The following is a 45754-nucleotide window of genomic DNA, read 5'->3' as shown; positions in this document are numbered from 1 at the left end:
CGGGGTGTCCGCGGTGGGTTGGGGTTGTGGGCGGGGGGGGGGGGGGGGGGGGGCCCCCCCCCCCCCCCCGCTCGAGGGACGAGCACGTCAGAGGTTGCGCGCCCGCCGGTCCACCACGGCCAGCAGCTTGCCGCTGGCCGCCGTCCCGGCGAACTCCGCGGCCGCCACCCGTTCGATGCGCAGCGCCAGCAGCTGGTCCAGCTCGACCGCCGCGGCGAGGTCCGGGTACTCGTCCAGGAAGGCCCGCCGGACGGCCTCGTCCCCGGGTAGCGCGCCGGCCCCGGTCTCCAGCCGGACGGTCAGCGTCTCCGCGCCGTCACCGTCCTCGTCGAGCAGCACCTGCAGCGCGCCCCGGTACTCCAGCGCCTCCTCGGCGACCGCCACCAGGCGGCGGTAGTTGAGGAAATAGCTGCCCGCCCGGAAGATGTCGCCGAACCGGCCGAGCAGCTCGAACCGCGGGGTGCGCCGCCCGCAGCCGCACTCCCCCGCCACCCAGCGGCCCAGGTCGCCGATCTCGTAGCGGTCCAGGCGCTGGCCGCGCCGGGTGTGCGCGGTGAAGACCAGCCGCCCGGCCTGGCCGACCGGCGCCGGGCGGTCCTCCTCCAGGTCCAGGATCTCCAGCGTCTGGAGGCCGCTGAACAGGTGGTGCACCCGGGCCGGGGAGCCGTCGCACTGGTACCCCAGCGGGCCCGCGTCGGCGCTGCCGTAGGCCGCCGAGCGGATCAGCTCGACGCCGAACTCCTCGCGCAGCCAGGCCTGCTGGCGAGCGGGGAAGTGCTCCCCGCCGAAGAAGAGCTTGCGCACGCCGCGGTAGGCCCGCAGCTCCTCGGCGCCCTCCTGGAAGACCCGCAGCAGGTAGCTCGGCATGCCGAACAGGGTGTCCACCCCGTGCGCGACGATCGAGCGGGCCACCGCCGCGTGATCGTCCTGGGCGGCCATCGGGAACTGCACCGCCTGCAGGGTCTCCAGGACGGAGTAGAAGCTGACGAACCCGCCGTAGAGCTGCCCGCCGAAGAACAGGTTCATCGCCCGGTCCGTGCGCGGCTCGAAGCCGGCCGCGAGCAGGCCCTCGGCCCCCGAGCGCATGTGCTCGTGGTAGTCGTCCCAGGAGAAGGCGGAGAGCTTGGGCGCACCGGAGCTGCCGCCGCTGCGGAAGAACACCTCGGCCCGGCCGAGGTCGTCCTGCAGCTGCTCGAACTCGCCCTTGCCGGTCACCGGCACGGCGGGTGCGGGCAGTTCACGCGAGCCCACCAGGTCGTCCAGGCAGGCGTCCTGGCTGAACCGGCGGTCCAGCTGCACGTCGACGCGGCGGCTGTAGCGCTGCAGCGCGTACACCCCGTCGTGCGGCTCGCCGTCGTAGCTGTCCAGCATCGCGCCGGGGACGGTGACCCGCAGCGCTCCGGCCGTCAGCACCGCACCGGCCAGTGCCGCGGTGTCGGCGCGCTCGGCGCCGATCGCCACCGTCTGCAGGTAGCGGCGCATCGGGCGCAGCACCTCGACGATCTCCCCTCGCGGCAGCGGCTTGACCCACACCGTGCGGAACAGCGGCGAGGCCCGCAGGGCGCTGCGGGTGTCGGCCAGCACGTGCCAGCTGCCGTCCTCGGCGGCGTGCACCTTGGTCAGGCCCAGGTGCTCCTCCAGGCCGGCCACCAGGACGGTGTTGGTGATCTCGGCACTCTCGAGCAGGTCCGGCAGGCCGGGCTCGCCGTCGGCCACCGCCTCGGCCAGTACGGCGGCGAAGCGCTCGGCGAAGGCGAAGACCTGCTGGTGGTCCTCGGTGTCGAGGTAGATCACCTGCGGGCTGGAGCAGGCCTGCTGGTCGAGCCGGCAGATGTCCTCGGCGATGCCGCGCAGGGCGGCCTTGTCGGCCCAGGAGTGCTCGGTGAGGTAGGCGAAGGAGAGCTTGGGCCCCCAGTCGACCAGCCGGCAGCCGGGCGGCACCAGGGCCGCCACCCCGGCCAGCGCCTCCTCGCCGCCCCAGGCGGCCACCGCATCGGCGCCCGAGAGCAGCCGCTCCAGCCAGCCGGTCCGGCTGGAGGAGAAGGCCAGCGCGATGGTCCGGGCGGCGATCGCGCCGGTGGTGTCCAGCGCGGCCAGCTCGGCCAGGAAGGCCTGGGTGAACAGCGAACTGCCGCTGGTCTTCACGGCGTTGACGTTGCCCGCGAGTAGGCCTTCGATCACGCTGAAGGCCCCGGCGGCCGGGGCGTTGCCCGGTGCGACGTGCACCAGCAGGCCGACCGGCAGCCAGCCCTCGAAGATCTCCCGGCGGAAGTCGAACCGGGCCAGCCGGCCCGGGTCGATACCGCCGAGCTCGCGGGTGAGCTTGCGCTCCAGCGCCTCGCGGCCCAGCCCCTCGGCGATGTCGGTCAGGGTGCGCGCGGCCTCGACGGCGGGGGTGCCGCCCGCGCGCAACTCCTCGGCCAGTCGGGCTCGTTGGCGGCTCCCCGGGTCGGTGAGCGCGGTGGCCAGCTGGTCGCAGGCGGCGAGCACGACCAGCGGGTTCAGCTTCTCGGTGAGGGCGGTGCGGACGTGGGTCTCGATCGCGTCCAGGCGGCGGTCCGCCTCGGCGTCGTCGATCCAGGTGCCCTGCCAGTAGTGCCGGTCCTCGGTCATGACGTCCCCTTGAGCAGTTCGGCGGCAGCGGCGGCGCAGTTGCGGTTGCGGCTGACCCCGGCCCGGCCGTGCACGGCGAACCAGGGGGTGGGCTGGCCGCAGCCGCACTCCTGGGGGGAGTGCATCGAGACCAGGTCGCCCATCAGCACCGACTGGGCGGGCGCGGAGGTGATGTAGGGCGAGACGAACTGCGCGTAGCCGCGCTCGCCGTACGGCAGCGGTGCCAGGGTGCGCACGTCACGCACCAGCATCCGCGACCACGTGGGCACGTGCAGTCGGTGGTTGGCGCACTCCATGTACAGCACCGAGTGCTCGACCGCGCCGTAGCCGTCGCGGATCCGCTCGTCCGGGATGCCCAGCTGCTCGTGGATCCGCTTGTACAGCTCGGGCTTGGCCACCTGCTTGTCGGCGTGGCCCTTCCAGCCGCCGCCGAAGGCGACCAGCGAGTCAGGGTTCAACGTGACCGGGGGGATGCCGAGTTCACGCATCCGGTCCAGGGTGAAGGAGAGGAACGCCGGGAAGCCGAGGATGCGCACCGGCGCCCCCTCCTCGGCGAAGCGCAGCAGCGCCCGGGCACAGCCGAACGGGTCGAACTCGTGGCCGCTGCCGGTGTGCTTGAGGGCGTACTCGACCGAGCGGACCGGCGCGAACTGGCACAGGTACTCGTCGGTGAACGAGGTGCCGAGGTTCAGGCCGGGGTTGGGCTGGTAGTTGGAGAGCAGGTAGTTGACCTCCGCCCCGCCCAGCCAGCCGTAGTGGTCGAAGACCCGGGCCACCATCCGCTGGCCGTTGCGCAACGTCCAGTCGTCGAAGTGCATCTGGGACTTCTGGCCGGTGGTGCCCGAGGAGGTCAGGTGCAGCGCGACGTCCTGCTCGGGGATCGAGACCACCTCGTGCGCCTTGAAGAAGTTGGCGTGCACGAAGGGCAGCCGGTGCAGCTCCTCGACCGACTCCAGCGGCCGCCGCGAGGCCTCGGAGGCCTCCCAGAGCCGCGCGAAGAACGGCGAGCGGGCGGCGTGCCAGGCGTTGGACTCGTTCATCGCGGCGGTGAACAGCTCGTCGGTCCGCTCGGCGGGCAGGTACGGCTCGGCGATGTCGCACAGCTGCTGCACATGGGCGAGGGCGGCAGGGTCGGGCACTGCCACCGGGTTCAGGTACTGGCTGTACTGGCTCACTGGAAGACCCCGTGGGTGTTGAGGAACCGCTGTTTCCACAGCTCGATGTACTGCTCGGTGAACGGCTGGAAGGAGGCGTCGATGGCCAGCCCGCGGAAGTCCAGCGGGTGCATGCTGCGGGCCATCACCACGTAGTCGCGGAAGCCCTCACCCTCGCGCCGCATCGCCGGATAGGCGGCGGCCGGCAGGAAGCCGTGCGCGAGCAGCAGGCTGAGGTCCTCGTAGCAGTCCAGCGGCAGCAGGGACTCGATGTGCGAGGCGCCGTCCTCGGCCAGCCGGCCGATCAGCGCCTCGAAGTCCGGTGCCAGCGCGGCGAGTCCGGGCGCGGCGCCGATCAGCGCGCAGTAGCCGTCCGAGCGGTTCAGCTGCGCGAAGAGCTCGTACGCGCCGTCGGCGGCGGCCAGCAGCACATTGGGGGTGTGGAAGGGGTAGAACCGCTGCTCGGGGTCGGGCACCACCTCGGCGAGGCGGCGCAGCACGAACTGCGGGGCGTCCACCAGCTCGACCTCGCGGGCGGCCGCGCGGCGGCCGGCGCGCGGCGCGGGCGCCTCCTCGACGAACTCGGGCAGCGGCTGCCCGGGCAGGCCGACGGCTCCGTGCAGCGCGCGGACCAGCCCGGCAAGGCCGGCCGGCACCCGGGGCACCGGCAGCCGCCGCTCGAGCACGCCGTCACGGTGCTTGGCGAGCAGCACCATGGTCTCGTGCCGGTCCGCCTTGCGCAGGTTGGGGAAGACGCCCAGCGCCCGGAATCCGGCGCTCAGGCAGACGCGCTGCGGCGCTGTGGAGTTGGTGCGGGCGGTGCCGTAGACCGAGTCGGCGGCCTGATCGCCCGTCAGCATGACCTCGCTGAGCCGGCGGACGGCCTGGTGGGCGAGGCCGGCGCCGCGGACGTCCGGGTGGATCACCAGCCCCTGCATCTTGCCGAGCCGGTCGTCCGGGTCGACGGTGCCGAGGATCGAGCCGACCAGCCGGCCGGTGCCGGATTCCTTGACGGCCAGCCAGGTGGTGCGCGGACAGGATATCTCCCGGGCCATCACCTGCGGGTCGGTGCCCAGCGGGAGAGCGTACGTACTTCCGTACACCTCTCGGTAGAGTGACAATAGCCCTGCTATGTCGCTCAGTTGAACTTCTGTGAATTCGTAGGTCAACATACCTCCCCGGGGGAACTGATGCGCTTGCGGATCGACGCGGCGCATCGGACTGCGTGTCCTCGCCGTCGAATGCCGAGGCCCGGGGGGAGGCCGCCGGCAAACGGAGATCCGCGTATGGCGGTGCCGCACGCAACGTCGCCGGAGAATGGGGGTGGTCCGGTGGGATGCGAATCGAAACGAGGAAGTGGCCGATGATCATCAGCCGCTGATCTTCACTCTAGCGTGTGATCAGACCGTCACGGTCCCTAGGTAGTTCTTGTTCGACGCGGTGTCCCGGTTCTGTCATCTCCACCGGCCGAATTTCGGCCCCGGGGTACACGCAGCAATGCCCCGGGGGTCAGTCGCCGACGATCACGACCGTCCGGCCCGGCGAGCCGGACGCCTACCATGCCCTCCAGGCCCCCCTGATCCCCCACCCGGAGGAGCACCGCACGTGATCACCGTCGTCGGCGAAGCCATCATGGACCTGGTCAGCCCGCGCCAGGGGCCCGCCACCGCCCACCCGGGCGGCAGCCCCGCCAACGTCGCCGTCGGCCTCGGCCGCCTGGGCCACCCCGTCACCCTGCTCACCCGCCTCGGCGACGACCCCTACGGCGCCCGGCTCGCCGACCACCTCACCACCAGCGGCGTCACCCTCCCCGCAGGCACCGTCGACGGCGCTGCCACCAGCACCGCGATCGCCCGCACCGGCGAATCCGGGTCCGCCACCTACGAGTTCGACATCACCTGGCAGCTCCCCGACACACCGCCCGCCCCCGGCACCTGCCTGCACACCGGGTCCATCGCGGCCGTCCTCGAGCCCGGCGCGAGCACCGTCCGCCGCCTGGTCGCGGCCGCCCGCGGCCGCACCACCATCTCCTACGACCCCAACTGCCGCCCCTCCCTCATGGGTTCACCCGAGCAGGCCCGGCCCCGGATCGAAGCCCTGGTCGCCTCCGCCGACGTGGTCAAGGCCAGCGAGGAGGACCTCGCCTGGCTCCACCCCGGCCGGACCCCGCTCGCCACCGCCCAGGCCTGGCTCGCCCTCGGCCCTGCCCTCGTCGTCGTCACCCTCGGCGCCGACGGCTCCCTCGGCCTCTGCCGCGCCGGCACCACCACCCGGCCCGCACCGCCCGTCACCGTCGCCGACACCGTCGGCGCGGGCGACGCCTTCACCGCCGGCCTGCTCGACGCCCTCCACCGCCGCGACCTCCTCGGCCCGGCCGCCGCCGGCCGCCTCCGCGACCTCTCCCCCCACACCCTCGCCGACCTCCTCGACGAAGCCTCCCTGGTCTCCGCCCTCACCTGCACCCGCCCCGGCGCCAACCCCCCGACCACCGCAGAGCTCGCCGCCTTCCGCCCCTGACCTTCCGAACCCAGGGGCGGTGTGTGGGCCAGGTATCGTACGAACGGTCGAGCGGGACGGGCCGGCGAGGCCCTGGTGGAGGAGCGACTGTGGGACGAAGGACGGCTGCGTGGGCTGAGGCCGAGCATGTCGATCTCGCCCAGCTGTCTGCCGATTGGCGGGCCGTCTGGGGCGGGTGCCCACCACTCGGGCACCTGCTGAGAAAGGCCTTCCCCATGAGGTGGGTGCGGTTCCACAGCCTTCCTGACTCCAAGCGATACGCGGAGCACGAGGGCGAGTACCAAGTACTGCTCGAACGGCAGCACACCGTGCTTGCCGATCTGGGCGCCCCACCTCAGCTGGTGGTGGTCACCTGTGAGTGGGGAGACCAGGTCGAGCCGGCGGGCCGCCCTCAGGAGCTGGAAGCGCTCGCCCCAGGTACGTACTGGAGGACCGTCTCCGAGGTCGATGCGACTGACCCTGGCAGCCAACTGCACACCCACCTGTACGCGGGAATCATGCCCAACACGACAGTCGCGCTCGACCCGCTTCTGAGGTCGGTGGCGGACTACCGGACCGCAGACATCATCATCGCTCCCGTCAGCCTTGCTTGGCTGGCCCATCCGTACGACGGCGGAGTCGATGTCATCGCACGGGACACCGCCGAGCGCGAAGCGCTGAAGGCCAGGCATTCCGACTGGCTTTCCCGCCGTCCCGACGGTGTGTGAGCGGGTGATCTCCAGCGCGGAGGAACTGCCGGCCTTCTGCGATCTCCCGGCCGAGCACTGGATGCACCTGCGGACCACGAGTCCCCTGCTCGTCGAGCGTCAGGAGGCGGTGGCGGCATGAACCGGCCGACCCACGGAGCGATACACCACGTCGAGATCTGGGTACCCGACCTCGGCCGCGCCGTCATCTCGTTCGGCTGGCTGCTGGAGGCCCTCGGCTACACCATGTTCCAGTCCTGGAACGACGGCCGCAGCTGGCGGCTCGGGCCGGCCTATCTCGTCGTCGAGCAGTCGCCGGCCCTCACCGCCGACCGTCATGAGCGCTGCCGGCCCGGCCTGAACCACCTGGCGTTCCACGTCGAGAACGCAACCGCCGTCGACGCACTGGCCGTCGAGGCCACCCACCACGGCTGGCACCTGATGTTCCCCGCCCTGCACCCCCACGCCGGTGGCGAACAGCATTACGCCGCCTACCTGGAGAACGACGACGGCTTCGAGATCGAGCTCGTCGCGATCAACCCGACCCACCAAGCGACCGCACTGGATCAGGGCAAGGGCTCGTAGAACGGGCGGTCAGGCGCGAAGTTGCGAGAACACACCGTCACGTCCTCACCCCTGAGATAGGCCAGCAGCCACTCGCTGAACGTCAGCTCATGGAGAGTCCAGGCCGGACTGTCGAACTCCTGGGCCAGGACGCGCCAGGGCGACGCAGGCTGATCTGGAACGCGAAGGAAAACCCATTCTCCCGTCGTGGCCGACGCCACCGGCATCAACTCACCCGGGGCCGCCCCAGCCGGACTTGGCAGGAACTCCGCCATGTCCTCTTCGCGCCACATCTCGAGATCCCCTCTGATGGTCTCTCCCAGGCTGTGCAGAAGATGACCGGCGGGGTGTTCCAGGTACAACTGCTCATTGATCTTGATCGAACCGTAGGCGTTCACGATCTCACGGAAGTCCGCAGGGAACTCGATACCGAACTCCCGCCCCAGTTCGACCCAAGGTGCCGGATCCGACCAGTTGAACCGGGGCTCGCCCAACAGGGCCTCGACCTCCGAAAGCGTTCCCACTGCCAAGCCCCTTCCCCCGGGTTCCAAATCTCGCCCCCCGACAATAGATCCGCCCTTCCCGCGCTGTGGCCCCGCCCGCGATGTGTGCGGGCGGGGCGGGAGACCCGGAGGTCAAGGGGCCGCGGAGCCGGGGTGTCAGCGCAGGCTCTCCCGCAGGCGGCGCAGCGTCACCGCGGCGTCCGCCAGACCGGCCGCGTCGGCCTCGGCGGCGGAGCGGTCGAGGCGGGTGCGGGCCGCCTCGACGCGGTCCAGGAGCCTGGCCTCGACCAGGGCGGCCATCCGCGTCGCCTCGAACCGCCCGGGGTACTTGGCCGCGCCGCCGCGCTCGTAGGCGGCGACCGCCTCCTCGAAGCAGGCCAGCGCCTCCTCGGGCCGCTCGGCGGTGCCGTGCACCCGGCCGCGCTCGTAGAGGCACTGGGCCAGGTCCACCTCCACGCTGCGGAACTGCTCGCGCGCGGCGTCGGCGAACTCCTCACGGATCAGGTCGGCCTGGTCCAGGTACCCGAGCGCCTCCTCGGCGGCCTCGGCGCCGCGGGAGCTCATCGCCTCGGCGGCGAGGGTGCGCAGGGTGCCCGTCAGCTCGGGAACGAGCGGCGCCACCCGGTTGGACTCGATCGCGCGCTCCAGCGCCGCCTTCGCACCCTCCCAGTTGCCCGCCAGGGCCAGGGCGCGCGCGGCACCGGCCGCGGCGGTGGTCAGCGGTTCCTGCACCGGCCAGCGGCTGACGGAGTCGGCGAGTTGCAGGAACTGGACGGCGGCGTCCCGTGGTTCGTCCAGCTCCAGCAGGCCGTTGGCCAGCTCCAGCCGGATCCGGGCGGTCAGCTCCTCGTGCTGGGACGGAGCGCCGTCCTTCCCGTCGCCGTCCTTCCCTTCGCGGGCCTCCCCGTCGCGCGAATCCCCGTCGCCGTCCTTCGCACGGCCACCTGCCGAGTCCGCTCCCGCCGGGTCGAGCAGCGACTCCAGGACCGCGACCGCGTCACCGGTCGAGCCCTGCTCGGACAGCGCGTGGGCCAGTTCCAGGCGGGTCTCCCGGGCCTTGCGGGCCTTGCCCTCGCGGTCCAGCCGCGCCGCCGCCTCGGAGAGCGCGCGGACGGCCGTCTGGTACCGGCCCGAACGCATCGCGATGTTGCCGAGCATCCGGTGCAGCCCGGTCAGGTCGTCGGCGGGGACTTCGGCGGTCGCCTCCGCCAGGCCCCGCTCCAGTTCGGCCATCGCCTCCTCGGCCCGCCCCTGGGCACCGAGCACGAGCGCCAGCACCATCCGGCCGCGCGGGAGCCGCCACGGCCAGCCCTGCTCCTCGAAGATCTCCACCGCGCGGCGCGCGTGGGCCTCGCCCTCGGCGCCCTGGACCTCCCCGAGCAGCTCGTGGCCCAGCGCGGTGTGCGCCCAGCCGCCGTCGGCCTCACCGGCGGCGATCAGCGCCTGCGCCTCCGCCTCGAACCGCTCGACCCACCGGGCACGCACCGCACCCTCGGAGTGGAACACCACATGCCGGGCGGTGAAGACACGGCTCTGCCGCACCACCAGCCTGCGGCGCAGCTCCAGCTCCCACTCCTCCCCCGAAGCCGAGCCCGAGCCCGAGCCCGAGCGCGCACCCGTACCCGCACCCGCACCCGCACCGGCCGCCAGCACCGCGTCCACCCGCTCCAGCAGCTCCTCGAGCACCGGCCAGGCCGCCTCGGCCGCCGCTTCGGCGCCCTCGGCGTCCTCCACCCGGGCGGCACCGCACCACGCGAGCCGCGCCTCGGCGGCGATCGCCCTGGCCTCCAGGCCGGCTTCGGTGAAGTGCTCCACCGCCTCCTTCAGGAGCTCGACACAGGCGTCCCAGTCCCGGCGCTCCACCGCGCGCTGCGCCAGCTCCGAGGTGATCTCGCCACGCAACCGCTCGTCGACGGCGTTCACGCCGTCCACGCCGTTCACGCCGTCCGCATCCGCCTGCTCGGCACGCGAGATGACCGCGTCCCAGACCGCCGTGGCGCCCGGGTGGCCGGTCCGGTCCAGCCGGTGCGCCTCGGCGACGAGTTCGGCGAAGTCCTCGGGCAGCTCCGGTGCCGGCACCGTCGCGACCGGGGCCGCGACCGCGGTCTCGGCCGGCCGGGCCGGCGCCGCGGTCTGCACGCCCAGGTTGAGCTGCTCCACCAGCGGACGCTGTGCCAGCCGCGCCCGGCGCCGGGCCGAGACGGCGTCGTTGCCGTTGCGGGCGTCGAAGCGGGCGGCCAGCTCGGTGCCCTGCGCCGTCACCTCGGCCAGCAGCTGGTCCACCGACCACTCGGCGCCCAGCGGTCCGGCGCAGGGCAGTGAGCCGTGCCCGACCTCGGCCAGCCGGGCGAGCAGCACCTGTACGCCGGTGAGGAAGGCCAGCCGCTCGCCCGGAGCGGCCGTGAATCCGAAGGAGGCCCGGTTGTGGGCCAGCAGCTCCAGGCCGCGGGCCTCGTTGCCGGTCAGCGCGCAGAACTCCAGGTGGCTGCCGATCGCGGTGAGTTCGGCCTCCTTGCCCCGGACCTTGCGGTAGCCCGTGAGGTGCGCGGCGCGCGCCTCGTCGTACCGCCCGAGGCGCAGCAGCGGGAGCAGGGCCAGCGCCTGGCTGCTGTGCGGCTCCTCGTCGCAGCCGCCTTCTTCGAAGGAGAGCTCGGCGAGGCCGCGTTCGTCCTCGCCGTGCCGGAAGTGGTGTGCGGCCCGCTGCCTGGGCTCGCAGGCCGAGCAGTCGCTCAGCCGGGTGCGCCCGCGGGTGGCCCACAGCTCGTAGGCGAGCTGCTCGTTCTCACCCAACTCCCGGGCCAGCAGGTACTCCTGGGCGTAGACGGGCTGCAGCCCGTGCCCGGCCTCCTGGTACCGGCGGCGCATCTCGGCGATCCAGCCGCGGACGGCCGCGAGCGGCACGTCCGGGGTGGTCAGCAGGCCGCTGGTGACCCATTTGAAGAACCAGAACAGCCGGTGGGTCTCGTACTCGTCGAAGTACTTGCGGTCCTCGTCCCACAGCTGCAGCAGCCGGGCGAAGGCGACGGGGTACTTCACCGCCTCGCCGCTGCCGTGGTAGGCGTTCATCAGCCCGACCAGGGTGGAGACGGTGACCTCGGGGTCGCCGAAACTCTCGGCGAGGTCCACGAGCTCCTCGGCGGCCGCCGCCGCGGCGCGGCCCTTGGGGCGTTCGCGGTTGGCGCGCAGGGCCGCGAAGAACTCGTCCCGGGTGCCGGGGGTGGTCGTCGTCATCGCGACTCCTCCTTGTCGCCGCCGGCCGCCTGGGCCGCGAACTCGAGCAGGCCGAGGAACGAGCGGTTGAGCAGGGCGTGGTCCGAGGGGCGCAGCGGCCGCCGGGAGAGCAGCAGTGCCTGGCCGTAGAGCGCCTCGACCGCCGTCTCGGACAGCTGCGGGTCGGCCTTGGTGGCCAGTTCGGCGAGCTTGCGGATCAGTGGGTTGAGGTGGTTCAGGATCAGCTGGGCACGCGGCGCCGAGGAGCTGAGCGAGCCCAGGATGCCGGCCCACAACTCGTCGGCCCCGGCGGAGAGTTCGGCGCGGCGGCGCTCGTGCCGGGCCTCCCGGTTGTCCACCAGCATGGCCGGCACGCCGACGGGCTGGAAGGCGCGCAGTGCCACGTCGGTGTCGAGCCGGTCGGCCACGGCCCGGGCGCGGGCCAGGAACGGGGCGGCGGCCAGTTCGGCGGCCGGGTCGACGGTGTCGAGGTGGGCGGTGACGGTCTCGGGGTCGAGGTCGGTCACGGTGACCGCGGGGCGGATCTGCGGCAGCCGGTGCACGAGTTCGCGGTCGTAGACGTAGCCGCCGTTGATCACGCCGAGCCCGGCGGCCGAGGCGATCGAGGAGACCTGCCGGAACTCCTCCACGGTCTGGGTGACCAGGACCACCGGGTGGCTGCGGGAGAACTCGTCCAGGCTGACCGTGCCGTCGGTGGTCTCGAACGGCAGCCAGGGCAGCAGCAGTTCGAGCAGTTCGTCGTCGTACCGGGCCAGGGCCTTGACGGCCAGGTGGTGCACGTCCAGGAAGCGCCGCAGCAGCGCCAGGTCGGAGGCGGCCAGGCCGGTCAGCCACTGCCGCACCCGCTCGCCGATCGCGTCGCGGACGGCCTCCAGGGTCTCGTCCGCGTACAGCGCCTCGCGCGAGGCGGTGGGGCGCAGGCCGGTGGTGTCCACCACGCAGGCGACGAAGAAGGCCCAGTCCGGCAGGAGTTCGGCGGCCTGGTCGGAGAGCAGCATGCCCTTGAGGTGCACCCGGTTGCCGGAGCGCTTGGTCGGGTGGGCGGGGGTCGGCAGCACGAAGGCGACGCCCTTGAGCCCGACCAGCGGGATGTCCAGGTCGATGGTGTCCAGCGGGGTGAAGTCGAAGGTCTCGCGGCCGTAGGCGGCCAGCGCCTCGCGCCGAGCGGCGGGCGAGCGGTAGGAGCGATCCCACACCGGCGGGGTGTCGTTGACCGGGCTCACCTCGCCGTGGCGGTCCACCACCTCGACGTCGTAGCGCAGCAACGAGCCGTAGTGCCGGGCGAGTCGGAGCACGGTGCCGGGTTCGAGCCACTCGCTGCCGTCGGCGCGCGGGGTGAGCGTGACGGTCGTGCCGGGCTGCTTGACCGTACCGGCCGGCAGGGTCCGGATGCTGTACGTGCCGTCGCTGCGGCCGCGCCACTCGACGGCGGGCGCGCCCGCCTCCTTGGCGCTGCGCGAGACCACCAGGATCTCGTCGGCGACCACGAAGCAGGCCAGCAGGCCGATGCCGAACTGGCCGATGAAGTCGGCCCTGGCCTCGGCGAGGTCGAGGTCGCCGTCGGCGGTGCGCTTGGAGGAGCGGCCGATGGTGGCCAGGAAGGTGTGGACGTCGGCCTCGGTGAGGCCGACCCCGGAGTCCTCGACGGTAATGCCGCCGCCGACACCGGTGCGGATGGTGATCCGGGCGGGGGCGGCCGGGTCGAGCGCGCGACGGGCGGTGATCGCGTCGACCGCGTTCTGCATCAGCTCGCGCAGGTAGACCCGCGGGGAGGAGTAGAGGTGGTGGGAGAGCAGGTCGACGAGGCCGCGCAGATCGACCTGGAAGGTGTGGCCCTGCTGGTTGGTGGTCACGTGTTCCTGCTCCTACTTCGCCTTCTTGCACTGCTGACGGGCGTTGACGAACATCCCGGCCGGGTCTCCGTAGTAGTCCCAGGGCGAGGCGGTCGCGTGGTCGCCGATGCGTTCGAACATCTTCCGCGCGCTCACCTGGTCGCCCGCGAGCCAGAAGGCCATCGCGAAGGCGTTGAGCGCGGGGTAGGGCGACTCGGTGGGGGCGTAGTCCGGGTGCAGCACGGACCGCGCCGCGGCCTGCCGCAGCTCCTCGGCGACTTCGGGCCTGGCCATGTAGGCGGTGTCCTCGCCCCTGGGCAGGTCGAGCCAGCGCTCGATGTGCGCGGTGGCGGTCAGCGCGCCGAGGTTGCTGCCGGCCGGGGCCTGTGCGAGCGCCTCCCGGGCGAAGCCGTGCATCTGCTCGTGGGAGCCGCTCCACTTGGCGCACACCTGCTGGAGCATCGCCTCGTGGATCTGCGGTTCGCCCGGTGCCCGGCGGTGCCCGGCCTCGAACCGCCGCCGCGTCACGTCGTGGCCGTGCTCCAGACCGCGCGAGGTGGTGACCAGGTAGCTCCAGGGCGCGGCGGAGTCCGGGTCGAGTTCGACGGCGGCGTACAGGTGCTCCTCGGCCAGGTGCAGCCGCTGGTGGAACAGGTCGAACTGCTCCCGGCTGACCTGGGCGGCGCGGGCGCTGCTGCGTGCCTCCCACGCCCAGGTGACGTGCCGCGCGCCGCACACCGTCCGCGCGAGCGGGTCCTCGGCCCTGGTGCGGCCGATCTCCAGCAGGAAGTCCCCGCCGAGCTCGTCGATGCAGCCGATCAGCCAGACCAGCCGGTTGTGGTCGCCGCGCTCGCGGACCGGCCCCAGGACGGCGGCGACGCCGCCCCAGTTCTTGCCGGTCACCGCGCCGCGCAGCACGGTGAGCTCCGGATCACCGTGGTTGTGCCCGAGCGACACCAGCTTGGACCGGGGCACCACCGGCGCGGAGCCCGTGGTGGACGCCCCGCGTCTGGCGAAGGCACGCGAAGCCGCCAGGCCCGCTATCAGAGCAGGCAGGAGCAGCGAGAGGTTCGACACGAATTTCCCTCCGCCGGCCGCCCCGGCACCTGATCGCCCGGGCGGCAGCCGCAGGGTATCCGACTCCCCTGACCTGGGGGCAACGCGATATCCCGCTCCGTCACCACCCGCGCCCCGCGATGTCCTGGTCTGTGGACGAACGTCGGGATTCTCCTCACCGGAGTCGCCGCGCGGCCTCTCCCTCGAGGCCGGGCCCGGGGCGCAGCACCTTGGCCCGGGGCATCACCCCGGCGCACGACGCGCAGACCTCCACCAGGTGGAGGGCCAGGAAGCGTTCGTCGCAGACCACCAGGCGGACGCCGCGGTCGGAGCAGACGGAGACGGCCCGGTGCCAGACGTGGCCCTCGGCGGCGCACCGGCAGTCAAACGGGTCGGGCACTTCGGCGGCGGCGCGGTCGTGGGTGCCGAGGTGGCGCAGGAGGGCGGCGAGTGCCTCCTGGTGCCCGGCGAACGGGCCGAGCTCGGCACAGTCGCCGCCCTCGCAGCGGACGACCGTGCGCTCGGCGCCCCGCACCGCCCCCTGGCACACCGCCGTCGCCGACCACAGCCGCCCCCGCCCGCCCTGACCAGCCACTGCCCCGCCCTCCCCGTCCGCCCGACGACCGCTCAGTCGTACCGTGTCCCGGGTGCCGCCGCACCCGGGATTTGTCAGTGCCGGTCGGAAGAATGGTGCCCATGACGGACACCTCCACGCTGCTCTCCCCTGCCCGGTACGCCGATGCGGTCGCCGAGGCCGTGCGGGCCGCTGCCGCGTACTACACCGACGGCTCCACGCCACTGGGCGACGACGAGTACGACGCGCTGCTGCGCGCCATCGCGGCGTACGAGCTGGCGCACCCCGGCGAGGTGCTGCCCGACTCGCCGACCGGGAAGGTCGCCGGCGGGTCGGTCCAGGGCGACGTGCCGCACTCGGTGCCGATGCTCTCGCTGGACAACGTGTTCTCCGACGAGGAGCTGACCGACTGGGCGGCCGGTCTGGAGCGCCGCCTCGGGCGGCCGGTGGCGGCCTGGTGCGTCGAGCCGAAGCTGGACGGTCTCGCGGTCGCCGCGCGGTACCAGGGCGGGCGGCTGGTGCAGCTGCTCACCCGGGGCGACGGCCTGGCCGGCGAGGACATCACCCACGCCGCCGACGCCGTGCTCGGCCTGCCGGCCACCCTCGCCGAGCCGGTGGACCTCGAGCTGCGCGGTGAAGTCCTGCTCACCACCGAGCAGTTCGACCACGCCAACCGCGTCCGGACCGAGCACGGCGCCGCCCCCTTCGCCCACCCGCGCAGCGGCGCGGCCGGCACCCTGCGTGCCAAGGACCGCCCGTACCGGGTCGAGCTGACCTTCTTCGCCTACAGCGCCGTCGGCCTCGACCACCTCGGCCACAGTGCGCTCCTGGAGGCCCTGGCGGCCCTCGGGGCGAACACGGCGGCGAGCACCGCCGCGGCCCCGCTGCGCTGCGCCGGGCTGGCCCAGGTGGCGCAGCGGATCGAGGAGATCACCGCGCTGCGCGCCGCGCTGCCGTTCGGCATCGACGGCGTGGTGGTCAAGGCGGACTCGGCGGCCGACCAGGCGGAGGCCGGCTCCGGCTCCCGGGCGCCGCGCTGGGCGGTGGCCCGCAAGCTGGCCGCCGAGCACAAGGTCACCCGCCTGCTCGAGGTGGAGTGGAACGTCGGCCGTACCGGCATCATCGCGCCGCGCGCCGTCCTGGAGCCGGTGGTCATCGACGGCGTCACCGTCACCTACGCGACCCTGCACAACCCGGCCGACATCGAGCGGCGCGGCCTGATGCTCGGCGACCAGGTCTTCGTCTACCGCGCGGGCGACGTGATCCCGCGCGTGGAGGCCCCGCTGACGGACCAGCGGACCGGCGCCGAGACGCCGATCGTCTTCCCCGCCGCCTGCCCGCGCTGCGGTGACGACATCGACACCTCCGAGCAGCGCTGGCGCTGCGTGCGGGGCCGCAACTGCCAGGCCGTCGCCTCGGTGGTCTACGCGGCCGGGCGCGACCAGCTCGACATCGAGGGCCTCGGCGGCACCCGCGCCGTCCAGCTGGTGGAGAGCGGCCTGGTCGCCGACCTCGCGGACTTGTTCACCCTGACCAAGGAGCAGCTGCTCGGCCTGGAGCGGATGGGCGAGACCAGCGCGGACAACCTGCTCGCGGCGGTCGAGACCGCCCGCGGCGCGGCGCTGAACCGGGTGTTCTGCGCGCTCGGCGTGCGCGGCACGGGGCGCACCATGTCCCGCCGGATCGCCGCGCACTTCGGCTCGATGGCGGCGATCCGGGCCGCCGACGCCGAGGCGCTGGCCCTGGTGGACGGCATCGGCACCGAGAAGGCCCGGGTGGTCGCCGCCGAGCTCGCCGAGCTGGCTCCGCTGCTCGACCGGCTGGCCGCCCAGCGGGTCGGCATCCAGGTCACCGAGCCGCAGCAGGTGGCCGCGGAGGCCGAGCAGGGCGGCTGGGGCCCGCTGGCCGGTGAGGCCGTGGTGGTCACCGGTGCGATGACCGGCCCGCTCGCCGCGCTGTCCCGCAACGAGATGAACGAGCTGATCGAGCGGGCCGGCGGCAAGGCCTCCGCCTCGGTCTCCAAGCGCACCACCCTGCTTGTCGCGGGCGAGAAGGCCGGTTCCAAGCGTGCCAAGGCCGAGGAGTTGGGCATCCGGATCCTCGGCCCGGAGGAGTTCGCCGCCCTGATCGCCGAGCTGCTGTAGCCGTGCTCCTGACAGGATGAGGGCATGTCACCCTCAGACCACTCCCTGTCAGACCGCCCGCGCCGCCTCGCGGACGAGTTCGTCGACCGCTCGGCCGCGCTGGACCCGATGACGGCCGCCGTGCTCGGCCTGCACCTCGGCGACACCCGCCAGGTGGACCTCTCGCCCGACGGGTTCGAGGCCCTGGCCGACCTGTCGCGCGAGACGCTCACCGCGCTCGGCCGGCTGCCCGAGCAGGCGGATCCGGCCGAGGCGGGGTGCGCGCGGCTGCTGCGCGAGCGGCTGACGGCGCAGCTGGCCGGGCACGACGCCGGGGACCACCTGCGGGCGCTGCGCAACACCAACTCCCCGGTCCACTACATCCGTTCCATCTTCACGCTGATGCCGACCGACGGCGAGGAGGACTGGGCGGCGGTGGCCGGGCGGCTGCGGGCGGTGCCGGGCGCCGTGGCGGGCTACCGCGCCACGCTCCGGCAGGGCCTGGAGCGGCGGCTGCTCTCCGCGCCGCGCCAGGTCGAGGCGGTGACGGCGCAGCTGGACGCGTGGACCGGGCGGGCCGACGGCGGGAGCGGCTGGTTCGCCGGGTTCGTCGCGGACGGGCCCGACCGGCTGCGCGGCGAACTGGACGCGGCCGCGCTCGGCGCGACGGCCGCCGTCGGCGAGCTGCGGGCCTGGCTGCGGGAGGAGTACCTGCCCGCCGCGGCCGACGTGCCGGACGCGGTCGGCCGGGAGCGCTACCTTCGCTCGGCCCGCCTGGCCACCGGCTCGGACGTGGACGTGGCCGAGGCGTACGGCTGGGCCTGGGAGGAGTTCCACCGCACGCTGGCCGAGATGCGGATGGCGGCCGGGCAGGTGCTGCCCGGGGCCGGTGTGCTGGCGGCGATGGAGCACCTCAACGAGCACGGGCACGCGATCTCCGGCGAGGAGGCCGTCCGGGGCTGGCTCCAGCAGATCATGGACGAGGCGATCACCGCCCTGGACGGCACCCACTTCGACATCACCGGGCCACTGCGGCAGGTCGAGTCCCGGATCGCTCCGGCGGGCAGCGCCGCCGCGCCGTTCTACCAGGGCCCGAGCCTGGACTTCAGCCGCCCCGGCCGCACCTTCCTGCCCACCCTCGGCCGCAGCACCTTCCCGACCTGGCAGCTGGTCAGCACCTGGTACCACGAGGGCGTGCCGGGCCACCACCTCCAGCTGGCCCGCTGGACGGCCGTGGCCGGGGAGCTGAGCCGCTACCAGGTGACCCTCGGCAAGGTCAGCGCCAACGTCGAGGGCTGGGCCCTCTACGCGGAGCGGCTGATGGACGACCTGGGCTTCCTGACCGACCCGGCCAACCGTCTCGGCTACCTGAGCAAGCAGATGCTGCGCATCATCCGGGTGATCACCGACATCGGCATGCACCTGCTTCTCACGATCCCCGCCGACTCCCCCTTCCACCCCGGCGAGACCTGGACCCCGGAGCTGGCCGACGCCTTCCTCGCCGAGTACCAGGGCAGCCCGGCCGCCCGCCGCGCCAGCGAGATCAACCGCTACCTCGGCTGGCCCGGCCAGGCCATCGGCTACAAGCTCGGCGAACGCGCCTGGCTGCGCGGCCGCGAGGCCGCCCGGCACCGCCAGGGCGCCGCCTTCGACCTCAAGTCCTGGCACATGAAGGCGATCTCCCAGGGCTCCTACGGCCTGGACGACCTCGAGGCGAACCTGGCCGGACTCTGACCGAAGGAGACCGTGGGCGCCCGGACGGCCCTCAATCCGTCCGGGCGGCCCACGGCCGGCTCTGGGCCCGTGGAGACGAGGACACCGGCCGGTCCGGTGCCCGGCCGGCGGCTGTGCGGCGGCCGCCGGACGGGTGCGTAAGGGGTCAGCCCGCGGCGGGGCGCAGAGGCCGGCGCCCGGTGCCCGAAGGAGCCCACTCGTGGCACTGTCATGGCGGTCGGCCCGTTTCGGGTAGGGCCGACGGCCGCCTCCGGAGCGGTCAGGGAGCCGGAGGCGGCCGCCGGAGCATGGTGCGGTGTCAGCTGATCGACCACTGCTGCAGCGGCGAGCCGGTGTCCGGCTGCTGCGTCACCAGGGCGCCGTTGGCGGTCGAGGCGGTGGTGAGCAGCAGACCGCTGCGCACCGAGGTCACGCGGTAGGAGCCGCCGGCCAGCAGCCAGACCTGCCACAGCTGGTTGCTACCGCCGCCGCACGGCCACTGGATCACCGCCGTGCCCGCGGCGGTGGAGCCGCCGCTGACGTCGGCGCACATGCCCGACTTGCCGTTGACGAGCTCGTAGGAGCCGTCGGCCTGCCGGAGGAACTGCCACAGCTGGTTGCTGTCGCCGCTGCTGGTCCAGGTGATCATCTGGTTTCCGGCCGTCGTGCTGTTGTTGGCGTCGTCCAGGGACTTGCCGCCGGTGGCCAGTTGGTGGTTGCCGCTGAAGACCGGCGTGACCGTCCAGGTGAGGCCGGTCGAGCCGCTCGCCGTGCCGGAGGAGGCGGTGAGGGTGACGGTGGAGACCGTACCGCCGGTGGGCGTGCCGGAGATCAGGCCCGAGGGGCTGACGGACAGGCCCGCGGGCAGCCCGCTCGCCGAGTAGGTCAGCGCCTTTCCGGCGCTGTCCGTCGCGGTGAGCTGCACCGAGACCGCCGTGCCGACGGTGCCGTTCTGGTTGCCGGGGTTGCCGATCGTCACCGTCTCGGGTGCGGCGCCGGTGGCGGTGAGCGTCAGCGTCTGCTCGGCGGCGGTGCGCCCGCCGCCGACCGAACTGCCGCTGGTGTCGGTCCAGTTGCGCCCCGGTGTGGTCTCGGCGAGCCGGCCGGTGACGCCGGAGAGGCCGAGCACGAGTCCGCTGTAGCGGTTGACCAGCCGGAGGGCGCCGCTGCCGCCGGGCAGCACGAACCACTGCTGGCCGACCGTACCGCCCGCGGCCGTCACGGTCGGCCGGGCTCCCCAGGCACGACCGGTGGTCGTGCCGGAGTCCACCCCGAGCACCTGCCCGCTGCCGGAGTTGGTGATCCGGTAGGACCCGTCGCCGTTGGCGGCGAAGGTCCAGCTCTCCAGCGCGGAGCCGGTCGCCGAGGGCACCGAGGTGGTCGCGGCGGAGCCGGACACCTGCGCGAGCACCCGGCCGTTGCCGGCGGAGATCACGTACGACCTGGACAGGTCGACCGGCGCGGCGGCCGGGGCCGAGGAGTCCAGCGTGACGTTGACGTACTCGCCGGAGTGTCCGTTCGAGCAGCCGAAGGAGCAGTAGGTGCGGAAGCTCCTTCCGACGATTCCGGAGCTGGTGCGGTTGGCGCCGTCGAGGAACCAGCGGTACCACGAGGCGGTGTGGTAGCTGCTGGTGTCGCCGGCGAGCGTCCACTTCTGCGTGGAGAGGTCACTGGTCACGTAGTACTGCTGCGGCGCGTTGCCGCTCTGGTCCACCGCCTGCGGCTCACCGACGTACAGGCCGAGGTAGGCGTCGTAGGTCACGTCCATCACGAACAGCGGCGAGGTGGCCGGCATCTGCCCGGCCGCGATCTGCTGGGCGGAGGTGCCGGCGGTGGCGGGGTCGTACTCGTCGGCCGCCGCCGTGTATCCGCCCGGGTTGCCGGCGTCGGCCGGCACCATGTTGCTCTCCCGGCCGCCGATGCCCGCCTCGGCCCAGGCGCCGTCGTACCACTTCTGCCAGGTACCGGCGGCCATCTTCCCGGAGATCGGGGCACGGGCCACGTGCTCGTAGAAGGCCTTCCAGCCGCCGCTCTTGTCGACGACCCTGGAGCCGTAGAAGACGTAGAAGTAGCCCGAGGCGGTGTCCACGAGCAGGCGCTGGTCCCCGTCGCCGTAGTAGTACGTCTGGTTCGGGAAGGCGGCGGTGTCACCCCGCGTGGTGCTGTACGGCGAGGTGATGGCGTGGTCCTTGACCGTCCAGGTACGCCCCTGGTCGGTGGAGACGGCGTAGTCGATCGCGTCGTAGTGCAGTCCGTCGCCGAAGGGTTGCGGGGTGAACTCGTTGTGCACCAGCCCGTACCAGTTGCCGGTGTCGGGGTCCACCCACAGGCCCGCGAGGTCGCAGAAGTTCTTCTGCGAGTAGCCGGAGCCGCTGGGCGCGTAGCTGGCGGTCAGGCCGGTCGGGCTGTTGTTGCAGCGCCAGGTGGTGTCGTTGTTCCGGTCGCTGCTGTTGGCCGGGTTCACCGCGTCGCTGACCGGCGAGCGGGTGGCGGAGTCCATGTCGGTGCCGGAGTAGAACGACCAGTTGCGGGTCTGGGTGGCCCCGTACAGCGCGGCGGACTGCTGGAACCAGAACGTCCCGTCCTTGTCGACGTACGGGGCCGCGGGGGTGTCGGTGGGGGTGGGGTAGGAGCCGGTGGACCCGACCGTGACCGTGTAGGCCGGGGCGGCGGCCATGGCCGGGGCGGCCGTCAGCGAGGTGGCGCCGACGGTGCTGAGCAGCGTCGCGAGCAGGGCGCCGGCGACTCTTCTTCGAGGAGCTGACACTGTGTAACTCCCTGTGGGGGTGCGGAGGAGCGTGCCTCCGGGTGGACGGCCCCTGTCCGGGGGAAGCAGCAGGGGCCGTGTCTCAGCCTTCCGACATGCGGAAGTCGTAGTGCGGTGGCACCGGGAGCTCCGGGTGCACCGCGAGCCAGAGGGTGTCGAGGGAGACTTCGCCCTCGCGCATGTTGTCGACCCGGATGCCCTCGGCCAGCAGCCGCCGGACCAGGTCGTCGTCGCCGCCCGCGTGGGCGGCCTTCGCCTCGGCGAGCCGGATCCGGCCGTGGGCGCGGGCCGTCGCGGGCAGCGACCCGATCAGCTCCAGGGCCGCCTGCGCACGGTCGGCCGCGAGCAGGGCGTCCAGCGCCTCGACGGTCAACGGCAGCTCCGAGGGCGCGATTTCGTGCGCCTCGAGCGCCAAGTCCGCCGTCTCCCCGAGGTCCGGGGCGAGGAAGGCCAGGGCGCGCAGCGCCCACGGCGTCCGCCGGTCGGCCAGGGAGCGTTCGAAGGCCTCCCGGGCGCCGTCCCGCTCGCCGTCGGCCAGGCGGAGCAGGCCCAGGTGGTAGAGCGCGTGCCAGTCCTCGGCTCCGGCCTCCAGCAGCTCGCGCCAGCGCGGCCCGGTGACGGGCGCGGCGGGCGGGTCGCTGATCGGCAGCACTCCGGTGGCCAGCAGGTTCCGCCAGGGCTCCTGTTCGCCGCCGGGGGTGCCGAACGGGAGCAGCGGGGAGGCGGGCAGCCGCCCGGCCTCGATCTCCAGCGCGGCCCAGCCGGAGCCGTCGGCCAGCACCTCCTCCGGTGCGCCGAACTCGTGGGCGAGGGCCTCGGCGCGCTTCAGCTCGGCCGGCGGCACCAGCTGGTCCAGCGCGGCCGCGGCGGCGGCCCTGGCCTCGCCCCAACTCCCGTGCACCGCAGCCGGATCGGCCTCCAGGAGGCCGTACGCCTCGGTCCAGGACCAGGTCTCCCCGGCGGGCATCGGCAGGTGCTCGAGCTGGGTGCGGGCGAGCCCGGCCTGGATCTCCAGGTAGCCGGAGCCGGGCCCGGAGAGCCACTCCTGCCAGTGCGAGCCGCCGGTGCCGGTGCCCCAGCAGAACAGCTTGCGCCCGCGCAGCCGCTCGGTGGAGGTCTGCACCAGGCCGGTGCCCTTGCCGTCCAGCGCGGCGATCCAGCGGCGCTCGCCGGGCGGCAGGTCCAGGAAGTAGTCGGCGGCCCGGGTGACCAGGCCGGGGTAGCTGCGGTCCTCGCCGCCGAACAGCGGGAACTCCACCCGCTTGAGGTCGCTGACGTAGTCGCAGTGGAAGGCGTGCTCGGCCGGGCCGAGGACGCGGACGTCCTCGCCCTGCGGGACGGCGATGTTGGACCACCAGTAGACCGGGGTCTCCTGCGCCGACGGGTTGTGCACGCTGACGTGGACGTACAGCACCGGCGAGCCGGCGGGCAGCCAGGTGTCCATCCGCAGCACCAGCCGGCGCAGCCGCTCGAAGGCGTACATCCGGAGCACGGGCGTGCCGTCGGGGGCGGTCAGGCGAGCGGCGTGCAGAGGCTCGCAGGTGAGCGGCCAGTGGCCGGTGGTGCCGAGGTTCCACTCCACTCCCCCGGCCAGCCAGGCGTCGCGCAGCGCGAGGTTGGCGGGCTGCAGCACGGGGTTGCGGTGCAGCAGCTCCCGCCCGCTCGGGCGGTGCACCAGCGACCAGAGCCGGCCGCCGTAGCCGGGCAGGTAGGTGGCCCTCAGGTGCTCGTTCTCCAGCACCACGGTGGGCAGTTCGCGCTGCGTACGGGTGCGGTCGTAGTCGTCCTGCCGGGTGTACGGCAGCAGCGCGTGCGGGGCGCCGTACGTGAGGCCGCTGCGCATCTCCTCGTCGACGCCGACCCCCTCCGCGGTCCAGGAGGAGATGCCGTGCAGGATCGGGAGGGTGCCGCGCGGGTCGGCGGCGCCCTCGATCCGCAGGACGTCGGTGCGCAGTGTCGAGGTCATTTCCCGATCCCAACCGTCATGCCCTGGATGATCCGCGTCCCCATCCAGGAGAAGAGCGCGATCATCGGGGCGAGGATGATGCAGACTCCGGCGAACATGGTGCCGTAGTCCATTCCGTTGATCTGCTCGGTGGCGACGAACTCGGCGAGCGCCACCGGCAGGGTGATCTGGTCCTGGCTGTGGGTCAGGACCAGGGCGAACAGCGTCTCGTTCCAGCCGCTGATGAACTGCAGCAGGAACGCGGTGATCAGCCCGCCGCGGGCGACCGGCAGCACGACCTGTACGAAGGTGCGCACCGGGCCGGCGCCGTCCAGCACCGCGGCCTCCTCGAGCACCGAGGGGATGCCGGCGAAGAATCCCGTCAGCATGAAGACGGTGAACGGCATGGCCAGGCCGATGTAGACCAGGATCAGGCCGAGGTGACTGTCCGTCAGATTCACCTTGGCCAGCCCGACGAACAGCGGCACCACCAGCACCTGGCCGGGCACTCCCAGGCCCATCGCGAAGGTCATGGTCAGCATCGAGGAGACCCGCGAGCGGCGGCGCGACAGCGCGTAGGCGCAAGGGGCCGCGATCGCGACGGCCGCGAGCGAGGAGACCACCGCGACCAGGACGCTGTTCAGCGCCGCCTGCCCGAACCCGCCGTCCCTGAGGGCGGTGAGGTAGTTGCCGACCCGGGGCGGCGCGGGCAGCCCGAAGGCCTGGTGCAGGATGTCCGAACTCCCGCGCAGCGAGGTCAGGGCGATCCAGAGGATCAGCAGGAGGTCTGCGGCCACCACGCACCAGACGAGCGCTGTCGCGATCCGTCTCGCCAGGCCGGCCGACCGGCGTTGGGTTTGCACGATTGCGGTGCCTTTCTCAGTACTCGATGGGGTCGCGGCGCATCAGCCGGCGCAGCACCAGCGTCACCACGGTGACCATCAGCAGGCTGCTGACCGCGGCCGCCGTGGCCATCCCGAGCCGGGGGACGGTGGCCTGCGGGAAGGCCTCGGCGTACACGTACAGCGCGGTGTTCCAGCTGCTGACCGGCGGGTAGGCGCTGCTGGTGCCGCCGAAGAGCAGGATCAGCTCGAAGATCTTCACCGAACTGACCGTCCACAGCACGGCGCAGACCGAGATGACGTCCCAGGCGCAGGGCAGGGTCACGTGCCGGAAGCGCTGCCAGGCGTTGGCGCCGTCCAGTTCGGCCGCCTCGTAGAGGTAGGCCGGGATCTGGTCGACGGCCGCCATGATGATGGAGGTGTAGTAGCCGGTCGCCGTCCAGATCAGGGTGCCGAGCACCATCGGCAGCAAGTTGTCCGTGGAGAGCCACTTCGGCGGCGTGGTGACGCCGAGGAAGTGCAGGGCCTGGTTGACCGGGCCGGTAGGCGAGAACAGGAAGCCCGCCGCGATGCCGAACACCATGCCGTTGACCAGGCAGGGGAAGAACAGCACCGACCGGGCGAACAGCCGGGCCTTCATCTCGCGCAGCACCAGGGTCAGCGCGAAGCTGATCACGAAGGTGACCGTGCCGCCGACGAACATCAGCTTCAGGGTGTTGACCAGCGAGGTCCGGAAGGACGGGTCCTGCAGCAGCACCTGGTAGTTGTGCAGGCCCCGCCACTGCATGTCCCCCATGCCGTCCCACTTGTACAGGCTGGTCCAGACCGCGTAGCCGACCGGGGCGAGGAACATCACCGCGTAGACGAGCAGCGCGGGGGCCGTGAACGGCCAGAACATCCGGCGCTGTTGGCGTATCAGCGGGCTGCCCGCGCCGCCGCGGTGGCGGCGCGGGGCCCGGGCGGGAGCCGGCCGGGGCTTGTCGAGGAGCGTGGCGGCCATGGCTCAGCCCTGGGTCTGCCAGTACGTGACCTGGTCCGCCTTGCACTTCGCGACGAACTGCGCGGCGGTGGACTTGCCGTGCCACAGGTCCAGGAAGTGCTGGTCGAGGACCTTGGGCGACCAGTTGCCGGCCACCCCGTCGAACGGCAGGCGCACCGTCGCACCGGCCAGCGCCTTCTGGGCGTCGGCGAGTTCGGCCGGGGCGGGGATGTCCTCGCGCGGGGTGATGTTGCCCGCGGTGGTGGAGATGCCGGCCAGCTCCTTCTTCTGCAGGAAGAAGGCGATGAACTTCTCGGCCGCCTCGGCGTGCTTGGCCTTCTTCGGGATGGAGAAGCCGAACAGGGTGGCGTCCGGGCTCTTGGTGCCGGGCGGCAGCATCGAGCCGAACTTCCAGCCGGCCGGGATCTGCTTGGCGACCTCGGCGGTGACCCAGCTGCCGTTCATCAGGAAGGCCGCCTTGCCGCCGGCCCAGTTGGTCTCCTGCGCGGGGTACTTGGTCGCGTCGTAGCCGGGGATCAGGTACCCGCCCTTGACCAGCTGCTCGACCTTCTGGGCCGCCGCGAGCACCGCCGGGTCGTCCCAGCCGGCGCTGGACTTGTCGTTCGCGAGCTTGCTGACGTCCACCCCGGCGCCGTTGAGCAGGTAGTCGAAGTACAGGCCGTTGGTCCACGGGTCCTCACCCTCGGAGGCGAAGCAGGGCTTGCTCTTGGCCTTGAGGGTGTCGCAGACCTTCAGCAGCGCGGCCCAGTCGGCCGGGGCGGCGGGCATCGCGGCGGCGAGGTCCGGGTCGGCGGCGTTGTAGTACAGGCCGGTGGTGGCGACCTCGTACGGGATGACGTAGTGGTTCGAGCCGCCCGGGTCCTTCGGCAGCATGTCGAAGTACTTGCCGGGGATCACCTGGGAGACCGGCACGTTCTCACCGGGGATCTGCAGGCCGAGCACGGGCGAGAGGTCGAGGGCCTGGCCGGCCGAGGCGACCGAGCCGAAGATCGCGTCGTTGGCCTGGTCCCACAGGTCGGGGGCCTGGTTGGCCGCGATGGACGGGCCGATCTTCTTCGAGATGTCGCGGCCGGCCCAGTTGACGTCGACCTTGATGCCGGTGGCGGTGGTGAAGTCGGCGATCGCGGCCTTGAGCACCTGGGCCTGCGGCTCCTCGGCGCGCCACATCGACCAGTAGGTGAAGCTGCCGCCCGCCTTGGCGTCGCCGCTCGCGCCGGTGCCGCTGCTGCCGCAGGCGCTGAGGCCGAGCACGAGTGCGGTGGCCGCGGCCGCGCCCACGATCCGGGTGGGGGTGGACAGGGAGGTTCTGGGCATGGGGGGAGTCCTCTCGGTGGCGCTGGGTGGCGCAGAGGTGTCATCAGCCGGAGTCCGGAACCGAATCGGCTGGATGGTCGGGAACCGTATGCGCCACTTGACCGGTAAAACAAGAGTCTGGCCAAAAATTGCGGGATTCGATTCCGAGTGGGTAGCGGCTGACAGGCGCCGATGAGTGATCGGGCGAGTGCCGTGGGTTGACTTGCCTCCGGAAGTGGTCCTAACTTCGGGCTGCAGCGATTGACCGGTCAAATCACGGGGAGCCCCATGGCGACGATGCAGGACGTGGCGGAGCGCGCGGGCGTCACCAAGCAGACGGTCTCGAACGTGCTCAGCGGCCGGGTCCCCGTCCGCCCCACCACCGCCGCCCGGGTGCGGGCCGCGATCTCCGAGCTGGGCTACACGCCCAACCTGGTGGCCCGGTCGCTGGCCACCGGGAGCACCCGGACGGTGGGGCTGTTCGTGCCGACCGTGACGGGAACCTTCTACGCCGAGGTGGTCGAGGCGGTCGAGGACGTCCTGGAGGAGCACGGCTACCACCTGCTGCTCTGCACCACCCGCCTGGACGGCGAGCGGGCCCGGCGCCACCTGGCAGGGCTCACCAGCCGCTCGGTCGAGGCCCTGCTGATCGCGGGCGACCGCGACCTGATCGACCACCTCCCGCTGCTGGCCGACGCCCGCTTCCCGGTCGCGCTGTGCGCCTGGGAGACCACGGCGCCCGACGCCTTCCCGGTGGTCACCGTCGACTACGAGCACGCGGGCTACCTGGCCGGGCGCCACCTGCGCGAGCTCGGCCACCGCCGGGTGGCCGTGCTGGCCAGCCCCGCCCACACCACCCGGGTGGCCGGCTTCCGGCGCGGTTTCACGGCCGAGGGCCTGGCCGTCCCGGACGACGCCGTCCACCTGGCGGCCGAGCCGACCCTGGCCGGCGGCTTCGCGGCGGCGCAGGCGGCCTTCGCCGCCGACCCGGGCCTGACCGCCGTCTTCGCCACCCACGACATCCTCGCCCTCGGCGCCCTCGAGGCGGCCCGGGCCGCCGGGCGCGCCGTCCCGCAGGACCTCTCGGTCGTCGGCCACGACGACACCCCGGAGGTCCGGCTCACCCGGCCGCCGCTGACCACGGTCGCCCTCCCCAAGCGGGAGATGGCCCGCCAGGCCGTCGAGCTCCTGCTGCGGGCCCTCGCCAAGTCCGCCGGCACCGTCAACTCGCTCCAACTGCTGCGGCCCGAACTGGTCGTCCGGGACAGCACCTGCCCGCCCCGCGCGCCCGGCCTCGGCTGACCCCCGAACCGCCCGGGGCCGGCCGACTCCCGAACCGCCCGGCGTCGGCTGACCCCCGAACCGCCCGGGGCCGGCCGACCTCCGAAAGGACACCCGCCTTGCCTACGGACCGCCTCCCCAGGCCGGACCGCCTCTGGTACCGCCGCCCGGCCGACTCCTTCCTCGAAGCCCTGCCGCTCGGCAACGGCCGCCTCGGCGCGCTGATACTCGGCGGCGCCGGCCAGGAGCCCACCGGCGAGACCGTCCACCTCAACGCCGACACCCTGTGGTCCGGCGGCCCGGGCCCGAACGACCGGGAGGGCTCGGCCGAGCACCTCGGCCCGCTGCGGGCCGCCGTCGCCGCCCGCGACTACGCCGGGGCCGAGGCGCTGGCCGAGCACATGCAGGGCCCCTTCACCCAGGCCTACCAGCCGCTCGCCACCCTCCACCTGGCCGTGGCCGGCGCCGACCCGGCGGGCTACCGGCGCGAGCTGGACCTGGACGCCGCCGTCCACCGCGTCGAGTACCACGACGGCGGCGCGCCGGTGCGCCGCGAGTCCTTCCTGTCGGCGCCCGCCGGGGTGCTGGTCACCCGGATCACCTCCGAGCGGCCGCTGGAGCTCACCGTCCGGCTCGACACCCCGCACCCCGGCGCCCGCCGCACCGGCGCGATCGAAGGCCTGGCGGTCCTGCTCGGCCGCGCCCCCGCCCACGTCGAGTTCGACGCGGCGGACCCGGCCCGGTACGCCCCCGACGAGGGCATGGGCTTCGCCGCGGCCGTCCGGGTGCTCGCCGCCGGCGGCCGCACCGGCCGCGCGGGCGACGCCGTGACCGTCAGCGGAGCCCGGGAAGTGCTCCTCCTGGTCGCCGCCGGGACCGGCTACCGCGGGCCCGCCGAGAAGCCGGCCGGGCCCGACGGCACCCCGCTCGACACCGTCCGGCGCCTGCTCGACGCCGCCGCCGCGCAGCCGTACCAGCGCCTGCTCGCCGACCACCTGGCCGACCACCGGCGCCTGCACCGCAGCGCGGACCTGCGCCTGGCCGGGGCGCAGGGCGCCGAGGAACTCCCCACCGACGAGCGGCTCGCCGCCGCCCGCGCCGGGCAGGACGACCCGGGCCTGGCGGCCCTGCTCTACTCCTACGGCCGCTACCTCCTGATCGCCTCCTCCCGGCCGGGCACCCAGCCCGCCAACCTGCAGGGGATCTGGAACACCGAGGTCGCCCCGCCCTGGAACGCCAACTGGACGACCAACATCAACCTCCAGATGAACTACTGGCACGCCGAGACCACCGCGCTCGCCGAGTGCCACGAGCCGCTGTTCGACCTGCTCGCCGACCTCCCGGAGCCCGGCGCCCGCACGGCGCAGGTGTACTACGGCGCCCGCGGCTGGACCGTCCACCACAACCTCGACCTGTGGCGCAGCACCAACCCCGTCTCGGGCCTGCCGGTCTGGGCCAACTGGCCGACGGCCGGGGCCTGGCTGTGCGCGCACCTGTGGGAGCACCACCTCTTCCACGGCGACCAGGCCTTCTTGGCCGACCGGGCCTACCCGCTGATGCGCGGCGCCGCGCTCTTCCTGCTCGACCTGCTCACCGAGGACGAGGACGGCCGCCTGGTCACCTGCCCCTCCACCTCGCCCGAGCATCACTTCCGCCTGCCGGACGGCAGCCTGGCCGCCGTCTCGGCCCAGGCCACCCTCGACCACTGGCTGGCCGCCGAACTCCTCGCCAACACCGCCGCGGCCGCCCGGCTGCTCGGCGTGGACCAGGACTTCGCCGCCGAGCTGGACACGGCCCGGGCCCGGCTGCGCCCGCCGCGCACCGACGGCGCGGGCCGCCTGCTCGAGTGGTGGGAGGACCTGCCCGAGGAGGATCCGGGCCACCGGCACCTCTCCCTCCTCTACGGCCTCTACCCCGGCAGCGCCGTCGACCCGCTGACCGCCCCCGGGCTGGTCGGGCCCTCCCGCCTGGCGCTCGAGCGCCGGATGGCGCACGGCAGCGGCAGCACCGGCTGGAGCCGCGCCTGGGTCTGCGCCCTGGCGGCCCGGCTGGGCGACGCCGAGCTCGCCCACGAGAGCGTCCGGGCGCTGCTCGCGGAGTACACCGCGCCCAACCTGTTCGGCCTGCACCCGCCGGAGATCTTCCAGATCGACGGCAACTTCGGCTTCACCGCCGCCGTCACCGAGATGCTGCTGCAGAGCCACAACGGCCTGCTGCGGCTGCTGCCCGCGCTGCCCCGGCAGTGGGCGGCCGGCGAGGTCACGGGGCTGCGCGCCCGGGGCGGGGTCGGCGTCGACCTCAGCTGGGCCGGCGGCCGTCTGACCGAGGCCGTGCTCACGGCCGGCCGGGGCGCCCCCCTCACCGTCCAGCTGCCGGCCGGCACCCCGCCCCTCGCGGTGACCGACCGGGCCGGCGGCGCGGTCGCCGCCGAGCTCCTCCCGGCCCAGGCCGGGCCCCGGCTCCGGTTCACGGCCGCCACCGGTGGGACGTACCTGCTCCGCCCGGCCGCCGACCGCACCTGAAGGGACCGCCGCCATGCCCCTGCTCTCCCGCGAGCGCCCCGAACCGGCCCGGCGCGGTCCGGCTCGCCGGGCCCTCGTCCGCCCGGCCGCCCGGCCGCTGCCCCGAAGGCCGGCGCGGCGGACCTCGCGCGAGGCAGGTGATCAGGTGGGGCAGGCGCCCGGTCCGGGCACCACCGGCCCGTTCCGGTACGTGGGGCGCGAGCGCGAGCTCGGCCTGCTGCTGGCCGCGCTGCGGCGCCCGCCCGCCGTGGTGCTGGTCGAGGGCGAGGCCGGGATCGGCAAGTCACGGCTGGTGGCCGAGGCGGCGGCGGTGCTGCGCGCCGAGGGCCGCCCGGTGCTCACCGGCTACTGCCAGCCGCTGCGCGACCCGTTCCCGTACGGGCCGGTCGCCGACGCGCTGTCCAAGGCCGGCCCCTGGCTGCCCCGGGGCGCACTGCCGCCCGCGACCGGGGCGCTCGCCACGCTGCTGCCCGCCCTGGCCGACCTGCTCCCGCCCGGGGGCGACACGCCCGGCCCGGCGGAGCGCTCACAGGTGGTGCACGCCGTCCGCACCCTGCTCACCGCGCTCGGCCCGGCCGTCCTGATCGTCGAGGACCTGCACTGGGTGGACGAAGCCACCCGGGACTTGCTCCTGCTGCTCGCCCGGGACCTGCCGGAGCAGCTCAGCCTGGTGCTCACCTACCGGGCCGAGGACCTGCCCCCGGACACCCCCGCCCTCGGCTCCGCCTACCGCCACCCGCCCGGCGCGGGCGGCACCGTGCTCCGGCTCGGCCCCCTCACCGCCGAGGACGTCGACGAGCTGGCCGCCACCGCGCTCGGCACCGCCGCCACCCCTGCTCTCGCGGCCGCCCTGTACGAGCGCAGCCAGGGCCTGCCGCTGGTCGCCGAGGAGGACCTGCTCACCCTCGCCGGGCACGGCACCGCCCTGGACCAGCGCGAGGCGGTCGAGCGCCTGCACGGCGCCGACGTGCCGCACGGCCTGCGCGAGGCCGTCACCGAGCGCCTCGCCGCGCTCTCCCCGGCCGGCGCGGCGATCGTCGAGGCCGCCGCCGTGCTCGCCGTCCCCGCCGAGGAGGCCCTGCTCACCGCCCTCGCCGGGCTGGACGCCGACACCGGGGCGCAGGCGCTGGTGGAGGCACTGGGCAGCTCACTGCTGCACGAGGGCGAGGGCTACCGGTACGCCTTCCGGCACGTGCTGGCCCAGCGGATCGCCTACCGGCGGATCCCCTCCCCGCACCGGCTGCGCCTGCACCGGCGGGCCGTCGAACTGCTCCGGGAGCTCTCCCCCGCGCCGCTGGTGCAGATCGCCCACCACACCCTCGCCCTCGGCGACCCGGCCGCCTGGCTGCGCCGCGCCGAGGAGGCGACCGCGCAGCCCGCCCCCGTCGGCGACCAGGGCACCGCCGCCGCCCTGCTGCACCAGATCCTCGACGCGCCGGAGCTCGATACCGAGGGGCGGGCCCGCTCCGCCGACGAGCTCGCCCGGATCTCGCACACCGGGGTCGACCTCACCGCCACCATGCGGCTGCTCCGGCGGCTGGTCGCGGACCCTCGCCCGCCCCACGCCGCCGGCGGCGAGATCCGGCCGGGCCTCGGCCTGCTGCTGCCCGACGAAGCAGCCTCGCTGCCCTGGCCGCACGACCTGGAGCCGGCGGCCGAGGAGCTCGCCGACCGCCCCGGCCTCGCCGACCGGGCGATGCTCGCCCTGGCCCTGAACGAACGGGAGGGCCCCGGGCCCGCCGCCGAGGCGGACCGCGATCAGGCGCGAGCCCTGCTCGCCGCGGCCGCCGACACCTCCACCCGGCTCGGGGCCACCGCCGACCTCGACCGCTGCGGGCAAGCGGCGCAGGAGCTCGGCCTCACCCGCCCCACCCCGCCGGGCCGCCGGGGCTACGGCGGGCAGCTGTCGCCGCGCGAACGGCAGGTGGCCGAGCTGCTGGCCACCGGCGCGGCCAACCAGGACATCGCCCGCACGCTCTTCCTCTCCCCCCGCACGGTGGAGAACCACGTCGCCAGCGTCCTGCGCAAGCTCGGCACCACCCGGCGGGCCGTGGCCGGGGCGCTGCGGGAGCAGGCGGCCTGACCAGGCCGCCTGAGTATTTACTGGGGACCCCCAAACTCAGGAACCCGCATTGTTCCCCGGCCCGGCCACCCCGACCGTGGAGACCGGGGGGCCACCCGCTCACCTCGGGAGACCCGATGCTCACCACCCACCCAGGCGCCGTGCGAGACCCGGCCACCAACGCGGCCCCGTACGGCGGCTGCGCCCCGGCAGCCGAGTGCACCACCGCGGCGACTCTCGCCTCGGTCCCCGCACTGCGCCGCTTCGCCCGCGCGGCGACGGCCCGCTGGAGCCTCACGCCCGCTGTCGGCGAGGCGCTGGCCCTGGTGGTGAGCGAACTGGCCGGCAACGCCGTCCGGCACAGCGGCAGCGCCGACGTCACCCTACGGCTCTCCGCCACGGCCACCACCCTCATCGTCGAGGTCCGGGACCACGGCCACTGGCGCCACCCGTCCCGGCTCCCGTCCCACGAGCCGGCCTGCGGCGGCCGCGGCCTGCAACTGGTCGAGGCCTACTCGGCCCGGTGCACCATCCACCCGGCCCCCGACGGCACCCGGGTGACCGTAGAACTCCCACTCCACCGGTAGCAGCACGTCAGCCACCGACGAGCCCTCATCCACCACCAGGCGCCGACCCGAGCACGCGCCCCGCGCGGCCGACCGGTCCGCCGCGGCGCTGACCGTGACCATCCGCAGCCGGCCCCGGGCCGCGCGGCCTCGATGGAGCCCTCCCTGCGCAGGAAACCGTCCACCGCGCCGCCGTCCGCGACCCTCCACAGCCGGCCCCCGGTTCTGAGTGCCGTCGGCGAGCCGCGCGATCCCCGTGGAGCCGTCCCTGCGCAGGAAACCGTCCACCGCGCCGCCGTCCGCGACCCTCCACAGCCGGCCCCCGAGCCTGACCGCCGTCGGCGAGCCGCGCGGCCTCCGCCGCACCGCCCCGAGCACGCGCCCCACGCACGCAACCGCTCCGCCTCGGCTCGGGGCCTGCGTAGGCGGCCCGAGGGCTTGATTGCCGTCGGCGGCGGGCCGGGCTACGGTGAGGGCGACAGACAGGTGATCGCCTTGACGGACGTGTCCGAGAGCCCGCCGGGGGCGTTCCCGCTCGTCGGCCGCGCGCGCGAGCTGGAGCTGCTGCTGGCAGCCGCCCGGCGCCCGCCGGCCACGGTGCTGGTCGAGGGGGAGGCGGGCATCGGCAAGTCCCGGCTGGTCCGGGAGGCCGCCGCGCGGCTGGCCCGCGAAGGGCACTGCGTCCTCACCGGCCACTGCCACCCGCTGCGTGAACCGCTGCCCTACGGCCCGCTGGTCGACGCCCTCCAGAAGGCCGGCCCCTGGCTGCCCGCCGAGGGCCTGCCGGTGGCGGCCGCTCCGCTGGCCCGGCTGCTGCCCTCGCTCGCCGACCGGCTGCCGAGCACCCCGCCGCGCCCGCCGGACCCGCCGACCGAGCGCCTGCTCCTGGTCCAGGCCGTCCGCGCGCTGCTGGCCTCGCTCGGCCCGGCCGTGGTGATCGTCGAGGACGCGCACTGGGCCGACGAAGCCACCCGCGACCTGCTGCTGCTCCTCGCCCGAGACCCGCTCGACCAGCTCTGCACCGTCCTCACCTACCGGGCCGAGGACCTCGCCCCCGACACCCCGGTGCTCGGCGCCGCCTACCGGCCGCTGCCCGGCACCGGCGGCACGGTGCTCCGGCTCGGCCCCCTCACCGGGCCCGACATCCGCGAGCTCGCCCGGGCCGCGCTCGGCGAGCGCGCGACGGCGGAGCTCGCCGACTCCCTGTACCGGCGCAGCGAGGGCCTGCCGCTCGTCGCGGAGGAGGATCTGCTCACCCTGCGCGAGCAGCACCCCGGGCCGGACGATCCGGTGGAGCGCCTGCGGGACGCCGACGTCCCGCGCGGGCTCCGGGAGGCGGTCACCGAGCGGCTGGCCCGGCTCTCTCCCCCGGCCGCCACGGTGGTCGCCGCCGCCGCGGTGCTCGCCGTACCGTCCACCGAGCAGGTGCTGGGCGCCGTCGCCGGTCTGGACGAGAGCGCGACCGGCGCCGCGCTGGTCGAGGCCCTGCGCTGCTCGATCCTGCGCGAGAGCGACGGCCACTCCTACGCGTTCCGGCACACGCTCGCCCAGCAGGTCGCGTACCGGCGCCTGCCCGGCCCCACCCGCAGGCGGCTGCACGCCGCCACCGTCGACGTCCTGGAGCGGCAGACGCCCCAGCCGCTGGTGCAGATCGCCCACCACGCGCTCGCCCTCGGCGACCGGCCGGCCTGGCTGCGCCGCACCGAGGCGGCGGCCGCCCAGGCCGCCGCCGTCGGGGACCAGGGCACGGCGACGACCCTGCTGCGGCAACTGCTCCAGCAGCCGGACACCGACAGCCGGACCCGCTCGGCGGCTGCCCTGGATTTCGCGCGGCTCGCTTCCCAGGGGGTCGACTACAACGCCGGCGCCACCGCCCTGCGGGAGATCCTGGCCGATCACCGGGTGCCCGCCCGGACTCGCGGGGAGATCCGGGTCGGCTACGGGCTGCTGCTCCTGAGCCAGGCCGCGGACCGGCAGGGCTTCGCCGAGCTGGCCCAGGCCGTGGCGGAGCTCGGTGACAGCTCACCGGAGGCCCTGCCCGCGATGGCCGCCCTCGCCCTGGACGAATCCGCCACCAGGGAGCAGGCGGAGCTGTGGATGGCCCGGGCCGAGCAGGCCGTCCGCGGCACTCCCGACGCCGAACTCGCCGCCCGGGTGCGGGCGACGCGACTGACTCTCGACGCGTCCACCGGACACCCTGCGGTGTGGGCCGCCCTCGAGCGGCTGCCCCGGCACGGGTTGGACCTGGGCGTGCTGCGGCAGACCGCCCGCGCGCTGGCCAACGCGGGTGACTGTGCCATCGATCTCGGGGAGGACGGCCGGGCAGCCAGGCTCGTCACCGAGGGGATCGAGCTGGCCCGGGCCAGCGGGCACCGCAGCGTCGAGCTGTACGGCGCGCTGAACCTGCTCCGACTGGACGGGCTGGCAGGCCGCTGGGCCGGTCTGGAGGAGCGCTTCGACGCCCTCGCCACCGCTCACCCGGACACCCCGGTGGTCGATGTCGAGCGGGCCGTCTTCCAGGGCGTCCTCGGTCTGGCCCAGGGCCGTCCCGGCCGGGCCGCCGAGTACTTCGCGCAGGCCGCGGCGGTCGCCGCGGGCCAGCTCTCGATGACCCTGGCCGGCCGGTCGGCCGCCGGCACGGCCGCCACCCGGCTCGCCCAGGGAGCCCCTGACCAGGCCTGGGCAGGCGCCCGCACGGCACTCGCGGCCGTGCGGCGCGCGGGGTCCTGGCCGAAGGCGGTCGGGCTGGTGCCGGTCGCGGTGACGGCTGCGCTGGCCTGCGACGACCGGGCCGCCGCCGAGGCCCTGGCCGACGAGCTGGCACAGGCCCTGGACGGGCGCACCACACCCGCCGCGACCGCCGAACTGCACACCGCCCGCGGCCTGCTCGCCGAGCAGGCCGCGCCCGAGCGGGCGGCCGAGGAGCACGCCGCCGCCCACCGGATCTGGCAGCAGGCCGGGCGCCCGTACCACGCGGCCCGGGCCGCCGAACTCCGGGCCCGGGCCCTCGCCGGGGTGCACCCGGAGCAGGCGGCCGCCGCCCTCGCCCCGGCCGCCGACACCTACACCGCCCTCGACGCCACCGCCGATCTCGCCCGCCTGCGGCGCCTCGAGCAGGACCTCGGCCTCACCCGCCCGGCCAGGCCGGGCCGCCGCGGCTACGGCGACCGCCTCTCCCCCCGCGAGGAGGAGGTCGCCGCCCTGCTGGCCCGCAACGCCACCAACCAGGAGATCGCCGACGCCCTCTTCCTCTCCCCCCGTACGGTGGAACACCACGTGGCCAACGTCCTGAAGAAGCTCGGCACCACCCGCAAGGCCGTCCCTGCCACCCGCTCGGCCGACCCCGTCTCCTGAATACTCAGGGATCCCCCAACTACTGGCCCTGACTACCTGATTCACCGGCCGTCCGTTGACTTCCGTTTCATCGCGTTCGAGTCTGTCGAATCATGAGAAAGACCACCGCCAAGCTCGCCGACGGCCGTGAGCTGATCTTCTTCGACGCCGACGACGCCCCGCTCAGGGAGGCGCACGACGAGCGGCCGCTCACGGCCGCCGAGCCGAACCCCTCGGAGATCCGCCTGGACGCGGTGACCGGCGACTGGGTCACGATCGCCGCGCACCGCCAGGGCCGTACCTACCACCCGCCCGCCGACGAATGCCCGCTCTGCCCCTCGCGGGACGGCCGGCTCAGCGAGATCCCCTCGGGCGACTACCAGGTCGCCGTGTTCGAGAACCGCTTCCCCTCCCTCTCCGGCGGGGTCGGCCGCTGCGAGGTGGTCTGCTTCACCCCGGACCACGGCTCCTCCTTCGCCGACCTCGACGAAGGCCGGGCCCGGCTCGTACTGGACGCCTGGACCGACCGCACCGCCGAACTGCGGCAACTCCCCGGCGTGGCACAGGTCTACTGCTTCGAGAACCGGGGCGCGGAGATCGGCGTCACGCTCGCCCACCCGCACGGCCAGATCTACGCCTTCCCGCTCGTCACCCCCCGCACCGCCCGGATGCTCCAGCAGGCCGCCCGGCACCGGGCCGCCACCGGCCGCAACCTCTTCGAGGACCTGCTCGCACGGGAACGCACCGGCGACCGGGTCGTCCTCGCCACCGAACACTGGACGGCCTTCGTCCCGTACGCCGCCCGCTGGCCGTACGAAGTCCACCTCCACCCCAACCGCCGGGTGCCCGACCTGACCGCGCTCACCGAGGCCGAGCGGGCCGAATTCCCCGCCGTCTACCTGGACTTGCTGCGGCGCTTCGACCGGCTCTTCACCGAGCCGGGGCAGCCCTGGGCCCCGACTCCGTACATCGCCGCCTGGCACCAGGCACCCCACCACGACGCGGCCGAACTCGCCCTGCACCTGGAGCTGTTCACCGTCCGCCGCGCGGCGGGCAAGCTCAAGCACCTGGCCGGCGTGGAGTCCGGCATGGACGCCTTCGTGAACGACATCTCGCCGGAGGCCGCGGCGCGGCGGCTGCGGGAGCTGGCACCATGACCGCCGGGATCGAGCGAGAGTTCCACCGGATGTTCGGCGCCGCGCCGGAGGGCGTCTGGGCGGCGCCCGGCCGGGTCAACCTGATCGGTGAACACACCGACTACAACGACGGGTTCGCGCTGCCGATCGCACTGCCGCACACCACCCGGGTGGCGGCCCGCCGCCGTTCGGACGGACTGCTGCGCCTGCACAGTGGCCAGGCCGACCCGCCGCCCGGCCCGCTCGCCGTCGCCGAACTGGCCCCGGGCACGGTCTCCGGCTGGGCCCGCTACCCCGCCGGAGTCCTCTGGGCGCTGCGCGCGGCCGGGCACCCGGTCGGCGGCGCCGATCTGTACGTCACCAGCGACGTGCCGCCCGGTGCGGGCCTGTCCTCCTCCGCCGCCCTCGAGTGCGCCACCGCTCTCGCGCTCCGCGATCTCCACCGTCTCCCGCTCTCCGGGCCGGAGTTGGCGCTGATCGCCCAGCGGGCGGAGCACCTCTTCGCCGGGGTGCCCTGCGGGGCGATGGACCAACTGGCCTCCGCCTGCTGCACGGTGGGCCACGCCCTACTGCTCGACACCCGCTCGCTCGGGCTCCGGCACATCCCGGTCGACCTCGAGCCCGCCGGGCTGAGCCTGCTGGTCGTCGACACCCGGGTCAAGCACGACCTGGGCGACGGCGCCTACGCCGAGCTCCGCCAGGGCTGCGAACGGGCCGCCGGACTGCTCGGCGTAGCCGCCCTTCGCGATCTCACCACGGCCGATCTGGGCGTGGCGACGAGCCGGCTGCCCGCCGAACTGCTGCCGCTGGTCCGCCACGTGGTGACCGAGAACGCCCGGGTCACCGAGGCCGTCGCCCTGCTCGACGCCGGCCGGATCCGCGAGCTGGGCCCCGTCCTGACCGCCGGGCACGCCTCGCTGCGCGAGGACTACCGGGTCTCCTGCCCCGAGACCGACCTCGCGGTGGACACCGCCCTCGCCGCCGGCGCCCTCGGCGCCCGGATGACCGGCGGCGGCTTCGGCGGCTCCGTCCTCGTCCTGCTGGAGACGGCCGACCTGCCCCACGTCACCCAGGCCGTCACCGACGCTTTCCGCACCGCCGGCCTGTCCGCCCCCGACTGCTTCACCGCTCACCCGTCCACCGGCGCCCGGCGGCTCGCCTGAACCACCGGCCCTGGGCCGCAATGGCATCAGCATTTGAAGAATTCTTCAATTTAATAGATGATGCATCGCGCACTCAGCAGGACAGCAGGGAGAGGCGGAGGCCCGAACGTGGCAGTGCCGAGGCGACAGGCCGAGACCGGATGAACGCCCTGGAGCGGGTGCGCGCCGTGCTGCCGGACCGCCGGACCCTGGCGACCATGGGCCGCTCGCCGCGCAAGGACCTGCTGGCGGGCCTGACGGTGGCGATCGTCGCACTGCCGCTGGCGCTCGGCTTCGGGGTCGCCTCCGGCGCCGGGGCGGCGGCGGGGCTGGCGACCGCAGTGGTGGCCGGGGCCCTGGCCGCGCTGTTCGGCGGCTCGAACCTGCAGGTCAGCGGCCCGACCGGGGCGATGACGGTGGTGCTGGTGCCGATCGTGCACCGGCACGGCACCGGCGGGGTACTGACGGTGGGCCTGCTCGCCGGGGTGCTGCTGATCGCCGCCGCCCTGGCCGGGGCCGGGCGGTTCATGGCCTACGTACCGGCTCCGGTGGTGGAGGGCTTCACGGTCGGCATCGCCGGGGTGATCGCCCTGCAGCAAGTCCCCGCCGCGCTCGGCGTCCGGCCCTCCGGCGCGGAGAACGTCGTGGTCACCGCCTGGCGCGGGGCAACCGACTACCTCGGCCACCCCCACCTCGCCCCGCTCGCCCTGGCCGCCGGGGTGGCGGCCGTCATGCTGATCGGGGCCCGGCTGCGCCCGGGCGTCCCGTTCTCCCTGCTCGCCGTCGCCGCCGCGACGCTCGCCGCCGCCCTCGCCCACCTGGACGTGGCGACGATCGGCCGGCTGCCCGCCGGGCTGCCCGCGCCCTCCCTCGGCTTCCTGCACCCGGCCGAGGTGCCGCAACTGGCCACCGCGGCGGTCGCGGTGGCGGCCCTGGCCGCCCTGGAGTCGCTGATGTCGGCGACGGCGGCGGACGCGATGAGCGTCAGCGAGCGCCACGACAGCGACCGCGAGCTGTTCGGCCAGGGCCTGGCCAATCTGGTCGCGCCGCTGTTCGGCGGCGTCGCGGCCACCGGCGCGATCGCCCGCACCGCCGTCAACGTCCGCTCCGGAGCGGCCTCCAGGCTGGCGGCCCTGGCCCACGCGGCGGTGCTCGCGGTGGTGGTGTTCGCCGCCGCGCCGCTGGTGTCGGGCATCCCGCTGGCGGCGCTGGCCGGGGTGCTGATCGCCACCGCCGCCCGGATGGTGGAGGTCGCCTCGCTGCGCGCGCTGGCCCGAAGCGGCCGGGGCGAGGCCGCCGTCATGGCGCTGACCGCCGCCGCGACACTGGCCTTCGACCTGGTCACCGCCGTGATCGTCGGCCTGCTGGTGGCCGGCGCCCTGGCCCTGCGTCAGGTCGCGCTCTCGGCCGCCCTCACCCGGGTGCCACTGCACGAAGGCCTGCCGCCCGCCGACCATCACGAGGAGGAGCAGGCCCTGCTGGCCGAGCACATCGTGGCGTACCGGATCGACGGCCCGGTCTTCTTCGCCGCCGCCCACCGCTTCCTGCTCGAACTCGCCGAGACCGGCGACGTACGGGTGGTGATCCTGCGGCTGTCCCGGGTGAGCGCGCTGGACGCCACCGGCGCGCGGGTGCTGGGCGACGCGATCGCCAAGCTCGAGCGGCGCGGCGTCCTGGTGCTCGTCTCCGGCATCCAGGACGGCCACCGGCGCACCCTCGACGCCCTCGGCGTGCTGGACGGGCTGTACGCCGCGAAGCGGGTGTTCGGCACCACTCCCGAAGCCATCGCCGCCGCCCGCGAGGCCCTGCACCACTCCGGCGTCCTGGCCCGCACCGGCGTGCACCGCACCGGCCGGAAGGACCACCGCCAGTGAGCCCGGCCGCCGCCGCGCCGCGGATCTGACTCTCCTTCGGGCTGTCGCGCCGACAGGCCGGCAGCCCGGGGCCGGTGATCCCTGGCCCCGGCGGCCGCGCGGGGACGAGAATGGGCCACCGACCGCCCCGCCCGCCCCAGTGAAGGAGCTCGCCGTCCATGCCCAGCACACCCGGCGCCCCGCACCGGCCCTGGCGCAGCCACCTGCACCGCGCGCTCGGCCGCCCGACCGGCGCGCTGGCCCGGCCGCTGGACGGCTCGCGCAGCCGGGCGCTGCTGCTCACCGTGCTCGGGCTCGCGCCGGCCCTCCTGCTGGGCGGCGCCGTCACCGTCCACGAGCTCGCCGACGCCGCGCACCGCGCCAGGACGGCCACCGCCCACCGGCACCACCTCGAGGCCGTCCTGCTCACCCCGGCCGGCCACCCGCCCCCGGCCGGCCACGCGGACACCGCCGTCTTCACGGCCGAAGCCACCTGGACGTACCCGCCCGGGCAGCCCCACTCGGGCCCGGTCACCGTCGCCGCCTCCGCCGCCACCGGCTCCACCGCCCGCCTCTGGGTGGACGACAACGGCGACCCTGCCGCCGCTCCCCCGACCACCGCCGGCCTCGCCGCCGAGGCCGTCGCCCTCGGCCTGTTCACCTTCGGCGGCCTCGCCGCGCTCCTCGCCCTCGCCCTGCACACCCGCCTGCACGCCCTCGACCGCCGCGCCGACCGCGCCTGGCAGCGCGCCTGGGCCTCCTACGAGCCCCTCTGGTCCTCCCGAGGCCGGGGCCCGTCCGGCTCGCCGGGCCTGGACCAGCGACCCTGAGTCGCCGCTCATCGGCTCCGGCCTGACGCCCGGTCAGGTCCGGAGCAGCTCGCAGAAGCGCTCCAGTGCGAGATCGGTGCGACGGCGGTCGCCCGTCGTCGTGAGGTCGAACAGCAGGCCCCGGACGACGGCCATGGCCAGCGTGGGAGTCACGGTGTCGCCCGGGCCGGTGGTGACACCGCGGAGCAGGCCGCCGAGGGTGTCGAACCAGCCCGTGACCGCCTCGGCCTGGTCCGGGTAGTTCTCCGGGTGGGCGAGGCCGTCGGCGTGCACCTCGAAGATCAGCCGGACGTACGGGGCGCGCTCCGGCGAGCTGAACCAGGCCCAGATGCCGCGCAGGTGCTCCTCCGGGGAGCCCGCCTCCCTCGGGAGGCCCTCGGCCAGCCTGGCCGCACCACGGCGCCGAGCCTCGGCGAGCACGGCGGCCACCAACTCCTGCTTGCTGCCGAAGTCGTACAGCAGCATCCGCGGACTGGTGCCGAGGGCCGCCGCCAACGGCCGCAGGCTCAACCCGGCCAGGCCCTGCGCCAGGACGTAGTCGGTCGCCCGGGCCAACGTGGCCTCGCGCCGACCGGGATCCGCAGGCCGTCCCACGGCGGACCGTCCTCTCACTCCGACATCGATCCGAACCAGCTTGAGTATATGGTACGACTGTTTCAACAATCGAGGGGAGCCAGTCGTGCAAGCACCCGATCAGGCGGTCGTCCTGGGCGCCGGAGGTCTCGTCGGCACGGCCTGGACGGCCGGCCTCGCCCGCGGTCTGCGCCTCGCCGGAGTGGACCTCGCCGCCGCGGACCTGTTCGTCGGCACCTCCGCCGGCGCCATCACCGCCACGCTGCTGGCCACCGGCCAGGACCTCGGCCGGCTCGCCACCCCGGTGCGCCCCGCAGCCGGCAGCACACCTCCCCAGGTGGACCGGCGCCGCCTGGGCGAGGCGTTCGCCGTGCTGGCCGGGGCCGCCGCGGACCCGGCGGGGGCGCGCCGCCGGGTGGGCGTGATCGCGCTCGCCGCGGACACCGGCCCCGAGCAGGCCCATGTCTCCCGGATGCGCACCATGATCGGCACCGACCGGTGGCCCGAGCGGCGCCTGCTCGTGCCCGTGACGGACGCCGGGACCGGCGAGCAGGCGGTGTTCGACCGCGCGAGCGGCGTGGAGCTGTCCTCCGCCGTGGCGGCGAGCACGGCCTTCCCGGGCATCTACCCGCCGATCACCCTCAACGGCCGCCGGCACCTGGACGGCTCGCTGCACTCGGCGACCAACGCCCGGCTCGCGGCCGGCGCCCGCACGCTCGTCGTGATCGACCCGCAGGCGCACCTCTTCCCCCGCGAGCTGCTCCGGCAGGAGTTGGCGGTGGCCGCGGCGCACACCGTGGTGACTCTCGAACCCGATCCGGCGGCCGTGGCCGGGTTCGGCCCGGACCTGAACGACCGGGCGGCCTGGGTACCCGCCCACCAGGCCGGCCTGCGGCAGGCCGCCGAGGCCGCGGAGCGCCTCCGCCCGGTCTGGCGCGGCTGAGAGCGACGGCGGCACCACCGCGTTCGTCAGCCCTCACCGTCTCCTGAGCGGGCCTCAGCGCGGCACCCGCAGGGCCGGCAGCGCGACGCCGTCGTCGTTGTCCCCCGGCCGGACCCGCTCGAGGAGGCGCTCGCAGAAGGCCTCGAGCCGGTGGTGCGCGAGTCCGGCGGAACTCCTTGGACACGGCGCGGGCCGGCTGGCAGACTGCGCGCATGACCTACGGAATCGAGTCCCACCCCAGCCGGTGACCACCCCGGCCGAGCGCAGTGCGCTCACTCCGCCGACCGCTCTGCACGACCACGCCGCACGTCTGCTGCGCGAGTCACCGGGCGGTCTGCCGCCCCGGCGCGGTTTCGACCTCCCGGAGCAGCCCGACGAGCCGGATCGCGAGCCGTTCGACCGGCGCGAGGTGATGGCGGCGGCCCTGGCCGCGCTCAGTCCGCTCCCCGACACCCCGGCCGCTCTGCAGGCCCGTTTCGAACAGCTCGGCGTCCGCCGTCACCACCTGCAGCTGATCCGCCTGGCCGTCGAGGAGATGCCGCGTCCGCCCGAACCGCTCGGCATGGTACGCGAGTTGGCCCGACAACTGGTCCGGACGGGCCGGACGGCACCCGTCGTCGCCACCGGCATCACCCTCCTGCGCCGCCTCGGCGAGCCCGAGGACGTGCCGTACCTCGCGGTGCTCGGGCAGTTCCGGGCGCTCACCCGCCTGGCGGTCCATGCCCTCGACACGCTCGACCGACGCGCCGCCGCCCTGCTGTGGCTCACCGTCGGCAGTCATCCTGACGGGCTGCACCCACTCGTCCAAGCCCTCCGGGCGGACGACGGGTCGGCCGTGCGCACCGAACTGCTCGCCCTGCCGTCCGTCCGCCGCACCGTCTTCAGCTCCACCGCCCGCCGCATCGCCGAGGCGTCCGGCCTCGCCGACCTGCTCGATCTCGCCCCCTCCGACACCGACCTGCTCGCCCTCGCCGGGCGGCTCCTGGCCCGGATGGGCTGTTCGCAGGGCGACCCGGACGACCTGCTCCCCTACCGCGAGGCGGTCCGCCTGTACGGCACCGTCGTCACCCGGGCGCACCTGCTGCCGCCCACGCTCGACAGCACGGCGATGCTGCTGTCCCTCGCCCTGGACCTCGACAGCGGCATCGCCGCACTCCTGCCCTGGCCGCCCGGGCGGCGCGCGACGCTGCTGCGCGAGCTCGGGCGGCTGCTGGCCGAGCCGCTCCGGTCGGCGGCGGGCGCCACCGCCACCGAGCCGGACCAGCGCCGCCGGGCCGACTGGATCCGCCGTACCGGGCACCGCCCGTTCGAACTCCGCTCGGGCACCGACGAGTTCCGGATCGACGTGGTGGCGGGAGATCCGGCGGACCAGCGCACCGTCGAGACCCGGATCCTGATCGGCGGCCGCCCGGTGGTCCCGGCCTGGTTCGGCGACGGACAGGCCCACCGCCCCGAGTACCTCCTCGACCGCGGCCTGCTGCGCGCCGGGGAGGAGCCTCGCGAGGTGCAACTCGCCGAGGCCTCCTGCACCGAGGGGTGCTGCGGCGCGCTGTACGTCACCATCCGCCGGGACGGGGAGCAGGTGGTCTGGGAGCACTGGCGGCGGACCATGCCCCACCCCGGAGCCCCCACCAACCTGCCGCCGGCCCACCGCTTCGACGCCGCCGCCTACGACGCGGAGCTCGCCCGGGCCGAGCAGGACGCATCCTGGTGCTGGCCGGCCCGCACCGTCGCCCGGCTGATCGAAGCCCAACTGATCGACCGGCCCGAGCTGTTGAGCCGCTGGGATGCCCGCCGGGGGTGGATCAGCACCGGTCACGACCACCCCGACACAGCTGTGGTGACCTTCCTGTACGCACCGGGCCTGGCGGGGTCGGTCCTCGACTTCCTCCAGTTCTCCTGGGTCATCCCGGACGACGGCACCCCACCCGAGCTCCAAGCCGAGGCCGCCCTGCGCCGCCTGGGCGAAGAGGATCCGAAGCGCTACGCCCAGCTCGTCGGCGGCAGCCGCGCCCGCGCCGAGGAGCTCGGCTACACCTGGCCCGACAACCGCTGACCGGCAGCTGACCGGCCACTCACCGGCCGGGGCCTTCGGGCCCCGGCTCTGTGACAGTTCGTGCCGGAGTCGTTGACCGCGCACTGACCAGTGGGTAACTTCCCGGCGAGTAACTTCTCCGAGGCTCGGCCCGGCCGCCCCCACGGCCCAGGGCCCGCTCCGGCACGCCCCCAACCCGTTGCAAGCCCCCACCCCCCACCTTGCAAGGAGCCCCTCCATGTCGCTCCGCACCCGCCGCCTGGCGTCCCTCCTCACCGCCGCCGCCACTCTCGCCACGATCGGCCTCGCCCTGCCGGCCCAGGCCCAGGCCGACTCGCCGGTCAACTACGTTGCCCTCGGCGACAGTTACAGTGCCGGCTCGGGCGTCCTGCCGCTCGACCTGAGCGCGCCGCTGCTGTGCGCCCGCTCCAGCGCGAACTACCCGCACGACCTGGCCGCCGCGGCCGGGCTGAGCCTGACCGACGTCACCTGCGGCGGCGCCCAGACCAAGGACTTCGCGGGCTCCCAGTACCCGGGCGTGGCACCGCAGTTGGACGCCCTCGGACCGGACACCGACCTGGTCACCATGACCATCGGCGGCAACGACAGCAGCACCTTCATCGACGCGATCCTCGCCTGCGGCTCGGCCGGCGTCGTCACCCTCGGCTTCGGCCACCCCTGCCAGAGCCTCTACGGCTCCAAGTTCGACGACACCGTGGACAACACCACCTACCCGGCCCTGGTCTCCGCCCTCCAGGCCGTCCGGGCCAAGGCCCCGAACGCCCAGGTGGCCATCGTCGGTTACCCGTGGATCGTGCCGAGCCAGGCCGTGCCCGGCTGCTTCGCCAAGATGCCGATCGCCTCCGGCGACATCCCGTACCTGCGCGACCTGCAGACGCACCTCAACTCGGCCGTCCAGCGCGCGGCCGCCGACACCGGGGCCACCTACGTCGACATGTCCGCCGTCTCCGACGGCCACGACGCCTGCCGGCCGATCGGCACCCGCTGGGTCGAGCCGGTGCTGTTCGGCACCAACTACGTGCCCGTCCACCCGAACGCCCAGGG

General features: G+C 74.3%; 31 protein-coding genes (1 of these 31 cut by a window edge). 17 read left to right on the top strand and 14 right to left on the bottom strand.

All coding sequences use genetic code 11. The features are described from left to right. Window positions 1–87: 87 nt before the first annotated feature. From ABT095_RS19220 to ABT095_RS19210, 3 genes are read right to left on the bottom strand one after another with little or no spacing between them, the layout of a single operon-like run. Window positions 88–2613, bottom strand: a complete 2526-nt coding sequence (locus ABT095_RS19220) for an acyl-CoA reductase (protein WP_350530635.1) — start codon at window positions 2611–2613, stop codon at window positions 88–90. After that, window positions 2610–3788 carry a LuxE/PaaK family acyltransferase gene (locus ABT095_RS19215; protein ID WP_350530634.1) on the bottom strand — a complete coding sequence of 393 codons (1179 nt, stop codon included), beginning with the start codon at window positions 3786–3788 and terminating at the stop codon, window positions 2610–2612. Before ABT095_RS19215 ends, ABT095_RS19220 begins: the two co-directional genes overlap by 4 nt. Then, on the bottom strand, window positions 3785–4870 hold the full coding sequence (locus ABT095_RS19210) for a GNAT family N-acetyltransferase (RefSeq protein ID WP_350530633.1): 1086 nt from the start codon (window positions 4868–4870) through the stop codon (window positions 3785–3787). The genes ABT095_RS19215 and ABT095_RS19210 overlap by 4 nt, the downstream gene beginning before the upstream one ends. Window positions 4871–5372: 502 nt before the next feature. Here ABT095_RS19210 and ABT095_RS19205 point away from each other — a divergent pair. The 3 genes from ABT095_RS19205 (at window position 5373) to ABT095_RS19195 (ending at window position 7555) form a co-directional block, all read left to right on the top strand. Then, complete coding sequence (locus ABT095_RS19205; protein ID WP_350530632.1) at window positions 5373–6284, top strand: carbohydrate kinase family protein; 912 nt, start codon at window positions 5373–5375, stop codon at window positions 6282–6284. A gap of 23 nt (window positions 6285–6307) precedes the next feature. After that, on the top strand, window positions 6308–6991 hold the full coding sequence (locus tag ABT095_RS19200; RefSeq protein WP_502884925.1) for a DUF3885 domain-containing protein: 684 nt from the start codon (window positions 6308–6310) through the stop codon (window positions 6989–6991). 117 nt (window positions 6992–7108) lie between these two features. Then, complete coding sequence (locus ABT095_RS19195; RefSeq protein WP_350530630.1) at window positions 7109–7555, top strand: VOC family protein; 447 nt, start codon at window positions 7109–7111, stop codon at window positions 7553–7555. On the opposite strand, the gene ABT095_RS19190 is transcribed toward ABT095_RS19195, so the two are convergent. The 5 genes from ABT095_RS19190 to ABT095_RS19170 form a co-directional block, all read right to left on the bottom strand. Further along, complete coding sequence (locus ABT095_RS19190) at window positions 7537–8058, bottom strand: SMI1/KNR4 family protein (RefSeq protein ID WP_350530629.1); 522 nt, start codon at window positions 8056–8058, stop codon at window positions 7537–7539. The genes ABT095_RS19195 and ABT095_RS19190 overlap by 19 nt on opposite strands. 135 nt (window positions 8059–8193) lie before the next feature. Beyond that, window positions 8194–11268: a tetratricopeptide repeat protein gene (locus tag ABT095_RS19185; RefSeq protein WP_350530628.1), complete on the bottom strand. Its 3075-nt coding sequence runs from the start codon at window positions 11266–11268 to the stop codon at window positions 8194–8196. Continuing rightward, window positions 11265–13121 carry an HSP90 family protein gene (locus tag ABT095_RS19180; RefSeq protein WP_350530627.1) on the bottom strand — a complete coding sequence of 619 codons (1857 nt, stop codon included), beginning with the start codon at window positions 13119–13121 and terminating at the stop codon, window positions 11265–11267. The genes ABT095_RS19185 and ABT095_RS19180 overlap by 4 nt, the downstream gene beginning before the upstream one ends. A 12-nt stretch (window positions 13122–13133) precedes the next feature. Continuing rightward, window positions 13134–14177 carry a hypothetical protein gene (locus tag ABT095_RS19175; protein ID WP_350530626.1) on the bottom strand — a complete coding sequence of 348 codons (1044 nt, stop codon included), beginning with the start codon at window positions 14175–14177 and terminating at the stop codon, window positions 13134–13136. Window positions 14178–14331: 154 nt separating this feature from the next. Next, the gene (locus ABT095_RS19170) at window positions 14332–14751 is read right to left on the bottom strand and encodes a hypothetical protein (protein WP_350530625.1); all 420 of its coding nucleotides are present in this window, start codon (window positions 14749–14751) and stop codon (window positions 14332–14334) included. Between the two features lie 92 nt (window positions 14752–14843). Here ABT095_RS19170 and ligA point away from each other — a divergent pair, with 92 nt between their 5' ends. Then, complete coding sequence (gene ligA, locus ABT095_RS19165; RefSeq protein WP_350530624.1) at window positions 14844–16874, top strand: NAD-dependent DNA ligase LigA; 2031 nt, start codon at window positions 14844–14846, stop codon at window positions 16872–16874. 24 nt (window positions 16875–16898) lie between these two features. Further along, window positions 16899–18587 carry a DUF885 domain-containing protein gene (locus ABT095_RS19160; RefSeq protein ID WP_350530623.1) on the top strand — a complete coding sequence of 563 codons (1689 nt, stop codon included), beginning with the start codon at window positions 16899–16901 and terminating at the stop codon, window positions 18585–18587. A 298-nt stretch (window positions 18588–18885) separates the two neighbouring features. On the opposite strand, the gene ABT095_RS19155 is transcribed toward ABT095_RS19160, so the two are convergent. The 5 genes from ABT095_RS19155 to ABT095_RS19135 form a co-directional block, all read right to left on the bottom strand. Then, window positions 18886–21333, bottom strand: coding sequence for an RICIN domain-containing protein (locus ABT095_RS19155; protein ID WP_350530622.1), 2448 nt, complete (start codon window positions 21331–21333; stop codon window positions 18886–18888). An 82-nt stretch (window positions 21334–21415) separates the two neighbouring features. After that, window positions 21416–23299: a DUF5107 domain-containing protein gene (locus ABT095_RS19150; RefSeq protein WP_350530621.1), complete on the bottom strand. Its 1884-nt coding sequence runs from the start codon at window positions 23297–23299 to the stop codon at window positions 21416–21418. After that, window positions 23296–24075, bottom strand: a complete 780-nt coding sequence (locus tag ABT095_RS19145) for a carbohydrate ABC transporter permease (protein ID WP_350530620.1) — start codon at window positions 24073–24075, stop codon at window positions 23296–23298. Before ABT095_RS19145 ends, ABT095_RS19150 begins: the two co-directional genes overlap by 4 nt. 82 nt (window positions 24076–24157) lie before the next feature. Beyond that, entirely contained in the window at window positions 24158–25120 is a 963-nt protein-coding gene (locus ABT095_RS19140; RefSeq protein WP_350530619.1) for a carbohydrate ABC transporter permease, read from the bottom strand. Window positions 25121–25123: 3 nt separating this feature from the next. Further along, window positions 25124–26434 (bottom strand): ABC transporter substrate-binding protein, encoded by a 1311-nt coding sequence (locus tag ABT095_RS19135; RefSeq protein WP_350530618.1) that lies wholly within the window; start codon window positions 26432–26434, stop codon window positions 25124–25126. 267 nt (window positions 26435–26701) lie between these two features. On the opposite strand from ABT095_RS19135, the gene ABT095_RS19130 reads away from it, so the two are divergent. From ABT095_RS19130 to ABT095_RS19090, 9 genes are all read left to right on the top strand, one after another. Continuing rightward, entirely contained in the window at window positions 26702–27715 is a 1014-nt protein-coding gene (locus tag ABT095_RS19130; protein WP_350530617.1) for a LacI family DNA-binding transcriptional regulator, read from the top strand. 98 nt (window positions 27716–27813) lie between these two features. Then, window positions 27814–30216 carry a glycosyl hydrolase family 95 catalytic domain-containing protein gene (locus ABT095_RS19125; RefSeq protein WP_350530616.1) on the top strand — a complete coding sequence of 801 codons (2403 nt, stop codon included), beginning with the start codon at window positions 27814–27816 and terminating at the stop codon, window positions 30214–30216. Between the two features lie 13 nt (window positions 30217–30229). Beyond that, window positions 30230–32299 (top strand): AAA family ATPase, encoded by a 2070-nt coding sequence (locus ABT095_RS19120; protein WP_350530615.1) that lies wholly within the window; start codon window positions 30230–30232, stop codon window positions 32297–32299. A gap of 116 nt (window positions 32300–32415) precedes the next feature. After that, window positions 32416–32865, top strand: a complete 450-nt coding sequence (locus ABT095_RS19115; protein ID WP_350530614.1) for an ATP-binding protein — start codon at window positions 32416–32418, stop codon at window positions 32863–32865. Between the two features lie 483 nt (window positions 32866–33348). Further along, window positions 33349–36198: an ATP-binding protein gene (locus tag ABT095_RS19110; RefSeq protein ID WP_350530666.1), complete on the top strand. Its 2850-nt coding sequence runs from the start codon at window positions 33349–33351 to the stop codon at window positions 36196–36198. A 92-nt stretch (window positions 36199–36290) separates the two neighbouring features. Further along, window positions 36291–37334, top strand: coding sequence for a galactose-1-phosphate uridylyltransferase (gene galT / locus ABT095_RS19105; protein WP_350530613.1), 1044 nt, complete (start codon window positions 36291–36293; stop codon window positions 37332–37334). After that, window positions 37331–38476, top strand: coding sequence for a galactokinase (galK, locus tag ABT095_RS19100; RefSeq protein ID WP_350530612.1), 1146 nt, complete (start codon window positions 37331–37333; stop codon window positions 38474–38476). Before galT ends, galK begins: the two co-directional genes overlap by 4 nt. Window positions 38477–38616: 140 nt before the next feature. Continuing rightward, complete coding sequence (locus ABT095_RS19095; protein ID WP_350530611.1) at window positions 38617–40329, top strand: SulP family inorganic anion transporter; 1713 nt, start codon at window positions 38617–38619, stop codon at window positions 40327–40329. Between the two features lie 158 nt (window positions 40330–40487). Beyond that, window positions 40488–41138: an Rv1733c family protein gene (locus ABT095_RS19090; protein ID WP_350530610.1), complete on the top strand. Its 651-nt coding sequence runs from the start codon at window positions 40488–40490 to the stop codon at window positions 41136–41138. A gap of 33 nt (window positions 41139–41171) precedes the next feature. Here ABT095_RS19090 and ABT095_RS19085 read toward each other — a convergent pair whose 3' ends face one another. Then, window positions 41172–41732, bottom strand: a complete 561-nt coding sequence (locus tag ABT095_RS19085) for a TetR/AcrR family transcriptional regulator (RefSeq protein ID WP_350530609.1) — start codon at window positions 41730–41732, stop codon at window positions 41172–41174. Between the two features lie 85 nt (window positions 41733–41817). Here ABT095_RS19085 and ABT095_RS19080 point away from each other — a divergent pair, with 85 nt between their 5' ends. The 3 genes from ABT095_RS19080 to ABT095_RS19070 all read left to right on the top strand — a co-directional run. Further along, window positions 41818–42654, top strand: coding sequence for a patatin-like phospholipase family protein (locus ABT095_RS19080; protein WP_350530608.1), 837 nt, complete (start codon window positions 41818–41820; stop codon window positions 42652–42654). 244 nt (window positions 42655–42898) lie between these two features. Then, entirely contained in the window at window positions 42899–44710 is a 1812-nt protein-coding gene (locus ABT095_RS19075) for a hypothetical protein (RefSeq protein ID WP_350530607.1), read from the top strand. Between the two features lie 217 nt (window positions 44711–44927). Next, window positions 44928–45754, top strand: partial view of an SGNH/GDSL hydrolase family protein gene (locus ABT095_RS19070; RefSeq protein WP_350530606.1) — the 5' portion only. 49 nt of this gene lie beyond the right edge of the window; only the first 827 of its 876 coding nucleotides appear in the window; the start codon lies at window positions 44928–44930; the stop codon falls past the right edge of the window.

It is taken from the genome of Kitasatospora sp. NPDC002227, assembly GCF_040296285.1.
Lineage (GTDB): Bacteria > Actinomycetota > Actinomycetes > Streptomycetales > Streptomycetaceae > Kitasatospora.
The sequence above is the reverse complement of the archived record's forward strand: the minus strand, read 5'-3'. Positions and strand labels throughout refer to the sequence as shown.

Excerpts from the sequence above, each read along its gene's own strand:
- ABT095_RS19220 (WP_350530635.1), bottom strand. The coding sequence starts at position 2,613 with ATGACCGAGGACCGGCACTACTGGCAGGGCACCTGGATCGACGACGCC.
- ABT095_RS19195 (WP_350530630.1), top strand. The coding sequence starts at position 7,109 with ATGAACCGGCCGACCCACGGAGCGATACACCACGTCGAGATCTGGGTA.
- ABT095_RS19185 (WP_350530628.1), bottom strand. The coding sequence starts at position 11,268 with ATGACGACGACCACCCCCGGCACCCGGGACGAGTTCTTCGCGGCCCTG.
- ligA (WP_350530624.1), top strand. The coding sequence starts at position 14,844 with ATGGTGCCCATGACGGACACCTCCACGCTGCTCTCCCCTGCCCGGTAC.
- ABT095_RS19160 (WP_350530623.1), top strand. The coding sequence starts at position 16,899 with ATGTCACCCTCAGACCACTCCCTGTCAGACCGCCCGCGCCGCCTCGCG.
- ABT095_RS19150 (WP_350530621.1), bottom strand. The coding sequence starts at position 23,299 with ATGACCTCGACACTGCGCACCGACGTCCTGCGGATCGAGGGCGCCGCC.
- ABT095_RS19140 (WP_350530619.1), bottom strand. The coding sequence starts at position 25,120 with ATGGCCGCCACGCTCCTCGACAAGCCCCGGCCGGCTCCCGCCCGGGCC.
- ABT095_RS19135 (WP_350530618.1), bottom strand. The coding sequence starts at position 26,434 with ATGCCCAGAACCTCCCTGTCCACCCCCACCCGGATCGTGGGCGCGGCC.
- ABT095_RS19130 (WP_350530617.1), top strand. The coding sequence starts at position 26,702 with ATGGCGACGATGCAGGACGTGGCGGAGCGCGCGGGCGTCACCAAGCAG.
- ABT095_RS19120 (WP_350530615.1), top strand. The coding sequence starts at position 30,230 with ATGCCCCTGCTCTCCCGCGAGCGCCCCGAACCGGCCCGGCGCGGTCCG.
- ABT095_RS19115 (WP_350530614.1), top strand. The coding sequence starts at position 32,416 with ATGCTCACCACCCACCCAGGCGCCGTGCGAGACCCGGCCACCAACGCG.
- galT (WP_350530613.1), top strand. The coding sequence starts at position 36,291 with ATGAGAAAGACCACCGCCAAGCTCGCCGACGGCCGTGAGCTGATCTTC.
- galK (WP_350530612.1), top strand. The coding sequence starts at position 37,331 with ATGACCGCCGGGATCGAGCGAGAGTTCCACCGGATGTTCGGCGCCGCG.
- ABT095_RS19095 (WP_350530611.1), top strand. The coding sequence starts at position 38,617 with ATGAACGCCCTGGAGCGGGTGCGCGCCGTGCTGCCGGACCGCCGGACC.
- ABT095_RS19090 (WP_350530610.1), top strand. The coding sequence starts at position 40,488 with ATGCCCAGCACACCCGGCGCCCCGCACCGGCCCTGGCGCAGCCACCTG.